Origin of the sequence: Lysinibacillus sp. A1 (assembly GCF_000801965.1) — a bacterium.
Lineage (GTDB): Bacteria > Bacillota > Bacilli > Bacillales_A > Planococcaceae > Lysinibacillus > Lysinibacillus fusiformis.
Map to the genome: position 1 here is coordinate 57,672 of NZ_JSZM01000021.1, position 56,861 is coordinate 114,532.

Annotated in this window: 70 protein-coding genes, 1 pseudogene and 2 other annotated features (1 of these 73 only partly in view); of the genes and pseudogenes, 69 read left to right on the top strand and 2 right to left on the bottom strand. The window is 38.8% G+C overall.

Features of this window, described 5'->3' with window-relative positions; genetic code table 11:
• Positions 1-368 precede the first annotated feature (368 nt).
• The 64 genes and pseudogenes from ispF to rpsI all read left to right on the top strand — a co-directional run bounded on the left by ispF (position 369) and on the right by rpsI (position 50,190).
• Positions 369-845: a 2-C-methyl-D-erythritol 2,4-cyclodiphosphate synthase gene (ispF, locus tag PI85_RS17180; protein ID WP_036121644.1), complete on the top strand. Its 477-nt coding sequence runs from the start codon at positions 369-371 to the stop codon at positions 843-845.
• Between the two features lie 88 nt (positions 846-933).
• The gene (gene gltX, locus PI85_RS17185; RefSeq protein WP_036121641.1) at positions 934-2,394 is read left to right on the top strand and encodes a glutamate--tRNA ligase; all 1,461 of its coding nucleotides are present in this window, start codon (positions 934-936) and stop codon (positions 2,392-2,394) included.
• Positions 2,395-2,444: 50 nt separating this feature from the next.
• Positions 2,445-2,664, top strand: a binding site (T-box leader).
• 189 nt (positions 2,665-2,853) lie between these two features.
• Positions 2,854-3,504, top strand: a complete 651-nt coding sequence (epsC, locus tag PI85_RS17190) for a serine O-acetyltransferase EpsC (RefSeq protein ID WP_036121638.1) — start codon at positions 2,854-2,856, stop codon at positions 3,502-3,504.
• Positions 3,501-4,901, top strand: coding sequence for a cysteine--tRNA ligase (gene cysS, locus PI85_RS17195; protein WP_036121635.1), 1,401 nt, complete (start codon positions 3,501-3,503; stop codon positions 4,899-4,901). The genes epsC and cysS overlap by 4 nt, the downstream gene beginning before the upstream one ends.
• On the top strand, positions 4,886-5,320 hold the full coding sequence (locus tag PI85_RS17200) for a Mini-ribonuclease 3 (RefSeq protein ID WP_080695233.1): 435 nt from the start codon (positions 4,886-4,888) through the stop codon (positions 5,318-5,320). The genes cysS and PI85_RS17200 overlap by 16 nt, the downstream gene beginning before the upstream one ends.
• A 7-nt stretch (positions 5,321-5,327) precedes the next feature.
• A complete protein-coding gene (rlmB, locus tag PI85_RS17205) occupies positions 5,328-6,080 on the top strand; it encodes a 23S rRNA (guanosine(2251)-2'-O)-methyltransferase RlmB (protein ID WP_036121632.1) in 753 nt (250 codons plus the stop codon).
• Positions 6,081-6,082: 2 nt separating this feature from the next.
• A complete protein-coding gene (locus tag PI85_RS17210) occupies positions 6,083-6,595 on the top strand; it encodes an NYN domain-containing protein (RefSeq protein WP_008181857.1) in 513 nt (170 codons plus the stop codon).
• Between the two features lie 68 nt (positions 6,596-6,663).
• Positions 6,664-7,311, top strand: coding sequence for an RNA polymerase sporulation sigma factor SigH (gene sigH / locus PI85_RS17215; protein WP_025116456.1), 648 nt, complete (start codon positions 6,664-6,666; stop codon positions 7,309-7,311).
• Between the two features lie 76 nt (positions 7,312-7,387).
• Positions 7,388-7,534 carry a 50S ribosomal protein L33 gene (gene rpmG, locus PI85_RS23990; protein WP_075807303.1) on the top strand — a complete coding sequence of 49 codons (147 nt, stop codon included), beginning with the start codon at positions 7,388-7,390 and terminating at the stop codon, positions 7,532-7,534.
• A 49-nt stretch (positions 7,535-7,583) separates the two neighbouring features.
• Positions 7,584-7,769, top strand: coding sequence for a preprotein translocase subunit SecE (gene secE, locus PI85_RS17220; protein ID WP_025116455.1), 186 nt, complete (start codon positions 7,584-7,586; stop codon positions 7,767-7,769).
• 335 nt (positions 7,770-8,104) lie between these two features.
• A complete protein-coding gene (gene nusG, locus PI85_RS17225; protein WP_036121629.1) occupies positions 8,105-8,638 on the top strand; it encodes a transcription termination/antitermination protein NusG in 534 nt (177 codons plus the stop codon).
• A gap of 230 nt (positions 8,639-8,868) precedes the next feature.
• Positions 8,869-9,294 (top strand): 50S ribosomal protein L11, encoded by a 426-nt coding sequence (gene rplK / locus PI85_RS17230; protein WP_004233593.1) that lies wholly within the window; start codon positions 8,869-8,871, stop codon positions 9,292-9,294.
• Positions 9,295-9,410: 116 nt separating this feature from the next.
• Complete coding sequence (gene rplA / locus PI85_RS17235; protein ID WP_031416727.1) at positions 9,411-10,109, top strand: 50S ribosomal protein L1; 699 nt, start codon at positions 9,411-9,413, stop codon at positions 10,107-10,109.
• Between the two features lie 54 nt (positions 10,110-10,163).
• Positions 10,164-10,309: a sequence feature (ribosomal protein L10 leader region), on the top strand.
• Positions 10,310-10,341: 32 nt separating this feature from the next.
• On the top strand, positions 10,342-10,842 hold the full coding sequence (rplJ, locus tag PI85_RS17240) for a 50S ribosomal protein L10 (protein WP_036121626.1): 501 nt from the start codon (positions 10,342-10,344) through the stop codon (positions 10,840-10,842).
• 74 nt (positions 10,843-10,916) lie between these two features.
• Complete coding sequence (gene rplL, locus PI85_RS17245) at positions 10,917-11,276, top strand: 50S ribosomal protein L7/L12 (protein WP_008181586.1); 360 nt, start codon at positions 10,917-10,919, stop codon at positions 11,274-11,276.
• Positions 11,277-11,352: 76 nt separating this feature from the next.
• On the top strand, positions 11,353-11,955 hold the full coding sequence (locus tag PI85_RS17250) for a class I SAM-dependent methyltransferase (RefSeq protein ID WP_025116452.1): 603 nt from the start codon (positions 11,353-11,355) through the stop codon (positions 11,953-11,955).
• A 242-nt stretch (positions 11,956-12,197) separates the two neighbouring features.
• A complete protein-coding gene (rpoB, locus tag PI85_RS17255; protein WP_008181590.1) occupies positions 12,198-15,773 on the top strand; it encodes a DNA-directed RNA polymerase subunit beta in 3,576 nt (1,191 codons plus the stop codon).
• Between the two features lie 203 nt (positions 15,774-15,976).
• Entirely contained in the window at positions 15,977-19,660 is a 3,684-nt protein-coding gene (rpoC, locus tag PI85_RS17260; RefSeq protein ID WP_036121619.1) for a DNA-directed RNA polymerase subunit beta', read from the top strand.
• A 138-nt stretch (positions 19,661-19,798) separates the two neighbouring features.
• Positions 19,799-20,047: a ribosomal L7Ae/L30e/S12e/Gadd45 family protein gene (locus PI85_RS17265; protein WP_025116449.1), complete on the top strand. Its 249-nt coding sequence runs from the start codon at positions 19,799-19,801 to the stop codon at positions 20,045-20,047.
• Between the two features lie 98 nt (positions 20,048-20,145).
• Positions 20,146-20,565, top strand: coding sequence for a 30S ribosomal protein S12 (rpsL, locus tag PI85_RS17270; RefSeq protein WP_008181595.1), 420 nt, complete (start codon positions 20,146-20,148; stop codon positions 20,563-20,565).
• 148 nt (positions 20,566-20,713) lie between these two features.
• Positions 20,714-21,184: a 30S ribosomal protein S7 gene (gene rpsG, locus PI85_RS17275; protein WP_025116448.1), complete on the top strand. Its 471-nt coding sequence runs from the start codon at positions 20,714-20,716 to the stop codon at positions 21,182-21,184.
• A gap of 80 nt (positions 21,185-21,264) precedes the next feature.
• The gene (gene fusA / locus PI85_RS17280; RefSeq protein ID WP_036121615.1) at positions 21,265-23,343 is read left to right on the top strand and encodes an elongation factor G; all 2,079 of its coding nucleotides are present in this window, start codon (positions 21,265-21,267) and stop codon (positions 23,341-23,343) included.
• A 136-nt stretch (positions 23,344-23,479) separates the two neighbouring features.
• The gene (gene tuf, locus PI85_RS17285) at positions 23,480-24,667 is read left to right on the top strand and encodes an elongation factor Tu (RefSeq protein ID WP_008181778.1); all 1,188 of its coding nucleotides are present in this window, start codon (positions 23,480-23,482) and stop codon (positions 24,665-24,667) included.
• A 157-nt stretch (positions 24,668-24,824) separates the two neighbouring features.
• Positions 24,825-25,514, top strand: coding sequence for a response regulator transcription factor (locus tag PI85_RS17290; RefSeq protein WP_082011588.1), 690 nt, complete (start codon positions 24,825-24,827; stop codon positions 25,512-25,514).
• Positions 25,515-25,520: 6 nt separating this feature from the next.
• A complete protein-coding gene (locus tag PI85_RS17295; RefSeq protein WP_036121612.1) occupies positions 25,521-26,537 on the top strand; it encodes a sensor histidine kinase in 1,017 nt (338 codons plus the stop codon).
• 96 nt (positions 26,538-26,633) lie between these two features.
• The gene (locus PI85_RS17300; protein WP_036121609.1) at positions 26,634-27,395 is read left to right on the top strand and encodes an ABC transporter ATP-binding protein; all 762 of its coding nucleotides are present in this window, start codon (positions 26,634-26,636) and stop codon (positions 27,393-27,395) included.
• Positions 27,385-29,364 carry an FtsX-like permease family protein gene (locus PI85_RS17305; protein ID WP_036121605.1) on the top strand — a complete coding sequence of 660 codons (1,980 nt, stop codon included), beginning with the start codon at positions 27,385-27,387 and terminating at the stop codon, positions 29,362-29,364. Before PI85_RS17300 ends, PI85_RS17305 begins: the two co-directional genes overlap by 11 nt.
• Positions 29,365-29,516: 152 nt before the next feature.
• Positions 29,517-30,827, top strand: a complete 1,311-nt coding sequence (locus PI85_RS17310; RefSeq protein ID WP_036121603.1) for a Na+/H+ antiporter family protein — start codon at positions 29,517-29,519, stop codon at positions 30,825-30,827.
• 344 nt (positions 30,828-31,171) lie between these two features.
• A complete protein-coding gene (gene rpsJ, locus PI85_RS17315; protein ID WP_004233624.1) occupies positions 31,172-31,480 on the top strand; it encodes a 30S ribosomal protein S10 in 309 nt (102 codons plus the stop codon).
• Between the two features lie 46 nt (positions 31,481-31,526).
• Positions 31,527-32,156 carry a 50S ribosomal protein L3 gene (rplC, locus tag PI85_RS17320; RefSeq protein WP_036121600.1) on the top strand — a complete coding sequence of 210 codons (630 nt, stop codon included), beginning with the start codon at positions 31,527-31,529 and terminating at the stop codon, positions 32,154-32,156.
• A 26-nt stretch (positions 32,157-32,182) separates the two neighbouring features.
• The gene (rplD, locus tag PI85_RS17325; protein WP_025116440.1) at positions 32,183-32,806 is read left to right on the top strand and encodes a 50S ribosomal protein L4; all 624 of its coding nucleotides are present in this window, start codon (positions 32,183-32,185) and stop codon (positions 32,804-32,806) included.
• Entirely contained in the window at positions 32,806-33,090 is a 285-nt protein-coding gene (gene rplW / locus PI85_RS17330; protein WP_008181914.1) for a 50S ribosomal protein L23, read from the top strand. Before rplD ends, rplW begins: the two co-directional genes overlap by 1 nt.
• Before the next feature lie 48 nt (positions 33,091-33,138).
• A complete protein-coding gene (gene rplB / locus PI85_RS17335) occupies positions 33,139-33,969 on the top strand; it encodes a 50S ribosomal protein L2 (RefSeq protein WP_036121597.1) in 831 nt (276 codons plus the stop codon).
• Positions 33,970-34,029: 60 nt separating this feature from the next.
• Positions 34,030-34,308, top strand: a complete 279-nt coding sequence (gene rpsS / locus PI85_RS17340; RefSeq protein WP_008181911.1) for a 30S ribosomal protein S19 — start codon at positions 34,030-34,032, stop codon at positions 34,306-34,308.
• A 22-nt stretch (positions 34,309-34,330) separates the two neighbouring features.
• On the top strand, positions 34,331-34,675 hold the full coding sequence (rplV, locus tag PI85_RS17345; RefSeq protein WP_004233639.1) for a 50S ribosomal protein L22: 345 nt from the start codon (positions 34,331-34,333) through the stop codon (positions 34,673-34,675).
• Positions 34,676-34,678: 3 nt separating this feature from the next.
• A complete protein-coding gene (rpsC, locus tag PI85_RS17350) occupies positions 34,679-35,332 on the top strand; it encodes a 30S ribosomal protein S3 (RefSeq protein ID WP_025116438.1) in 654 nt (217 codons plus the stop codon).
• 1 nt (position 35,333) lies between these two features.
• Positions 35,334-35,768, top strand: a complete 435-nt coding sequence (gene rplP / locus PI85_RS17355) for a 50S ribosomal protein L16 (protein WP_025116437.1) — start codon at positions 35,334-35,336, stop codon at positions 35,766-35,768.
• Complete coding sequence (rpmC, locus tag PI85_RS17360) at positions 35,758-35,958, top strand: 50S ribosomal protein L29 (protein ID WP_004233646.1); 201 nt, start codon at positions 35,758-35,760, stop codon at positions 35,956-35,958. Before rplP ends, rpmC begins: the two co-directional genes overlap by 11 nt.
• An 18-nt stretch (positions 35,959-35,976) precedes the next feature.
• Entirely contained in the window at positions 35,977-36,240 is a 264-nt protein-coding gene (gene rpsQ, locus PI85_RS17365) for a 30S ribosomal protein S17 (RefSeq protein WP_008181723.1), read from the top strand.
• A gap of 42 nt (positions 36,241-36,282) precedes the next feature.
• Entirely contained in the window at positions 36,283-36,651 is a 369-nt protein-coding gene (gene rplN, locus PI85_RS17370) for a 50S ribosomal protein L14 (RefSeq protein WP_004233650.1), read from the top strand.
• Between the two features lie 35 nt (positions 36,652-36,686).
• The gene (rplX, locus tag PI85_RS17375; protein ID WP_004233652.1) at positions 36,687-36,995 is read left to right on the top strand and encodes a 50S ribosomal protein L24; all 309 of its coding nucleotides are present in this window, start codon (positions 36,687-36,689) and stop codon (positions 36,993-36,995) included.
• A gap of 29 nt (positions 36,996-37,024) precedes the next feature.
• The gene (rplE, locus tag PI85_RS17380; RefSeq protein ID WP_008181719.1) at positions 37,025-37,564 is read left to right on the top strand and encodes a 50S ribosomal protein L5; all 540 of its coding nucleotides are present in this window, start codon (positions 37,025-37,027) and stop codon (positions 37,562-37,564) included.
• A gap of 21 nt (positions 37,565-37,585) precedes the next feature.
• Positions 37,586-37,771 (top strand): type Z 30S ribosomal protein S14, encoded by a 186-nt coding sequence (locus PI85_RS17385; RefSeq protein WP_004233656.1) that lies wholly within the window; start codon positions 37,586-37,588, stop codon positions 37,769-37,771.
• A gap of 29 nt (positions 37,772-37,800) precedes the next feature.
• A complete protein-coding gene (rpsH, locus tag PI85_RS17390; protein ID WP_008181717.1) occupies positions 37,801-38,199 on the top strand; it encodes a 30S ribosomal protein S8 in 399 nt (132 codons plus the stop codon).
• Positions 38,200-38,229: 30 nt separating this feature from the next.
• Complete coding sequence (rplF, locus tag PI85_RS17395) at positions 38,230-38,769, top strand: 50S ribosomal protein L6 (RefSeq protein WP_008181715.1); 540 nt, start codon at positions 38,230-38,232, stop codon at positions 38,767-38,769.
• Between the two features lie 32 nt (positions 38,770-38,801).
• Entirely contained in the window at positions 38,802-39,161 is a 360-nt protein-coding gene (gene rplR, locus PI85_RS17400) for a 50S ribosomal protein L18 (protein WP_008181713.1), read from the top strand.
• A 21-nt stretch (positions 39,162-39,182) separates the two neighbouring features.
• On the top strand, positions 39,183-39,686 hold the full coding sequence (rpsE, locus tag PI85_RS17405; RefSeq protein WP_008181711.1) for a 30S ribosomal protein S5: 504 nt from the start codon (positions 39,183-39,185) through the stop codon (positions 39,684-39,686).
• A 15-nt stretch (positions 39,687-39,701) separates the two neighbouring features.
• Positions 39,702-39,884, top strand: a complete 183-nt coding sequence (gene rpmD, locus PI85_RS17410) for a 50S ribosomal protein L30 (protein WP_004233668.1) — start codon at positions 39,702-39,704, stop codon at positions 39,882-39,884.
• A gap of 34 nt (positions 39,885-39,918) precedes the next feature.
• Positions 39,919-40,359: a 50S ribosomal protein L15 gene (gene rplO / locus PI85_RS17415; protein WP_008181708.1), complete on the top strand. Its 441-nt coding sequence runs from the start codon at positions 39,919-39,921 to the stop codon at positions 40,357-40,359.
• Positions 40,359-41,654 carry a preprotein translocase subunit SecY gene (gene secY, locus PI85_RS17420; RefSeq protein ID WP_036121593.1) on the top strand — a complete coding sequence of 432 codons (1,296 nt, stop codon included), beginning with the start codon at positions 40,359-40,361 and terminating at the stop codon, positions 41,652-41,654. The genes rplO and secY overlap by 1 nt, the downstream gene beginning before the upstream one ends.
• Positions 41,655-41,724: 70 nt before the next feature.
• A complete protein-coding gene (locus PI85_RS17425; RefSeq protein WP_025116434.1) occupies positions 41,725-42,378 on the top strand; it encodes an adenylate kinase in 654 nt (217 codons plus the stop codon).
• A gap of 249 nt (positions 42,379-42,627) precedes the next feature.
• A pseudogene (locus PI85_RS24285) lies at positions 42,628-42,705 on the top strand (type I methionyl aminopeptidase); the annotation flags it as partial.
• Between the two features lie 86 nt (positions 42,706-42,791).
• A complete protein-coding gene (infA, locus tag PI85_RS17430; RefSeq protein ID WP_004233690.1) occupies positions 42,792-43,010 on the top strand; it encodes a translation initiation factor IF-1 in 219 nt (72 codons plus the stop codon).
• Between the two features lie 37 nt (positions 43,011-43,047).
• A complete protein-coding gene (gene rpmJ, locus PI85_RS17435; RefSeq protein WP_000868344.1) occupies positions 43,048-43,161 on the top strand; it encodes a 50S ribosomal protein L36 in 114 nt (37 codons plus the stop codon).
• Positions 43,162-43,185: 24 nt separating this feature from the next.
• Positions 43,186-43,551: a 30S ribosomal protein S13 gene (gene rpsM, locus PI85_RS17440; RefSeq protein ID WP_004233729.1), complete on the top strand. Its 366-nt coding sequence runs from the start codon at positions 43,186-43,188 to the stop codon at positions 43,549-43,551.
• Between the two features lie 25 nt (positions 43,552-43,576).
• A complete protein-coding gene (gene rpsK / locus PI85_RS17445) occupies positions 43,577-43,966 on the top strand; it encodes a 30S ribosomal protein S11 (RefSeq protein ID WP_004233731.1) in 390 nt (129 codons plus the stop codon).
• Between the two features lie 139 nt (positions 43,967-44,105).
• A complete protein-coding gene (locus PI85_RS17450; protein ID WP_004233733.1) occupies positions 44,106-45,050 on the top strand; it encodes a DNA-directed RNA polymerase subunit alpha in 945 nt (314 codons plus the stop codon).
• Positions 45,051-45,107: 57 nt separating this feature from the next.
• Entirely contained in the window at positions 45,108-45,488 is a 381-nt protein-coding gene (gene rplQ, locus PI85_RS17455) for a 50S ribosomal protein L17 (RefSeq protein ID WP_008181938.1), read from the top strand.
• Between the two features lie 425 nt (positions 45,489-45,913).
• The gene (locus tag PI85_RS17460) at positions 45,914-46,759 is read left to right on the top strand and encodes an energy-coupling factor ABC transporter ATP-binding protein (protein ID WP_036121589.1); all 846 of its coding nucleotides are present in this window, start codon (positions 45,914-45,916) and stop codon (positions 46,757-46,759) included.
• A complete protein-coding gene (locus PI85_RS17465; RefSeq protein ID WP_036121586.1) occupies positions 46,735-47,607 on the top strand; it encodes an energy-coupling factor ABC transporter ATP-binding protein in 873 nt (290 codons plus the stop codon). The genes PI85_RS17460 and PI85_RS17465 overlap by 25 nt, the downstream gene beginning before the upstream one ends.
• Positions 47,604-48,401, top strand: a complete 798-nt coding sequence (locus tag PI85_RS17470) for an energy-coupling factor transporter transmembrane protein EcfT (RefSeq protein WP_036121584.1) — start codon at positions 47,604-47,606, stop codon at positions 48,399-48,401. The genes PI85_RS17465 and PI85_RS17470 overlap by 4 nt, the downstream gene beginning before the upstream one ends.
• A 13-nt stretch (positions 48,402-48,414) precedes the next feature.
• Positions 48,415-49,155: a tRNA pseudouridine(38-40) synthase TruA gene (gene truA, locus PI85_RS17475; protein ID WP_036121581.1), complete on the top strand. Its 741-nt coding sequence runs from the start codon at positions 48,415-48,417 to the stop codon at positions 49,153-49,155.
• A 179-nt stretch (positions 49,156-49,334) separates the two neighbouring features.
• The gene (gene rplM / locus PI85_RS17480) at positions 49,335-49,772 is read left to right on the top strand and encodes a 50S ribosomal protein L13 (RefSeq protein ID WP_004233742.1); all 438 of its coding nucleotides are present in this window, start codon (positions 49,335-49,337) and stop codon (positions 49,770-49,772) included.
• A 25-nt stretch (positions 49,773-49,797) separates the two neighbouring features.
• On the top strand, positions 49,798-50,190 hold the full coding sequence (gene rpsI / locus PI85_RS17485) for a 30S ribosomal protein S9 (protein ID WP_004233744.1): 393 nt from the start codon (positions 49,798-49,800) through the stop codon (positions 50,188-50,190).
• 100 nt (positions 50,191-50,290) lie between these two features.
• Here the strand turns inward: rpsI and PI85_RS17490 are convergent, their stop codons facing one another.
• Together PI85_RS17490 and PI85_RS17495 are read right to left on the bottom strand one after the other, a co-directional pair.
• Complete coding sequence (locus PI85_RS17490) at positions 50,291-51,499, bottom strand: site-specific integrase (RefSeq protein WP_052323554.1); 1,209 nt, start codon at positions 51,497-51,499, stop codon at positions 50,291-50,293.
• A 54-nt stretch (positions 51,500-51,553) separates the two neighbouring features.
• The gene (locus PI85_RS17495; protein WP_036121578.1) at positions 51,554-52,258 is read right to left on the bottom strand and encodes a helix-turn-helix transcriptional regulator; all 705 of its coding nucleotides are present in this window, start codon (positions 52,256-52,258) and stop codon (positions 51,554-51,556) included.
• 144 nt (positions 52,259-52,402) lie between these two features.
• On the opposite strand from PI85_RS17495, the gene PI85_RS17500 reads away from it, so the two are divergent.
• The 5 genes from PI85_RS17500 to PI85_RS17520 form a co-directional block, all read left to right on the top strand.
• Positions 52,403-52,672: a helix-turn-helix domain-containing protein gene (locus PI85_RS17500; RefSeq protein WP_036121575.1), complete on the top strand. Its 270-nt coding sequence runs from the start codon at positions 52,403-52,405 to the stop codon at positions 52,670-52,672.
• 169 nt (positions 52,673-52,841) lie between these two features.
• Positions 52,842-53,762: a phage replisome organizer N-terminal domain-containing protein gene (locus PI85_RS24460; protein ID WP_052323556.1), complete on the top strand. Its 921-nt coding sequence runs from the start codon at positions 52,842-52,844 to the stop codon at positions 53,760-53,762.
• 17 nt (positions 53,763-53,779) lie between these two features.
• A complete protein-coding gene (locus PI85_RS17510) occupies positions 53,780-54,367 on the top strand; it encodes a hypothetical protein (RefSeq protein ID WP_036121572.1) in 588 nt (195 codons plus the stop codon).
• Positions 54,368-54,381: 14 nt separating this feature from the next.
• Complete coding sequence (locus tag PI85_RS23650; RefSeq protein ID WP_052323557.1) at positions 54,382-55,623, top strand: S-layer homology domain-containing protein; 1,242 nt, start codon at positions 54,382-54,384, stop codon at positions 55,621-55,623.
• A gap of 20 nt (positions 55,624-55,643) precedes the next feature.
• Positions 55,644-56,861 carry the 5' portion of an Ig-like domain-containing protein gene (locus PI85_RS17520; protein WP_036121569.1) on the top strand. The gene runs 963 nt beyond the window's last position, so 1,218 of the gene's 2,181 nt are visible here — the first part of the coding sequence; it begins with the start codon at positions 55,644-55,646; its stop codon lies off the right edge, out of view.

The window sequence follows — 56,861 nt, forward strand, 5'->3', positions numbered from 1 at the left end:
TCATTAGTGATAGTTGCTAATGAGATTTTATATTGATGTAGCAAGAAATGACGAAGAGGATATGCTTTTTTTTAGCTGTCGTTCAAATGTCTGTTGTAATAATGGCGCGCGATATCAATGTGAATAAGGATTTATAGCTTGAAAAAACTAGAAGCAATCACACCTAGGTGGTAAGGTGTAATAGATCTAACGGTACAAGAAAATGCTCACTATTTGCTATCAGCTCAATTTCCTAGGAAATATGTTAAAATGTGAGGGTATAATAGTGAGTAAATAGATAATAGTGAAGGAAGGTGAATGAGACTGCATTATAGGCAAACTAGGAGCAATAAAATCCACATGTATTGCTAACGTAGTCTCTCTATCATATGTTTCGAATTGGACAAGGTTTTGATGTACATGCATTTGAAGAAGGGCGTCCATTAATTATCGGTGGTATTACTATTCCACATGAAAAAGGATTAGTTGGACATTCAGATGCAGATGTTTTATTACACACAGTGACAGATGCAGCGCTAGGAGCAATTGGAGAAGGAGATATTGGACGTCATTTTCCAGATACAGATCCAGCTTTTAAGGACGCGGATTCAGCCAAATTATTAGAATACATTTGGAAAATTGTTGAGGATAAAGGATATATTCTAGGGAATGTGGATTGTACAATTATGGCTCAACGACCAAAAATGGCACCATATATTGAGCAAATGCAAAATCGTATTGCACAATTATTACATGCTGAGCCGTCACAGGTAAATGTCAAAGCGACTACAACTGAACGTCTAGGTTTTACTGGTCGTGAGGAAGGTATAGCAGCGATGGCAACGATTCTTTTGATGAAGAAGTAAATGTGAGTGAACTCCGCTTTTATTTCCAGTTACAGAGTGGTAAAATGAACAAAGTCAATTTTGATCGAAAATTTAGGAGGCTTTTAATATGACGAAAGAAGTTCGCGTTCGTTACGCGCCATCTCCAACAGGTTTTTTACATATCGGTGGGGCACGTACAGCATTATTCAATTATTTATATGCAAAACATCATAACGGTAAATTCATTGTACGTATTGAAGATACGGATATTGAACGTAATGTAGAGGGTGGAGAAGCATCTCAGCTAGATAACCTAAAATGGTTAGGTATTGAATATGATGAGTCCATTGATATTGGTGGACCTTATGCGCCTTATCGTCAAATGGAGCGTCTTGATATTTATAAAGAGCACGCTGAAAAGCTATTAGAGCAAGGTGCAGCCTATAAATGCTTCTGTTCTTCAGAAAAACTGGAAGCATCTCGTGAGGAACAAAAAGCAAGAGGTGTAGCAGCTCCTACTTATGATGGTACATGCCGTCATCTATCTACTGAGGAAGTTGCTGCTAAAGAAGCAGCAGGTGAGCCATACACAATTCGTATGCGCGTACCAGAAAATGTGACGTATGATTTTGAAGATTTAGTCCGTGGACAAGTTACATTTGAATCTAAAGACATTGGTGACTGGGTAATTGTAAAAGCAAACGGAATTCCAACGTATAACTATGCTGTAGTTCTAGATGATCACTTCATGGAAATTTCCCATGTTTTCCGTGGTGAAGAGCATTTATCTAATACGCCAAAACAAATGATGATTTTTGATGCATTTGGTTGGGAGTATCCACGCTTCGGCCATATGACATTAATTATTAATGAAAACCGTAAAAAGCTATCAAAACGTGATGAATCCATTATTCAATTTGTCACTCAGTATAAGGATTTAGGGTATCTTCCAGAAGCAATGTTCAACTTCTTTGCTTTACTTGGCTGGTCTCCAGAAGGGGAAGAGGAAATTTTCTCTAAAGAAGAATTTATTAAAATCTTTGATGAAAAGCGTCTTTCTAAATCACCATCTATGTTCGATAAACAAAAGTTGACATGGATGAATAATCAATATATTAAAAAACTATCTTTAGAAGAAGTGGTTGCTTTATCTTTACCACATTTACAAAAAGCTGGACTCTTACCAGAGGAACTTACAGCGGAGCAACATGCATGGGCAACGGATTTAATTGGGCTTTACCATGACCAAATGAGCTTTGGTTCAGAGATTGTTGAATTATCTAGCCTATTCTTTAAAGACCATATTGAATATGATGAAGAAGCCAAAGCTGTTTTAGCAGGAGAACAAGTACCTGAGGTAATGGCTGCATTCAAGACGCAACTTGAAGAATTAGAAGAATTTACGCCAGATGCAGTAAAAGCAGCTATAAAAGCTGTGCAGAAAACAACAGGTCATAAAGGTAAAAATTTATTTATGCCAATCCGTGTTGTCACAACGGGTGAAACACATGGACCTGAGCTCCCAAATGCAATTTGCTTAATTGGTAAAGAGAAAGCAATTGATCGTGTAGAAAAATTTGCGCAATAAATAGAAATTCATTGACAATTGATTCGTTCGTTGTAAAATGTATTTACATTGGTAAAGCGTTGATAAGGAGAAGTAAGTGGCGCATGCTCTAAAGAGAGGACCATCACCGGCTGAAAGTGGTCTGAGTCTAGGCAAAACTGAAATGCACCTTTGAGCATAAAGCTGAACTATAGTAGGCTTTATCGATTCGTTCTCGTTAAAGAACGTCCAGAGTGGGAGGCTGTTTGCCTTCAATCAGAGTGGAACCACGCAAATTCAAGCGTCTCTGTCATTCCTTTTAGGGATGATAGGGGCGTTTTTTATTTTATCTTCATTCATTGATGAAGAGGGATGCATTTCAAACAAACATGCCACATCATCTTAGGCAGAGAATTCTAAAGAAAATTGACAACAGTGACAACTCTGTGTGAAGGATTTCTAGGAATTTGAGCAAGACCAACATAAAAAGGGGGAGTTTTTGTGTTTAAAAGGATGAAAGAAGATGTGGAAACCATTTTTGAGAATGATCCAGCAGCGCGTAGTGTTTTTGAAGTGATACTAACATATTCCGGTTTGCATGCCACATGGGCACATCGAGTGGCTCATTGGTTCTTTAAAAAACGTTTTTATTTCATGGCTCGTGCCATTTCACAAATAAGCCGCTTTTTTACTGGTATTGAAATTCATCCTGGCGCGAAAATTGGCCGCCGTTTTTTTATCGACCATGGAATGGGTGTAGTCATTGGTGAGACATGTGAAATTGGTGATAACGTTACATTGTATCAAGGTGTAACTCTAGGGGGTACAGGGAAAGAAAAGGGGAAACGCCACCCTACATTAGAGGATAATGTCCTTGTAGCAACAGGTGCTAAAGTATTAGGTTCTATTACAGTTGGCGAGAATAGTAAGATTGGTGCGGGATCAGTTGTTTTAAAAGAGGTGCCGCCAAATGCCACCGTGGTCGGTATACCTGGTAAAATAGTGATTAAGGATGGAGTTCGTCTAGAGAAAAAACTAGATCATCAAAATATACCTGATCCTGTGGAAGATCGCTGTCAAGCTTTTGAGAAGCAGATCATTGAATTAAAGCAAGAAATTGAACGCTTACAAAAGGAGAGAGAGACACAATGAGTATTCAAATTTTCAACTCATTAACACGACAAAAAGAAACCTTCGTGCCGCTAGAAGAAGGCAAAGTGAAAATGTATGTCTGCGGTCCTACCGTTTATAACTATATCCATATAGGGAATTCACGTCCTGTTATAGTTTATGACACAGTACGCCGCTATTTCCAATATAAAGGCTATGATGTAAAGTTTGTATCCAACTTTACGGATGTAGACGATAAAATTATTAAGGCTGCCAATGAGCTTGGTGAAGAAGTGCATGAGTTAACAGAGCGCTTTATTGCTGCGTACTTTGAAGATGTTACTGCATTAGGGTGCAAAAAGGCGGATGTTCACCCACGCGTTACGGAGCATATGACTGATATCATTCAGTTTATCCAAATCTTAATTGAAAAAGGCTATGCTTATGAGTCAGCAGGTGATGTATATTACCGAACGCGCAAGTTTAATGGCTATGGTAAATTATCACATCAATCAGTAGATGATTTAAAAATCGGTGCACGTATTGAAGCTGGCGAGAAAAAAGACGATGCATTGGATTTTGCTTTATGGAAGGCAGCGAAGTCAGGAGAAATTTTCTGGGAAAGTCCTTGGGGCAATGGCCGTCCAGGATGGCATATTGAATGTTCTGTAATGGCTCGTGAGCATTTAGGAGATACTATTGATATTCACGCTGGCGGACAGGATTTAACTTTCCCCCACCACGAAAATGAAATTGCACAATCAGAAGCTCATAATGATAAAACATTTGCACGTTATTGGATGCATAATGGTTATATTAATATTGATAATGAAAAGATGTCTAAATCTCTTGGGAATTTTATTCTGGTGAATGATATTCGTAAACAAATTGATCCACAAGTTCTACGGTTCTTTATGTTATCTGTACATTATCGCCATCCCATTAATTTTGCGAAGGATTTAGTAGAGGCAGCTGCAGCTGGCTTAGAGCGCATTCGTACAGCCTACAACAATGTGAAGCATCGCCTTACGACTACTGTCAGCTTAGGCGATCACTCAGATGAGTGGCTTAATAAAATTACTGAACAAAAAGCGCAATTTGAAGAGGCAATGGATGATGATTTTAATACTGCTAACGGAATTTCGGTATTATTTGAGTTAGCTCGTATTGCTAATATTTATTTAAACGAAACGAATACTTGCAAGAAAGTACTAGAAACTTTTATTGAAACTTTTGAAGTACTAGGTGACGTCTTAGGTATTAAATTTGCAAAAGAAGAGGAATTATTAGACGAAGAAATTGATGCATTACTACAAGAACGTGTAGAGGCACGTAAAAATCGTGATTTTGCTCGTTCTGATGAGATTCGTGACCATTTGCAAGCCCAAGGTATCATTTTAGAAGATACGCGACAAGGAACTAGATGGAAACGAGGGTAATTAAGTTGGATAAACTTCGCAATGAAGATGTTAAGCAATTAAATGCGTTGGCGTTAGCCTATATGGGTGACGCCGTATTGGAGCAAAAGATACGAGAACACTTACTACGTTCAGGTCGAGTTAAACCGAATACACTTCATCGAGAGGCAACACGTTACGTTTCGGCAAAAGCACAATCTATGATTGTTCATCGTATGATGGATGAGAATTATTTAACAGAGGAGGAGTTGGCAGTGTTCCGCCGGGGACGTAATGCCAAGTCCGGCTCTGTACCAAAAAATACAGATGTTCAAACTTATCGAAATAGCTCAGGCTTTGAGGCGGTACTTGGTAGTTTATATTTATTAAATGAACTTGAACGCGTCTATGAAATCATCGCATATGCTATTCAAATCATCGAGGAATCGAAAGGAGTGTAGAATTATAATGATAGAACAAAATGGAGAAATTATTGCAGGTAAAAACCCAGTGTTAGAAGCACTTCGTTCAGGACGCGATATGAATAAAGTATGGATTGCAGAGGGTGTAAAAAAATCGGGTGTCAACGAACTGCTAGATTTAGCTAGAGAACGCGGAGTGATCGTTCAGTTTGTTCCGAAAAAGAAAGTCGATCAATTATCAAGTGCAAATCATCAAGGGATTGTTGCTTCTGTTGCAGCTTATCAGTATGCTGAACTAGAGGATTTATTTACTGCAGCCGCAAAGAAACAAGAGGATCCTTTTTTCTTAATCTTAGATGAGCTTGAAGATCCACATAATCTAGGTTCAATTATGAGAACTGCTGATGCAATAGGAGCGCACGGTATTATTATTCCTAAGCGCCGTTCAGTGAGTTTAACAGCTGTCGTGGCGAAAGCATCAACAGGCGCTATTGAACACGTTCCTGTAGTCCGTGTAAACAATTTAGCTCAAACAGTAGATGAACTAAAAGATCGAGGTGTATGGATTGCTGGTACAGATGCAAAGGGCTCTGTAGACTATCGAAAAATGGATGCAACATTACCGTTGGCTATCATTATCGGTAGTGAAGGTAAGGGAATGGGGCGTTTATTAAAAGAGAAATGTGACTTCTTGTATCATTTACCGATGGTAGGACATGTGACATCATTGAACGCCTCAGTAGCTGCAGCGCTATTAATGTACGAAGTGTATCGTAAACGTCAAGAAGCGATTGAGTAACAATGAAAAACATTTTGCTAGTGGATGGCTATAATATGATTGGGTCCTGGAAAGAGCTTCGACCATTGCGGGATACAAATTTTGAGGATGCACGCAAAAGGTTGATAGAACTTATGGCTGAATATAAAGCAGCTATGGGTTGGCGCGTAATTATTGTTTTTGACGCACATCTAGTTCCAGGCGTAGAGCAATCTTATTTAGAAAGTGATGTTGAAGTCATTTATACTCGGAAAAATGAAACGGCAGATGAACGTATTGAAAAAATGACGCATGAACTTAAGGCTAGAAATGTACAAATACACGTAGCAACTTCCGATATGGCAGAGCAAAGTGTTATTTTTGGAAATGGAGCCTTGAGAAAATCAGCTAGAGAACTAGAAATAGATACAAGCATTATCCAGCATAAAATATCGCACGATGTGAAAAGGAAACAAGAAAGTAGACCACCTTCACGTATAGAATTAAAGCCAGATGTGGCGATAGCATTCGAAAAATGGAGACGTGGATTGAAATGATTGATTGACGCATATTTTCCAATTCCGTTATACTGTTCCTAATTATCTGTTGTGGCTGAGGTGATACCATGTTTAAAAATAGCATTGTACAAGTGACACAAGATTTTGAACGATTCAATGATGAAGAACTTATTGAAATGGTGCATCAAGGTAATACAGATGCGTTGGATTATTTAATTACGAAATACCGTTTGTTAGTTAGAGCGAAGGCAAGATCCTATTTCTTAATTGGTGCTGATAAGGAAGATATCGTGCAAGAGGGCATGATCGGTTTGTATAAAGCGATTCGTGATTTTAAAGGGGATAAGCTTGCCTCTTTCCGAGCTTTTGCTGAGCTATGTATTACAAGGCAAATAATTACCGCTATTAAAACGGCTACTAGGCAAAAGCATATACCTCTTAACTCTTATATTTCTTTGGACAAGCCTATTTTTGATGAAGAATCAGACCGAACGCTCATGGATGTTTTAACAGGCGCTATCATGGATGATCCAGAAGAATTAATAATTCATAGAGAAGAGTTTGGTTATTTAGAAGAGAAAATGAGTGAGATTTTAAGTGAACTAGAGTTACAGGTTTTAGCTCTATATCTAGATGGCCGATCATATCATGAAATTTCTGCAAAATTAAATCGTCATGTGAAATCGATTGATAATGCTTTGCAGCGAGTGAAGCGTAAATTAGAGCGACATTTAGTCCTTGAGGAAATGTCTTAGAGGGCAGAGGCTTTATTGACATTGACAAATATAGGTGTTAGTCTTAAAAAGACAAAGTGCCGAAAAAGGTGAGTATATGGCAAAAAAAGTCGTGCTAAATTGCGAGAAATGTGGATCGAGAAATTACACGTTCCCGGCTAAAGAAGGCTCCACTGTACGCCTCGAATTAAAGAAATTTTGCTCGCATTGCAATGAACATACAGTGCATAAACAAACGCTATAAAATGATATGTAAATAGACAGATTTTGATTGATTCGGAGGTTAAGCTAGAATGGGCAAGATCAAAGGCTTTTTCAGTGATGTAATGTCAGAAATGCGCAAAACAAGCTGGCCAAAAAGTAAAGAGTTGACTAAATATACAGTCGTTGTTATTTCAACTGTTGTCGTTATGGCTTTATTTTTTGTGTTAGTTGACTTAGGTATTTCATCATTATTCCGCTGGTACTTAGATTTATAATTTAGTAAATAGCATGTTAATACTTATGAAATAGCCCGTCCAATGCAATAACGGGTTTTTTCGTTTGTTTTATCTTCATTCAGCAGACAATTCCATCTTTTTGGGCAAGTGATATGGGTGAAGTGAATGGCAGTAAGATAATCTCATTATGATAAGTATGATAGTAGCAATAGATGACTATGCTAGTTTCGATACATATCATCAGGCTTTCTTAATAGGGAAAGGCTATGTCTACATGAGATGTTTGTGAAAAGAGTAAGAAATGCATCTAGCATATCGCGATTCATTTTCACTTTTATTTGTAAGGGAGGGACGGACGAGGAGTCCTAGTAGTTATGGAGAAAAATTGGTATGTTGTTCATACGTATTCAGGGTATGAGAACCGAGTAAAAGCAAACCTAGAGAAACGTGTAGAAACAATGGGAATGCAAGATAAAATCTTCCGAGTGATTGTTCCTGAACACGAGGAAACAGAAATGAAGGATGGGAAAAAGCGTACAATGATGCGTAAAGTTTTCCCAGGCTATGTATTAGTAGAGCTTATTATGACAGATGATTCTTGGTATGTAGTGCGTAATACGCCGGGTGTAACAGGATTTATCGGATCATCTGGTGGAGGAGCAAAACCAACACCTTTACTACCAGAAGAAGCGGATCGTCTACTACAGCAAATGGGTATGACTGATAAAGTTGTCGAAGTAGATATCTCTATTGGTGAAGCGGTTGAAGTATTAGAAGGGCCATTTGCTCATTTCCAAGGACGTGTTGAAGAAATTGACACAGAAAAAGGAAAAGTGAAAGTGTCTGTTGATATGTTTGGTCGCGAAACAATTATGGAGCTAGACTTCGAACAAATTCAAAAATTATAGTACAATTACTAGAACTGTGACATGCCAATTGGTAGATGTTTCGCAGATTTTGTTAATTACCACTTGCTTAAAAAAATTAAAAGTGGTATCATTTCATAGGTCAGACTGTCATACTTTTGTTTGACGTCTGTAATGATAATTTTAATGTTATCGGCACTTAGCTGACAGACAGATATTGAGTGGGAGGGGCAACCCAATTACCACATCACGGACTTAAGGAGGTGTGTCTCGTGGCTAAAAAAGTTATTAAAGTTGTAAAACTTCAAATCCCTGCTGGTAAAGCTAACCCAGCTCCACCGGTTGGTCCTGCATTAGGTCAAGCGGGTGTGAACATCATGGGATTCTGTAAAGAATTCAACGCGCGTACTGCTGACCAAGCTGGTCTTATTATTCCAGTTGAAATTTCAGTATTCGAGGACCGTTCTTTCACTTTCATTACAAAAACTCCACCTGCAGCGGTTCTACTTAAAGTAGCAGCTGGTATCCAATCTGGATCTGGTGAACCAAATCGTAAAAAAGTGGCAACGGTTAAACGTGATAAAGTTCGCGAAATCGCTGAAACTAAAATGCCAGACCTTAACGCTGCTTCAGTAGAAGCTGCTATGTTAATGGTAGAAGGTACTGCACGAAGCATGGGTATTGTTATCGAAGACTAATCCCAGTTACTTGATGTTTTGTTTTTTGGAAGGTTGCGAAGTTTCTTTGTGAACACGCAACCTTTATTCGTGGGAGGTAAAATCCGCTATAACCACAATCAAGGAGGAAATATATAATGGCTAAAAAAGGTAAAAAACTGCAAGATGCAGCTAAATTAATTGATCGTAACTCACTATATAGTGCACAAGAAGCAATCGAACTTGCTCAAAAAACTAGCACAGTAAACTTCGACGCTACTGTAGAAGTTGCTTTTCGCTTAGGTATTGATACTCGTAAAAACGACCAACAAATCCGTGGTGCAGTAGTGCTACCAAACGGTACTGGTAAAACTCAACGCGTATTAGTATTCGCAAAAGGTGAAAAACTTAAAGAAGCTGAAGCTGCTGGTGCTGACTATGTAGGTGATGCAGAGTACATCCAAAAAATCCAACAAGGTTGGTTTGATTTCGATGTAATCGTAGCAACTCCTGACATGATGGGTGAAGTTGGTAAACTTGGTCGTGTATTAGGACCTAAAGGCTTAATGCCAAACCCTAAAACTGGTACAGTTACTTTCGATGTAACAAAAGCTATCGAAGAAATCAAAGCTGGTAAAGTAGAATACCGTGCTGATAAAGCTGGTATCATCCACGCTCCTATCGGTAAAGTTTCTTTCTCTGCAGAAAAATTAGTAGAAAACTTCTTAGCTGTATTTGATGTAGTTCAAAAAGCAAAACCTGCTGCAGCTAAAGGTACTTACATGAAATCTGTAAATATTACAACTACAATGGGTCCAGCTGTTAAAATTGACGCTGCTAACGTAGTAGTAAAATAATTTAAATATATATATTGACAACAGCGGTGGTTACATGATATAATCGTTGCTGTTGTGAATTATCCATTTGTACCGTAGACAGTAGGAGTGACTTGTCACTTAATGTTCCTACCGAGGACATCGGAATTCAGATTCTTATTTAAAGATGATGACTTTCAGCCTCTGTGTCTATTTGACGTAGGGGCTTTTCTTTTGTCGGTATAAATGACCCATTCTAATAGGAGGTGTCATCATGAGCAAAGCAATCGAAAACAAACAAGTACAAGTTCAAGAGATTACTGAGAAATTCCAAAGTGCTTCTTCTGTAGTAGTAGTGGATTACCGTGGTCTTAATGTTGCACAAGTAACAGAGCTTCGTAAACAACTTCGTGAAGCTGGCGTTGAGTTCAAAGTATACAAAAACACTTTAACTCGTCGTGCTGCTGAAGCTGCTGGTCTTGCAGGAATCAACGACGTATTAGTTGGTCCTAACGCAATTGCGTTCTCAAATGAAGATGTTGTAGCGCCTGCTAAAATCATCAATGAGTTCGCTAAGAAAAACGAAGCTTTAGAAATTAAAGCTGGTATTATCGAAGGTACAATCTCTTCTGTTGAAGATGTTAAAGCACTTGCAGAACTTCCATCACGCGAAGGTCTACTTTCTATGCTTTTATCTGTACTTCAAGCTCCAGTGCGTAACTTCGCACTTGCAACAAAAGCTGTTGCAGAACAAAAAGAAGAACAAGGCGCGTAATTTAATACGCCCAAAAACTTCCGCGGCCTGACCGCAAAAAAAATAAAACATTATCCAATTAGGAGGAAATTATAATGAACAAAGAGCAAATCTTAGAAGCTATCAAAGCTATGACAGTTCTTGAATTAAACGATTTAGTAAAAGCTATCGAAGAAGAATTCGGTGTAACAGCTGCTGCTCCTGTAGCAGTAGTTGCTGGCGGTGCTGCTGCAGCTGAAGAGAAAACAGAATTCGACGTAGTATTAGCATCTGCTGGTGCAGAAAAAATTAAAGTAATCAAAGTGGTTCGCGAAATCACTGGTTTAGGTCTTAAAGAAGCTAAAGAAGTTGTAGATAACGCTCCTAAAGCTCTTAAAGAAGGCGTTTCTAAAGATGAAGCTGAACAAATCAAAACTAAACTTGAAGAAGTTGGCGCATCTGTAGAAGTTAAGTAATCTCGCGTTACTTTTAAACAAAAGGAAAGCTCGTCATATTGGCGAGCTTTTTTCTTCATTCTGAGGAGGCGTGAAAATGTCAGATCACTATTATACAAGTAATCCTCAAACTGAGAGTAAACCTCGTCACTGGACATTTAAATTACTAGGGCATACGTTTTCATTTGAAACGGATGCAGGTGTATTTAGTAAAAGCGAAGTAGATTTTGGATCCCGTGTTTTAATAGACGCTTTTCAAATGCCTAATATTGATGGTGCGATTTTTGATATAGGTTGTGGTTATGGGCCGATAGGATTATCCATCGCCAAAGCAAATCCAGACCGTACTGTCTGTATGATGGATATAAATGAACGCGCAGTTGCGCTTTCGCAAAAAAATGCGCAAGTGAACGGTGTTCAAAATGTGCGAATATTTGTGAGTGACGGCCTATCGATGGTTGATAAAGATATAGAAGCAGCAGCTATCTTAACGAATCCACCAATTCGTGCAGGGAAGGAAACGATTTTCCGCTTTTACGATGGAGCTTATGATAGACTAGTGTCATCTGGAGAGCTTTGGGTAGTGATTCAGAAGAAACAAGGAGCGCCATCGACAGTAAGTTACCTAGAAGGTAAATTTTCCGAAGTCGATGTTGTCGAGAAGAAAAAAGGATACTGGATAGTACGTGCAAAAAAATAAATGAAATATGTATAATTTATTGACTTGACAAATCGGCTATGATAATATGATACAATGCAAAAATATTATTTTGAGGTCGTATGCCCTTTTTGTATAGAAATGTTTTAATATGGGTATACTTGCCAAGATAAGTTTAGTTAACCGAAAATGAGATCTTTTTGAAGACTCGTTTTCTTTTTGTCTTTCGAAAGCATACACTATTTGTATGATTTTGCAAAGACCTAATATCGCTTTATTGAGGGGTGAATGAGTTGACAGGTCAACTAGTTCAGTACGGACAACACCGCCAGCGTAGAAGCTTTGCGCGTATTAAAGAGGTGCTTGAGCTTCCAAATCTGATTGAGATTCAAACGGCGTCTTACGAGTGGTTCCTTGAAGAAGGTTTACGTGAAATGTTCCGTGACATTTCGCCGATCGAGGACTTTACAGGTAATCTTTCATTAGAATTCATCGATTATTCATTAGGTGATCCTAAGTATGATGTTGATGAGTGTAAAGAGCGAGATGTTACTTACGCAGCTCCATTACGCGTGAAAGTACGTCTTTACAACAAAGAAACAGACGAAGTGAAAGAACAAGATGTCTTCATGGGTGATTTCCCATTAATGACTGAAACAGGTACGTTCATTATCAATGGTGCTGAACGTGTTATCGTTTCACAATTAGTTCGTTCACCAAGTGTGTATTTCCATGATAAAACGGATAAGAACGGTAAAAAAGGTTTTGGGGCTACTGTAATTCCAAACCGTGGTGCATGGTTAGAGTATGAAACGGATGCAAAAGATGTAGTTTATGTACGTATTGATCGTACTCGTAAGTTACCAGTAACCGTATTACTTCGTGCATTAGGTTTTGGCTCAGACCAAGAAATTATCGATATTATCGGTGATAACGAGTATTTACGTAATACGTTAGAAAAAGATAACTCTGAAAGTACTGAAAAAGCACTTTTAGAAATCTACGAGCGTTTACGTCCAGGTGAGCCACCAACAGTTGAAAGTGCGAAAAGTTTATTATACTCTCGTTTCTTCGACGCAAAACGCTATGATTTAGCGAATGTTGGACGCTACAAAATGAATAAAAAGCTTCATATTAAAAATCGTTTATTCAACCAAACGATTGCTGAAACGCTTGTAGATCCAGAAACAGGCGAAATTTTAGTAGAGAAAGGTACAGTGCTTGATCGCCGTACTTTAGATAAAATCCTACCTTACCTAGAAGATTCTTCGAAAGGTATTGGTTTCCGTACTTTATCACAAGTTGGTGGAGTACTTGAGGATGATGTAACAATCCAATCTATTAAAATTTATGCACCGAAAGATGAAGCACAAAAAGAAATTAATATCATTAGTAATGCCTATATTGATGAAGAAGTGAAAAATATTACACCTGCTGACGTACTGTCTTCAGTAAGCTATTTCTTCAACCTGCTTTATCAAGTAGGAGCAACAGATGATATTGACCATTTAGGTAACCGTCGTCTACGTTCTGTAGGTGAGTTACTGCAAAACCAATTCCGTATCGGTTTATCTCGTATGGAACGTGTAGTACGTGAGCGTATGTCTATTAACGACACAGCGGCTATCGTACCACAACAATTAATTAATATCCGTCCAGTAATTGCGTCAATTAAAGAGTTCTTCGGAAGCTCTCAATTATCACAATTCATGGACCAAACAAACCCATTAGCAGAATTAACGCATAAGCGTCGATTATCTGCATTAGGGCCTGGTGGTTTAACACGTGAGCGTGCTGGTTTCGAAGTACGTGACGTTCACTACTCTCACTATGGTCGTATGTGTCCAATCGAGACACCAGAGGGTCCAAACATTGGTTTAATCAACTCATTATCTTCTTTCGCTAAAGTAAATAAATTTGGTTTCATCGAAACGCCTTACCGTCGTATTGATCACGAAACAGGTCAAGTAACGGAACAAATTGATTACCTAACAGCTGATGAAGAAGATAACTACTACGTAGCACAAGCAAACTCACTATTAAATCCAGATGGCAGTTTTGCAAAGGACGAAGTAGTAGGTCGTTTCCGTGGTGATAACACAGTATTCAATAAAGCTCAAATGGACTACATGGACGTATCTCCTAAACAGGTAGTTTCTGCAGCGACTGCGTGTATCCCATTCTTAGAAAACGATGACTCTAACCGTGCACTTATGGGTGCAAACATGCAACGTCAAGCAGTTCCACTTCTTAACCCAGAAGCACCATTCGTTGGTACGGGTATGGAACATGTGGATGCACGTGATTCTGGTGCAGCTGTAGTAGCGAAGTATGATGGTATTGTTGAGCACGTTGAGGCTCGCTCTATCCATGTTCGCCGCATTGAAGTTGTAGATGGCAAAGAGGTTAAAGGCGATTTAACAAAATATAAATTACAAAAATTCATTCGTTCAAACCAAGGTACTTCATATAACCAACGTCCACTTGTAAAAGTTGGCGAACGCGTGAAGCCTCGCGATATTTTAGCAGATGGTCCATCAATGGAAAAAGGCGAATTAGCTCTTGGACGTAACGTACTTGTTGCATTCATGACTTGGAACGGCTTTAACTATGAGGATGCTGTTATTATGAGTGAGCGCCTTGTAAAAGACGATGTTTATACATCTGTTCATATTGAAGAATATGAGTCAGAGTCTCGTGATACAAAGCTTGGACCTGAAGAAATCACTCGTGATATTCCAAATGTCGGTGAAGATGCACTTCGTAACCTAGACGAACGTGGTATTATCCGTATCGGTGCGGAAGTACGCGATGGTGATATTCTTGTAGGGAAAGTAACGCCTAAAGGGGTTACAGAATTAACGGCTGAAGAGCGTTTATTACATGCTATTTTCGGTGAAAAGGCTCGTGAGGTTCGTGATACATCATTACGTGTACCACACGGTGCTGGCGGTATCATTCTGGATGTTAAAGTATTTAACCGTGAAGATGGCGATGAATTACCACCAGGTGTTAACCAATTAGTTCGTGCTTATATTGTTCAAAAACGTAAAATTCGCGTTGGGGACAAAATGGCCGGACGTCACGGTAACAAAGGGGTTATCTCTCGTATCTTGCCAGAAGAAGATATGCCATTCATGCCAGATGGCACGCCAGTAGATATCATGTTAAATCCACTTGGTGTACCTTCTCGTATGAATATCGGACAAGTTTTAGAATTACACTTAGGTATGGCTTCTCGCTACCTAGGCGTCCACATGGCAACACCAGTATTTGATGGTGCGAATGAAGAAGACGTTTGGGAAACAATGGAAGAAGCAGGGATGAACCGTGACGGTAAAACAATCCTGTATGATGGCCGTTCTGGTGAACCATTTGATAACCGTGTATCTGTTGGGATCATGTATATGATCAAACTTGCTCACATGGTTGACGATAAACTTCACGCGCGTTCAACAGGTCCTTACTCACTTGTTACGCAGCAACCACTTGGTGGTAAAGCGCAATTTGGTGGACAACGTTTTGGTGAGATGGAAGTATGGGCACTTGAAGCATACGGTGCCGCTTATACCCTTCAAGAAATCTTAACAGTTAAATCCGATGACGTTGTTGGTCGTGTGAAAACATATGAAGCCATCGTTAAGGGTGAAAGTGTACCAGAGCCAGGCGTTCCTGAGTCATTCAAAGTATTGATTAAAGAACTTCAATCTCTTGGTATGGACGTTAAGATGCTAACAGTTAATGATGAAGAAGTAGAGCTTCGTGATTTAGACGAAGAAGAAGATCTTCAACCAGCTGATGCACTTAACATCGCACCACAGCCAGATACTCAAGAAGAGCCAGTAGAGTCTTTTGAATAATGGAAACCAATATTCACATTAGTGAATAAGGTCAAACTTATTTTTCAAATTAGCCGGGCAGGATTTAACGCCCTGCCTGGCTTTTTCTTTTAATACATCATTCTATTTCTAATCCTTTGTCAAAGAGGTAATTCTTTGCAAACGATTATCGAGCTGCGTAAAAGAGTCTTTATAAAGACCTATACTAGAGGGAGGTAGGCTCCTTGATAGACGTTAATGAATTTGAATATATGAAAATTGGTTTAGCATCCCCTGACAAGATTCGCTCTTGGTCATATGGTGAGGTTAAAAAACCTGAAACAATTAACTACCGTACGTTAAAACCAGAAAAAGATGGTTTATTCTGTGAGCGTATTTTTGGGCCAACTAAGGATTGGGAATGTCATTGTGGTAAATATAAACGTGTTCGCTATAAAGGCGTAGTTTGTGACCGCTGTGGTGTTGAAGTAACGCGTGCTAAAGTTCGTCGTGAACGTATGGGTCATATCGAATTAGCTGCACCAGTTTCTCATATCTGGTACTTCAAAGGTATTCCTAGCCGTATGGGTCTAATTTTAGATATGTCACCGCGTGCACTTGAAGAAGTTATTTATTTTGCTTCATACGTTGTGATTGAGGCTGGTGCGACGAATCTAGAAAGCAAACAATTACTTTCAGAAAAAGAGTACCGTGCATACCGCGAAAAATTCGGAAATACATTCGAAGCTGCAATGGGTGCAGAAGCAATTAAAAAATTATTAGCCAAAATTGACCTAGAAGATGAGACGCATTCTTTAAAAGAAGAGTTAAAATCTGCACAAGGTCAAAGACGTACTCGTGCTATCAAACGTTTAGAGGTTGTTGAATCATTCCGTAACTCAGGTAACTCACCTGAATGGATGATTTTAGATGTACTACCTGTAATTCCACCTGAGCTTCGTCCAATGGTGCAATTAGATGGTGGCCGTTTTGCAACTTCAGATTTAAACGATTTATACCGTCGTGTTATCAACCGTAATAACCGTTTAAAACGTTTATTAGATTTAGGTGCTCCAAGCATCATCGTACAAAACGAAAAACGTATGTTACAAGAAGCTGTTGACGCGTTAATTGATAATGGTCGTCGAGGACGTCCTGTAACAGGTCCTGGTAACCGTCCACTAAAATCACTTTCACATATGTTGAAAGGTAAACAAGGTCGTTTCCGTCAAAATCTACTTGGTAAGCGTGTTGACTATTCTGGTCGTTCCGTTATCGTAGTAGGTCCAAACTTAAAAATGTACCAATGTGGTTTACCTAAAGAAATGGCTATTGAATTATTCAAGCCGTTCGTTATGAAGGAATTAGTAGAACGTGGTCTTGCTCATAACATTAAATCTGCTAAGCGTAAAATCGAACGTTTAAACAACGACGTTTGGGATGTATTAGAAGATGTTATCCGTGAGCATCCAGTATTACTTAACCGTGCACCAACGCTACACCGTCTTGGTATTCAAGCATTTGAACCAACACTAGTAGAAGGTCGTGCTATTCGTCTTCACCCATTAGTATGTACAGCATATAACGCTGACTTCGATGGTGACCAAATGGCGGTTCACGTACCATTGTCTGCTGAAGCTCAAGCTGAGGCTCGTCTTTTAATGCTTGCTGCGCAAAACATCCTGAATCCAAAAGACGGTAAACCGGTAGTAACACCTTCACAAGATATGGTATTAGGAAACTACTACTTAACGCTTGAACGTGAAAATGCACGTGGAGAAGGTACTATTTTCTACGGTCCAAACGAAGTTTTAATCGCATATGATACAGGTCATGTGCATTTGCATACACGTATTGCTATTAAAGCTAGTTCATTAAATAACCCAACATTCACAGAGGAACAAAATAATATGTTCCTATTAACGACTGTCGGTAAAGTAATCTTTAACGAAATCTTGCCTGAATCATTCCCTTATATCAATGAGCCGACTGATTTTAACTTAGAGCAAGTGACACCAGAAAAATACTTTGCAAAATTAACAATTGACGAAGACACACTAAAAGAGCTTGAATCAGATAGTGCTTATAATAGCCTTGATGAAAAAGGGAAAATAGACGCACAACGTACAGCTGTATTGCGCAAGCATTTTGAATCTGTACCAGTTGTAAATCCATTCCGTAAAAAGTTCTTAGGAAATATCATTGCTGAAGTATTTAAACGTTTCCACATTACTGAAACATCTAAAATGCTTGACCGCATGAAAAACCTAGGATTCAAGTATTCAACACGTGCTGGTATTACTGTTGGTGTATCTGATATCGTCGTATTACCTGACAAAGGTGAAATTTTAGCAGTAGCTCAAGAAAAAGTAGATAAAGTTCAAGCGCAATTCCGCCGTGGTTTCATCACAGAAGATGAGCGTTATGACCGTGTTATCTCAAGCTGGAGTGCTGCCAAAGATGAAATCCAAGCGAAACTAATGAAGTCTCTTGAGAAAACAAACCCAATCTTCATGATGTCTGACTCAGGTGCCCGTGGTAACGCATCTAACTTTACACAGTTAGCAGGGATGCGTGGTCTGATGGCCAACCCGGCTGGTCGTATCATCGAACTACCAATTAAATCTTCATTCCGTGAAGGTTTAACAGTATTAGAGTACTTCATCTCAACTCACGGTGCTCGTAAAGGTCTTGCCGATACAGCCCTAAAAACTGCCGATTCAGGTTACTTAACACGTCGTCTTGTTGACGTTGCACAGGATGTAATTGTGCGCGAAGACGACTGTGGTACTGACCGTGGTTTAACAATTGGTGCATTAATGGAAGGCACAGAGCTAATCGAGGCTCTAGATGAGCGTATTGTTGGTCGTCATACGAAGAAAACAATCTTACACCCTGAAACTGGTGAAGTGATTCTAAACAAAGATGGTTTAATCGATCAAGATGTGGCTCGTGCAATTATTGAAGCTGGTATTGAAGAAGTGACTATTCGTTCAGCATTTACATGTAATACAAAACATGGCGTATGTAAAAAATGTTACGGCATGAACTTAGCAACAGGTGAAAAGGTTGAGGTAGGAGAGGCAGTTGGTATTATTGCAGCTCAATCAATCGGTGAACCGGGTACACAGTTAACAATGCGTACATTCCATACAGGTGGGGTTGCCGGGGACGATATTACACAAGGTCTTCCACGTATCCAAGAGATCTTTGAAGCACGTAATCCAAAAGGTCAATCTGTTATTTCAGAGATCGCAGGTACTGTTTCAGATATCACAGAAATCCGTGAGGGCTTAAAAGAAATCACTGTTCAAGGTGACGTAGAAACTCGTAAGTATCAAGCGCCTTATAATGCACGTTTAAAAGTTATCGAAGGTGATAATGTAGAGCGTGGTCAAGTTTTAACAGAGGGTTCTATCGATCCAAAACAATTGTTAAAAGTCAAAGACGTTTCAACTGTTCAAGAATATTTATTAAAAGAAGTTCAAAAAGTATACCGTATGCAAGGGGTAGAAATTGGAGATAAACATATCGAAGTAATGGTTCGTCAAATGCTTCGTAAAGTACGTGTAATAGAAGCTGGAGATACAGATTTATTACCAGGTTCATTACTAGATATCCACCAATTTGCAGAGGCAAACGCAGATGCTGTTATGAATGGCAAAAATCCTGCTACTTGTCGTCCTGTAATTCTAGGTATTACAAAAGCTTCTCTTGAAACAGAATCATTCTTATCTGCAGCATCGTTCCAAGAAACAACACGTGTGTTAACAGATGCAGCAATTAAGGGTAAACGTGACGAGCTTCTTGGATTAAAAGAGAACGTAATTATCGGTAAACTTGTTCCTGCAGGTACTGGTATGCAACGTTACCGTCAAATCCGCATCGAAAAAGATGAGCTTGACACTGAAGTCGTTTCTGCTGAATAAACATTAATAATAGTGCCGAAGAGATGGAATTACGCCATCTCTTCGGACTTTTTAAAGATATTAGTTGACAGTATAAAATGGTAATGATAATATATTGAAGGTTGATAGTTAACTGTCTGTACTTCGGAGGATATGAAAATGTCTTATGATAAAGTAAGGACTAGTCAAACAATCATAGGTACAAAGCAAGCAGTAAAAGCAATGCGAGCCGGTTCAGTGAAAGAACTCCTTGTGGCACTTGATGCAGACAATTGGGTAACCGATTTGGCCATATCTTTCGCGAGAGAAATCGGTATACCAGTTATTCTTGTTGAGTCCAAAAAGGAACTGGGCAAGGCCTGTGGAATCCACGTTGGAGCTGCGGTAGTTGCAATTACTGGAGAGTAGTTTTTGTGTATTAAACACAAAGACTTTGTTTTTACCCAAAAAATGAACCACCTGGATGTGTGGTATTAACAAGGAATAAATGAAGGGAGGAAAAATCGATGCCTACAATTAACCAATTAGTACGTAAGCCTCGTCAATCTAAAAGCACGAAATCAAAATCACCAGCGTTAAACAAAGGATATAACTCATTTAAAAAATCTTTAACTGATGTTAAATCTCCTCAAAAACGTGGTGTTTGTACTCGTGTTGGTACAATGACACCTCGTAAACCAAACTCAGCGTTACGTAAATACGCTCGTGTACGTTTAACTAACCAAATTGAGGTTACAGCTTATATCCCAGGTGAAGGCCACAACTTACAAGAGCATAGTGTTGTTCTTATCCGTGGCGGACGCGTAAAAGACTTAGCGGGTGTTCGTTACCATATCGTACGTGGAGCTCTTGATACAGCTGGTGTAAACGGTCGTTTACAATCACGTTCTAAATACGGAACAAAACGCCCTAAAGAAAAAAAATAATTTAACGTTCAATAACGTTATTTAAAACTGAGCCTTATACTAATTGTCACAAATATTGAATCTTGCTAGCAGATTTGATATTTGATTGACGAATATAAAAAGGCAAACTTATAAAATAATCGATATTTATTCGAAAGGAGGAAAACACATGCCTCGTAAAGGTCCTGTTTCCAAACGTGACGTGTTACCAGATCCAATTTATAGTTCAAAACTAGTAACTCGTTTAATCAATAAAATGATGGTTGATGGTAAAAGAGGTACTTCTCAAAAGATTTTATACGGTGCGTTCGAAATTGTTAAAGAACGTTCTGGTGAAAATCCAATTGAAGTATTCGAAGCTGCTCTAAATAACGTAATGCCAGTTCTTGAAGTACGCGCTCGCCGTGTTGGTGGTTCTAACTACCAAGTACCGGTTGAAGTTCGTCCAGAACGTCGTACAACTTTAGGTCTTCGTTACCTAGTTAACTATGCTCGTCTTCGTGGTGAAAAAACTATGGAAGAGCGTTTAGCTAACGAAATTCTTGATGCTTCTAACAACACTGGTGCATCAGTTAAGAAACGTGAAGATATGCACAAAATGGCAGAAGCGAACAAAGCATTCGCTCACTACCGCTGGTAATATAACCTATGTGTTAACGGATTGGTTAGCACAAGGTCTCTTATACAGTCTTTACCCCAATATGGAAGGAGAAATTTCCTATGAAACGCGAATTCTCACTTGAGAATACTCGTAATATTGGGATCATGGCTCACATTGATGCTGGTAAAACAACAACAACTGAGCGTATCCTTTATTACACTGGTAAGATTCACAAAATCGGTGAAACTCATGAAGGCGCTTCTCAAATGGACTGGATGGAGCAAGAGCAAGAACGTGGTATTACAATCACTTCTGCAGCAACAACAGCCCAATGGGCAGGCCATCGTGTAAACATCATCGATACGCCTGGACACGTAGACTTCACTGTAGAAGTAGAACGTTCATTACGCGTACTTGACGGTGCTGTTACAGTACTAGATGCTCAATCTGGTGTTGAGCCTCAAACTGAAACTGTATGGCGTCAAGCTACAACTTATGGTGTTCCACGTATTGTATTCATTAACAAAATGGATAAAACAGGTGCAGACTTCTTATATTCTGTAGGAACTCTACATGATCGTTTACAAGCAAACGCTCACCCTATTCAATTACCAATCGGCGCTGAAGATCAGTTCTCTGCAATCATTGACTTGGTTGAAATGAAAGCTACTTTCTATGGTGACGAAAAAGGTACAGCAGTAACTGAGGGAGAAATTCCTGAAGAATACCGCGCACAAGCTGAAGAATACCGTGAAAAATTAATCGATGCTGTTGCAAGTGTTGATGAAGATATCATGGAAAAATATTTAGAAGGCGAAGAAATCACTGTTGCGGAACTTAAAGCGGCAATCCGTCGTGCTACAATCGCAGTAGAATTCTACCCAGTAATCTGTGGTACAGCGTTCAAACACAAAGGTGTACGCCCAATGTTAAATGCTGTTATCGATTACTTACCATCTCCAGTAGATGTACCAGCAATCAAAGGTACTTCTGTTGATGGTGACGAAGAGTTAGAACGTAAATCTTCTGATGAGGAGCCATTCTCGGCTCTTGCATTCAAAGTTATGACTGACCCATTCGTAGGTAAATTAACGTTCTTCCGTGTGTACTCTGGAACATTAGATTCAGGTTCATACGTACAAAACTCTTCTAAAGGTAAACGTGAGCGTGTAGGTCGTATCCTACAAATGCACGCTAACTCTCGTGAAGAGATTTCTAAAGTATTCGCTGGGGACATCGCAGCAGCAGTAGGTCTTAAAGATACTACTACTGGTGATACTCTTTGTGACGAGAAAAACCTAGTTATTCTTGAATCAATGGAATTCCCTGAGCCAGTAATTTCTCTTTCTGTAGAACCAAAATCAAAAGCTGACCAAGATAAAATGGGTCAAGCTTTACAAAAACTTCAAGAAGAGGATCCAACTTTCCGTGCTCACACTGACACAGAAACTGGACAAACAATCATCTCAGGTATGGGTGAACTTCACCTTGATATCTTAGTTGACCGTATGCGCCGTGAATTTAAAGTAGAAGCTAACGTAGGTGCTCCAATGGTATCTTACCGTGAAACATTCCGTGGCTCTGCAAAAGTTCAAGGTAAATTCACTCGCCAATCTGGTGGTCGTGGACAATATGGTGACGTAACGATTGAGTTCTCTCCAAATGAAGAAGGTAAAGGCTTTGAATTCGAAAACGCTATCGTTGGTGGTGTAATTCCTCGTGAATACATTCCTGCAGTTGAAGCTGGTCTTCGTGACTCTCTTGACCGCGGTGTAGTAGCTGGTTACCCTCTAATCGATATTAAAGCGAAATTAGTATTCGGTTCTTACCATGACGTTGACTCGAATGAGATGGCGTTCAAAATTGCTGCATCTATGGCTCTTAAAGAAGCATCTAAACAATGTGATGCTGTTATCTTAGAACCAATGATGAAAGTAGAAGTTGTAATTCCAGAAGAATACCTTGGTGATATCATGGGTAACATTACTTCTCGTCGCGGTCGCGTTGAGGGTATGGATGCTCGCGGTAACTCACAAGTTGTTCGTGCTATGGTTCCTTTAGCAGAAATGTTTGGTTATGCAACGACTCTTCGTTCTGCAACGCAAGGTCGTGGTGTATTCTCAATGACATTCGATCATTATGAAGAAGTACCAAAATCAATTGCTGCTGAAATCATCAAAAAAAATAAAGGTGAATAATTGAATTTTCATCTTGCATAAAGTATAACTAATTTGTAAGCTATGATTGCAGGATAGGGGATGGGCCCGTTCTCTATCAGCATTCATTCTATAAATTTCAAAAATAAAACATATAATTTTGAGGAGGCAATCTCTAATGGCTAAAGAAAAATTTGACCGTTCTAAAACGCATGCTAACATTGGTACAATCGGACACGTTGACCATGGTAAAACTACTTTAACTGCTGCAATCGCTACAGTTCTTTCTAAAAAAATGGGTGGTACAGCTAAATCATACGCTGACATCGATAACGCTCCTGAAGAAAAAGAGCGTGGTATCACAATCAATACTTCTCACGTAGAATACGAAACTGAAACTCGTCACTATGCACACGTTGACTGCCCAGGACACGCTGACTATGTTAAAAACATGATCACTGGTGCTGCACAAATGGACGGCGGTATCTTAGTAGTATCTGCTGCTGATGGCCCAATGCCACAAACTCGTGAACACATCCTTTTATCTCGTCAAGTAGGTGTTCCATACTTAGTAGTATTCATGAACAAATGTGATATGGTTGATGACGAAGAATTATTAGAATTAGTAGAAATGGAAATCCGTGACCTACTATCTGAATATGACTTCCCAGGTGACGATATTCCTGTAATCAAAGGTTCTGCTCTTAAAGCTCTTGAAGGCGAAGCAGAATGGGAAGAAAAAATCGTTGAATTAATGGACGCTGTAGATTCTTACATCCCAACTCCAGAACGTCAAACTGACAAACCATTCATGATGCCAGTAGAGGACGTATTCTCTATCACTGGTCGTGGTACAGTTGCAACTGGCCGTGTTGAACGTGGTCAAGTTAAAGTTGGAGACGTAATTGAAATCATCGGTATCGCTGAAGAAGCTAAATCTACTACTGTAACTGGTGTAGAAATGTTCCGTAAATTATTAGACTATGCTGAAGCTGGTGACAACATCGGTGCTTTACTTCGTGGTGTTGCTCGTGAAGAAATCCAACGTGGTCAAGTATTAGCTAAACCAGGTTCAATTACTCCACACACTAACTTCAAAGCTGAAGTTTATGTTTTATCAAAAGAAGAGGGTGGCCGTCATACTCCATTCTTCTCTAACTACCGTCCTCAGTTCTACTTCCGTACAACTGACGTAACAGGTATCTGTAACTTACCAGAAGGCGTTGAAATGGTAATGCCTGGTGATAACATCGAAATGACAGTTGAACTTATCGCTCCAATCGCTCTTGAAGAAGGTACTAAATTCTCTATCCGTGAGGGTGGCCGTACTGTAGGCGCTGGCGTAGTTGCTTCTATCCAAAAATAATTTTAGCTTTCGCTAATAGTCAAACCAATCTGTAGGGACGCTTACAGATTGGTTTTTTATGTTAAAATAAAAGTAATTAAGGTTTTAATTAGTGTATGAATACATAACAGCGAGCATGTCATCTAGGTTAAATAATTAAGCAGAAAGGGATTTGAATATGGAGATGAAAATTTTACTGATAGAAGATGATCCGTCGATATTTAGTATGATTGAAGAACGTTTTGCACAATGGTCATTACAAGTTGTTGGACCTAAAAATTTTCAAAAGGTGATGGATGATTTTATAGAAGTGAAGCCACATCTTGTGCTAATTGATATTCAGTTGCCTGCCTATGATGGCTTTCATTGGTGTCGAGAAATTCGTCATCTCTCCAATGTGCCAATCCTTTTTCTATCCTCGCGAGATCATCCAATGGATATGGTGATGGCTATGCAAATGGGTGCAGATGATTTTATACAAAAACCCTTTCATATGGAAGTATTACTCGCCAAAGCACAGGCTATTTTACGAAGAACATATGACTATGTTGAAGCAAAGATGGATGTTACACGCTTTAACGAAGCCGTTATTGATTATGCAAGGAGTGAAATTATGTGTGATGGAGCTATAGCACCCTTAACAAAAAATGAACTCTTTATATTGCGCATCTTAGTGGAACAGGCTAATCATATCGTCTCAAGAGATGAACTAATGCGAAAACTGTGGGATGATGAACGTTTTGTAAACGATAATACGTTATCAGTGAATGTTAACCGTTTACGCGCAAAGTTAGAGGATATTGGCTTACATGAAGTGATTCTAACCAAAAAGGGACTTGGCTATATAGCAGTAACCCAAGGGACGTGAACTAATTTGTTACTATTATTTATAAAAGAGCGCTTTGCATGGATCGGTTTTTTTGGATTTATAATGGTACTATTAAACGTGCTATTTTCTTTAGATGTTGGTTTAAATAGTGTGTCTATTTGGTATGTAAATGTTAGTTTGCTTGTTAGTTTCGCACTCTTTTTCGTATGGCGCTTTATCGCTGAAGTTGGGAAATTAAATGATTTCCTGGGAAATATGGATGGTCATCTTGATGAAGCACATAAAAGTAGCTTATCATTATCACCTTTTCAAGAAGTGGGCTTTCGAAAAATAGAGGATGTCTTTCATGAGAAGAATATGGAATTGAATCAGGCCAAAGTGCAGCTCCAAGAGTATTCAGATGAGTTGCTGGCATGGGTTCATGAAGTAAAAGGACCTTTAACAACTATAAATCTAATGTTAGACCATGTAGAGGATTTGTCCACACGTCGAAAATTAGAAAATGAATGGTTAAGACTACATCTGTTAGTTGATCAACAGCTGCACCAAACTAGACTTACTTCTATAGAAAAGGACAATTATTTAACCGAAATTGAGTTGAAACCAATTGTTTATAAAGAGATTCGAGCTATGCAAGCCTGGTGTATAGAAAAGGGAATTGGTTTTGAAATAGATGAACTGACAGAAAAGGTGATGACGGATGGTAAATGGCTAGCATTTATTGTACGGCAAATTCTCTCGAACGCCATAAAATATAGTTCAGCCAATTCAGAGGTAACGATTTTTACTGAACTTGACCCAACAGGTGCGACTTTATTACATATTAAAGATATAGGTATTGGTATACCCTCGGAGGATTTACCTAGAATTTTTCAAAAGTCATATACAGGTAACGTAGGGAGAGAATCTACTCAGTCTACTGGTATGGGTCTTTACTTAGCATATAATGTCGCGCAAAAAATAGGTATCCGTATAAATGTTCAATCGAATGTAGGTGAGGGTTCATTATTTACGCTACGGTTCCCATTACAAAATGAATATGTCAAACTAACAGGTAGATGACGAAAATGTCACCTACCTTTTTATATTGTCATGTAAAACGCACGAATGAATAGGGGCAACAGGGTACACTTGGAATATAGAGAGGGGCGTTTATAAGTGACAGTGTTAACTGGTCGTAAAATAAAAAAAGTTTATGGAAGGAAATCAACGGCTCAGGAAGTGTTAAAGGGTATTGATTTGGAAGTGAGTAAAGGCGAATTTGTAGGTATTATGGGACCTTCTGGCTCAGGAAAAACAACACTTTTAAATGTCTTATGTTCAATCGACTTTGCAACAGAAGGAGTCATCGAAATAAACGGTCATAATTTACGGGGAATGAAGGAAAAGGCTTTGGCCAACTTCCGTAGAGAGCAATTAGGTTTCATATTTCAAGATTATAATTTATTAGATACATTAACCGTAAAGGAAAATATCCTTCTCCCCTTAGCAATCAGTAAATTGCCTAAAGCAGTTGCTGAAAGCCGTGTAAAAGAGCTAACATCCTTACTAGGCATAACAGAAATTTTAAATAAATATCCCAATGAAATATCCGGAGGTCAAAAACAGCGTACTTCCGCTGCGCGTGCACTTATTACAAATCCATCATTGGTATTTGCAGATGAGCCTACTGGGGCATTAGATTCCAAATCAGCGACAGCCTTGCTTCAAAATCTACAAAATATTAATGAGACAAAAGAAGCGACAATCATGATGGTTACGCATGATGCAGTAGCTGCAAGTTTCTGTACACGTGTTTTATTTTTAAAGGATGGTCTTATTTATAGTGAGCTTTATAAAGGGGATAAAACAAGACAGGCTTTTTTCCAGGAAATCATGCATACGCAAAGTGTGCTAGGCGGTGATGGTTATGAGTCTTAGTAAGCTAGTGTTAAGAAGCATGAAGAAAAATATGAAGCACTACTATTTATATTTTTTTGCGCTTATTTTTAGCGTTACTTTATATTTTTCCTTTGTAACATTACAAAATAATTCTGCAGTATGGGATGCTGTTCAAATGAGTGGAACGGCGACGGCTGGATTCAAAGCAGCAACTTATATTTTATATTTTATCGTCTTGTTCTTCGTCTTGTACGCCAATCATTTATTTATGAAGCGTCGTAGTAAGGAGATAGGCTTGTACCAATTGATTGGCATGACCAAGGGATTGATTGTACGCCTATTAGCAATCGAAAATATTCTACTATTTGTCGGAGCTGTAATTTTAGGTATGTTGGCCGGTTTCTTTAGTTCACGTGTGTTTGCAATGATTTTATTGCGTGTACTTGAGAAAGAAGCTCTTGTATCCATGACATTTAGTACGCAGGCATTACAGCAATCCGTGATTGTATTTACGATACTTTTGTTGATTGTCCTTATACAAATGGCCTGGATGATCCATCGCGTTTCTTTACTATCATTATTTACCGCAGCTAAACAAGCAGATGAACGTGTAAGACGTTTTAGTACATTACAAATGGCCATAGGCTTTATGGGGCTAGTTTTAATTGTTTATGGTTACTATGCTTCAACAAAGTTGTTTGATATTGAATCAGCCGGTAACCTATTTATTAATATGATCATTATTCTAGCTACTACAATTGGTGGAACATTTCTGGTCTTTCGATTCTCGGTAGCGTTTATTATGAATACAATTCGCTTAAAGAAAAAAGGGCATCTTTCCATCCAGGATGTATTGGCATTAACGCCTATTATGCATCGTATGAAGAGCAACGCTAAGTCATTAACGCTTATAACCGTATTAACAGGTGTATCTCTAGGAGTGACGACATTATCCTATATCTCCTACTATTCCTCAGAAGCATCGGCATATAGTCAAGTACCAGGTGATTTTATCTTGCTAGAAGAGCAGGGGATGTCTTTCTTACATGCGTTAGAGGAAAATAACATAGTCTATGATAAGGTAGATTATCGTTTGCAAGGAGTAACAGCCTCCGTAGGACAATTAATGTCTAAAAAGCAGCAGGATAATCCTTTATATGATATGGAAGGAACAATTTATACGATTCCACTTTCTGATTATAAGAAGAGCGTTCCAGAAGCCTCGCTATCAGGGAACGAAGTGATTTTAACAAACTATGGTGGGTATATGGCTGAGATGTTCCCATTAGAGAAAGATCGTGATGTAGTAGTATCTGCAGGGGAGCTTGAAGAAACTTTTCATGTTGTAGAAGTACACGATAAAAGTATTATAAGTGGTATTGTTACAGCTGGAGGTGGTGGGCCCATCTTTGTTATAACAGATGACATGTTTAAAAGTCTAACTACGCAATCAGGGCATTACCCTTGGCATCAACAATCATCTATTACTATCAATTCAAAAGAAGACTTAATAATGGCAGAGAAATTATATGTACAGACAAATGCCGGGGTGATTATAACTAAAGATCATGAAGGTAAAACACAGCAATATACTCAATCTTCATATGAAGAGAAACGTAAAGATAATATTGAATCATTAGGTCTCACTATTTTTACAACTGCCTTTTTAGGATTAGCCTTCTTAATGACAACTGGTAGCATTCTGTACTTCAAACAAATGTCCGAGGCAGAGGAAGAGCGTGGTTCCTATACAATCCTCAGAAAAATTGGCTTTGCAGAAAAAGATATTATGAGAGGCATATATATGAAACAAGCCTTTAATTTTGGAGTCCCTTTAATTATTGGACTATTGCATAGTTATTTTGCTGTTAAATCAGGATGGTTTTTATTTGGTACAGAGTTAACGGCACCCTTGTGGATTGCAATGTGCTGTTATATAGCGTTGTATACGATTTTTGCCATTTTGTCGGTAGGCTATTATAAAAAAGTCGTTCGAGAATCATTGTAACAATTAAATAAGTAAAACATAGAAACAGTGTGATGCTAAATAGATCATACTGTTTTTTTATTGCTTCGAACGATGAAAAACCTTGACTTTCAATTATCAGAATAATAATCTTTAACATGTTAGTAATTTAGTGTATGAAAGTGAGTGTAACAATGAATGCAGTAATAGTGGCGGTAGCCGTCATGTTAATATTAAGCCTACTTCGCATCAATGTCGTTCTTTCTTTAGTGTTAGGAGCGTTTGTAGGCGGCCTTACAAGCGGAATGAGCATTGAGGCGACAGTAGAATCATTTACAGAAGGGTTAGGGGCAGGTGCAACGATTGCATTAAGCTATGGCTTACTTGGCGCCTTTGCCATCGCCATTGCCAAAACAGGGATACCTGAATTGATGATTACGGGGATGCTAAAGATTTTAAATAGTGAAAGTAATCGTAAAGGTTTAGTGAAGGTCTTAATTTTTTTCCTTATTTTCTTGATGTCCATTTTATCTCAAAATGTCATACCTATTCATATCGCCTTTATTCCACTATTGATTCCTCCTGTTTTAAAAATTTTAAATATGCTAGAGGTCGATCGACGTCTAGTGGCAACTTTAATTGCAGTGGGCTTAATCGGTACGTATAGCTTTGTACCAGCTGGCTTTGGAGCGATCTTTCAAGATATCGTTGCTACACAGGTGTCTGAGGCTGGGATGGTAGTATCCTCACGTGATGTTCCTGTGGCAATGGCGATTCCATTGCTAGGTATGTTGGTTGGACTATTTACAGCCTTTATTGTATATCGCAAGCCAAGGAATTATAAAAATAATGAAATAGAGGCTGACTCACTCCATGTTAATGTCAGCAAATTTGTGATGTTTTCCACAGCCTTTGCATTAGTCGTATCATTATGTGCTCAAGTGTTAACAGATTCTATGATTGTTGGTTCCTTTGCAGGTATTATGGTTATGTATTTTACAGGGGCGCTGAAATGGAAAGAGGCAGATGACATTTTATCTGAAGGAATGAAGATGATGGCCTTTATAGGATTTGTTATGATTGCCGCAAATGGCTTTGCTGCGGTCATTAATGCTACTGGACATGTGGATAGCTTAATTACAAGCTCTATAACTATTTTAAAAGGAAATAGAAGTTTAGCGGTATTTATTATGTTAGTCATAGGATTAGTTGTGACAATGGGGATTGGCTCTTCCTTTGCCACAGTGCCAATTATCGCGACACTATTTGTTCCTCTTGCACAAGGGTTAGGAATGAGCCCGTTAGCGATCCTTTGTTTAATAGGTACAGCAGGAGCTTTAGGCGATGCAGGCTCTCCAGCATCAGATTCTACATTAGGGCCAACAGCAGGATTAAATGTAGATGGACAACATCATCATATTTGGGATACCTGTGTTCCTACTTTTATATTCATTAACATCCCACTAATTCTATTTGGTTGGATTGCATGTGTGTTCTTTCTATAGAAGTAAGAAGGGGTACTACTATTTAAAAAGACTTCATAGTTATTTGAAATGTTCGACATTGTTGCTTGATAACCTTAGGTGTTGCAATATGTAGTGAAATTTTATATACTAATAAACGGCTTAACAAAGCGAAGTAATAGTAGTACTAAGAATATCTGCAACATTTAAAAGAATTTAGCGAAAAGACTTGCTTATTCTTTTTTTATTGTATATAATGTTGAATGTTGGTCTTTGACTGCGATGAAGCGAGAGGTTGCCGACACACCCGGCCGCTTTGCCATGGCGGTGTGTGGGAAAATTTTCGTGGAGAATGTCTAGAAAATAGGCGAGAAGGAGGGAAAATAATGGCAAAACAAAAGATTCGTATTCGTTTAAAAGCGTATGATCACCGTATTTTAGATCAGTCTGCTGAGAAAATTGTGGAAACTGCAAAACGTTCAGGTGCAAGTGTATCAGGTCCGATTCCACTTCCAACTGAGAAGTCTGTGTACACAATTCTTCGTGCGGTTCACAAGTACAAAGATTCTCGTGAACAGTTCGAAATGCGTACGCATAAACGTCTGATCGATATCGTTAACCCAACACCACAAACTGTTGATGCGTTAATGAAACTTGATTTACCATCTGGCGTTGATATCGAAATCAAACTTTAATGGTAAAAACAATATAACTTTTTAAAACTTACAGGAGGTGTGACAAATGGCTAAAGGAATCTTAGGTAGAAAAATTGGTATGACACAAGTTTTCGCTGAAAACGGCGATTTAATCCCGGTAACAGTTATCGAAGCTACTCCAAACGTAGTACTTCAAAAGAAAACTGTTGAAACAGACGGCTACGAAGCAATTCAAGTTGGTTTCGAAGATAAGCGCGTTAAGCTTTCTAACAAACCACAACAAGGTCACGTAGCAAAAGCGAACACTGCTCCTAAGCGCTTCATTCGTGAATTCCGCAACGTGAACGTGGAAGAGTACGAAGTTGGTCAAGAAGTCAAAGTAGAAATTTTCGCAGAAGGCGATGTAATTGATGTAACAGGTGTTACTAAGGGTAAAGGTTTCCAAGGTGTAATTAAACGCCACGGACAATCTCGTGGTCCTATGGCCCACGGTTCTCGTTACCACCGTCGTCCTGGTTCAATGGGTCCAGTTGCTCCGAACCGCGTATTTAAACAAAAGAAATTACCTGGTCAAATGGGTGGCACTGTAGTTACAATCCAAAACTTAGAAGTCGTGAAAGTTGATACAGATCGTAACTTACTACTTGTTAAAGGTAATGTTCCTGGTTCTAAAAAAGCTCTAGTTACAGTAAAAACTGCAATTAAAGCTAAGTAATCACTTAAGGAAAGGAGGAAACAGGAATGACAAAAGTATCTGTACTTAGTCAAACAGGTGCTTCAGTTGGTGAAATCGAATTAAACGATGCGATCTTCGGAATCGAGCCAAATGAAGCAGTATTATTCGACGCAGTAGTAGCTCAACGCGCTTCTCTACGTCAAGGTAATCACAAGGTTAAAAACCGTTCTGAAGTTGCTGGTGGTGGTCGTAAGCCATGGCGTCAAAAAGGAACTGGTCGTGCTCGACAAGGTTCTATCCGTTCTCCACAATGGCGCGGCGGTGGTGTCGTATTCGGTCCTACTCCACGTAGCTATTCTTATAAATTACCTAAAAAAGTTCGTCGCTTAGCTCTTAAATCTGCTTTATCAGCTAAAGTAGTAGAACAAAACTTCTTAGTTCTTGATGCTCTAACTCTAGCAGCACCAAAAACAAAAGAATTCACAAAAATCCTTAAAGATCTTTCTTTAGAGAAAAAATCTTTATTCGTAACTGCTGACCTAGATGAAAACGTAGCATTATCAGCTCGTAACATCCCTGGTGTAACAGTTTTAACTGCAAATGGAATCAACGTTCTTGATCTTTTAGGTCACGAAAAAGTTGTATTCACTAAATCTGCAGTAGAAAAAGTTGAGGAGGTGCTTGGATAATGGAAGCACGTGATATTTTAAAACGTCCAGTCATTACTGAGCGTTCTTCAGAACTTATGGCAGAGAAAAAGTATACTTTCGAAGTAGACACTCGCGCTAACAAAACTCAAGTAAAAGACGCTGTAGAAGAAATCTTTGGTGTAAATGTTGAGAAAGTAAACGTTCTTAACTACAAAGGTAAATTCAAACGCGTTGGCCGTTACGGTGGTTACACTAACAAACGTCGTAAAGCGATTGTTAAATTAACTGCTGATAGCAAAGAAATCGAATTATTCGAAATGTAATCCCTAGTGGATTTATGATTTGAACACTCAAGAAGGAGGGAAAACACAATGGCGATTAAAAAGTATAAACCTACCTCTAATGGTCGTCGTAACATGACGTCATTAGACTTTGCGGAAATTACAACTAACAAGCCTGAGAAATCATTGCTTGAACCAACTAAACGCAAAGCTGGTCGTAACAACCAAGGTAAAATCACTGTTCGTCATCATGGTGGTGGTCATAAGAAGCAATACCGTGTTATCGATTTCAAACGTGTTAAAGATAGCATTCCGGCAAAAGTTGCTACTATTGAATATGATCCAAACCGTTCTGCGAATATCGCATTAATCAATTACGCTGATGGAGCAAAAGCTTACATCTTAGCACCTAAAGGTCTAGAGGTTGGTCAAACAATCGTTTCTGGTCCAGATGCAGATATTAAAGTAGGTAACGCATTACCATTAGCAAATATTCCAATGGGTACTACTATCCATAACATCGAGTTAAAACCTGGTAAAGGTGGACAATTAGTACGTTCTGCTGGTACTTCTGCTCAAGTACTTGGCCGTGAAGGAAAATACGTAATCGTACGTCTTCAATCTGGTGAAGTACGCTTAGTATTAGCTACTTGCCGAGCTACAATCGGTCAAGTTGGTAACGAACAACATGAACTTGTACACATTGGTAAAGCAGGTCGTAGCCGTTGGTTAGGTAAACGCCCAACTGTACGTGGTTCTGTAATGAACCCTAACGATCACCCACACGGTGGTGGTGAAGGACGTTCTCCAATCGGACGTAAATCACCGATGACTCCTTGGGGTAAACCAGCTCTTGGTTACAAAACTCGAAACAAGAAAAACAAATCGGATAAATTTATCATCCGTGGTCGTAAAAAATAAAGTGGTTAAACTACGGTTCTATGTGAGAGCCGTGGTGGAATCACGGAGGGAGGTTCCTACATGGGTCGCAGCTTGAAAAAAGGACCTTTTGTCGATGACCACTTAATGAAAAAAGTGGAAGTACAAGAGGCTTCTGAGAAAAAACAAGTTATCAAAACTTGGTCACGCCGTTCTACAATCTTCCCGAACTTTATCGGTTTAACGATTGCTGTATATGATGGACGTAAACATGTTCCTGTATACGTAACAGAAGATATGGTAGGCCATAAACTTGGTGAGTTCGCACCGACACGTACTTACAAAGGTCACGGTGCAGACGACAAGAAAACAAGACGCTAATTTTGAGAGGAGGTAAATCCTAATGACACAAGCTAAAGCTATCGCTCGTACAGTACGCATTGCTCCTCGCAAAGTACGTCTAGTTGTAGACTTAATCCGAGGCAAGCAAGTTGGTGAGGCAGTTGCAATTTTACGTCATACTCCAAAAGCGGCGTCTCCAGTCGTTGAGAAAGTATTAAAATCTGCAGTTGCTAATGCTGAGCACAACTACGATCTTGACATCAACTCTTTAGTAGTTTCTGAAGTGTTCGTTGATGAAGGTCCAACTTTAAAACGTTTCCGTCCACGTGCGCAAGGACGTGCAAGCGCAATTAACAAACGCACAAGCCACATCACTCTAGTGGTATCTGAGAAGAAGGAGGGTTAATCCGTGGGTCAAAAAGTACATCCAATAGGACTACGCGTTGGTATTATTCGTGACTGGGAGTCAAAATGGTACGCTGAAAAAGACTATGCAACTCTACTTCACGAAGACATCAAAGTGCGTAAATATATTGAAACGGCTCTTAAAGACGCTTCAGTTTCTAAAGTTGAAATTGAACGTGCTGCAAACCGTGTAAACATTACAATTCACACTGCGAAACCAGGTATGGTAATCGGTAAAGGTGGTACTGAAGTTGAAAATCTTCGTAAATACCTTAGCGAGTTAACTGGTAAACGTGTACACATCAACATCATTGAAATTAAACGTGCAGATCTTGACGCTCGTCTAGTAGCTGAAAACATCGCTCGTCAATTAGAAAACCGTGTATCATTCCGTCGTGCGCAAAAGCAAGCGATCCAACGCACAATCCGTGCTGGTGCAAAAGGAATTAAAACACAAGTATCTGGTCGTTTAGGTGGCGCTGATATCGCGCGTGCTGAACACTATAGTGAAGGAACTGTTCCACTTCATACTCTACGTGCTGACATTGATTATGCACACGCAGAAGCTGACACTACTTACGGTAAATTAGGCGTTAAAGTATGGATCTACCGTGGTGAAGTTCTTCCTACGAAGAAATCTGTGGAAGGAGGCAAATAATATGTTATTGCCTAAACGCGTAAAATACCGTCGTGAACACCGCGGAAACATGCGTGGCGAAGCGAAAGGCGGCAAGGAAGTATCTTTCGGCGAATGGGGCTTACAAGCTCAAACAGCTAGCTGGATTACTAACCGTCAAATCGAATCTGCACGTATCGCGATGACTCGTTACATGAAACGTGGCGGTAAAGTTTGGATTAAAATCTTCCCACATAAACCTTACACTAAAAAACCTCTAGAAGTCCGCATGGGTTCTGGTAAAGGTTCTCCTGAAGGTTGGGTAGCAGTAGTAAAACCAGGAAAAATTATGTTCGAAATCGCTGGTGTGTCTGAAGAGATCGCACGTGAAGCACTTCGTTTAGCATCACATAAGCTTCCTGTTAAATGTAAGATCGTAAAACGTCAAGAAACTGGTGGTGAATCTAATGAAAGCTAATGAAATCCGTGACCTTGCCACTTCTGAAATTGAATTAAAAGTGAAATCACTGAAAGAAGAGCTTTTCAACCTTCGCTTCCAATTGGCGACTGGTCAATTAGAAAACACAGCTCGTATTCGTGAAGTGCGTAAAGCAATCGCGCGTATGAAAACTGTTATTCGTGAAAGAGAAATCAGTGCAAATAACTGATAAAGGAGGTTTTCAAGTATGACTGAGCGTAACCAACGCAAAGTTTACACGGGCCGCGTTGTTTCAGATAAAATGGACAAAACTGTTACTGTTTTAGTTGAAACTCACAAAAAGCACAAGCTTTACGGTAAACGTGTAAAATACTCTAAAAAGTTTAAAGCTCATGATGAGCAAAACCAAGCGAAAATCGGTGATATCGTACGTATCATGGAGACTCGCCCGCTATCAGCTACTAAACGTTTCCGTCTAGTTGAAGTTGTAGAAAAAGCGGTTATTATTTAATAACTATTTCGGAACAACCATTTCCGAAGGGAGGTAACCTAAGTGATCCAACAAGAAAGTCGTATGAAAGTTGCTGACAACTCAGGTGCACGTGAAGTTCTTACAATTAAAGTGCTTGGTGGCTCTGGCCGTAAAACTGCTAACATCGGTGATATCGTTGTTTGTACAGTTAAGAAAGCAACACCAGGTGGCGTTGTCAAGAAGGGTGACGTTGTTAAAGCTGTTATCGTTCGTACTAAATCAGGCGTTCGTCGTAAAGACGGTACGTACATCAAATTTGATGAAAATGCTTGTGTAATTATTCGTGATGATAAATCACCACGCGGAACTCGTATTTTCGGACCTGTTGCACGTGAATTACGTGACAGCAACTTCATGAAAATCGTTTCTCTAGCTCCAGAAGTTCTTTAATTTCATGATAGTGCCAATCAAGGAGGTGCGACAGCATGCATGTAAAAAAAGGTGACAAGGTTAAGGTTATCACTGGTAAGGACAAAGGCAAAGAAGGAGTAATCCTAGCTGCTTTCCCTAAACAAGATCGCGTTCTTGTTGAAGGTGTTAATATCGTGAAAAAACACGTTAAACCTAACCAATTGAATCCACAAGGTGGGATTGTAAGCCAAGAGGCTGCAATTCACGTTTCGAACGTAATGCTAATCGATCCTAAATCTGGCGAGCCGACTCGTGTAGGTTATAAAATCGAAAACGGTAAAAAAGTTCGTGTTGCAAAAAAATCAGGTGCAGTAATCGACTAATTAGTAAATAAAAGAAGGGAGGTACACACATGAGCCGCCTAAAAGAAAAGTATTTAAACGAAGTTTCTCCTGCTCTTATGAGCAAATTTGGATATAAATCAGTTATGCAATTGCCGAAAGTTGACAAAATCGTTATCAACATGGGTGTTGGTGATGCTGTTCAAAACTCTAAAGCATTAGATGCAGCTGTAGAAGAATTAACAATTATCACTGGTCAAAAACCAGTAGTAACTAAAGCGAAAAAATCGATCGCTGGTTTCCGTTTACGTGAAGGTATGCCTATCGGTGCTAAAGTTACATTACGCGGTGAGCGTATGTATGAATTCTTGGACAAATTAATCTCAATCTCACTTCCTCGTGTACGTGACTTCCGTGGTGTTTCTAAAAAAGCATTCGATGGTCGCGGTAACTACACTCTAGGTGTTAAAGAGCAATTAATTTTCCCAGAAATCGATTACGATAAAGTTTCAAAAGTACGCGGTATGGACATCGTGATCGTAACGACAGCGAACTCTGACGAAGAAGCTCGCGAGTTATTGACACAATTCGGTATGCCGTTCCAAAAGTAATCAAACAAGGAGGGCGAAAACGTGGCTAAAAAATCTATGATCGTTAAACAACAACGTAAGCAAAAGTTTAAAGTGCAAGAATATACACGTTGTGAACGCTGTGGCCGTCCACACTCTGTATATCGCAAATTTAAACTTTGCCGTATTTGTTTCCGAGAACTTGCATATAAGGGACAAATTCCTGGCGTGAAAAAAGCCAGCTGGTAATCCCCTAATTTGGGAAGGAGGTAAATGTAATGACAATGACTGATCCGATTGCAGATATGCTTACTCGCATTCGTAATGCGAACATGGTTCGTCACGAGAAGTTAGAAGTACCAGCTTCCAACGTGAAAAAAGAAATCGCTGAAATTTTAAAGCGTGAAGGTTTCGTACGTGACGTAGAATACGTGGAAGACAACAAGCAAGGTATTATCCGTATCTTCTTAAAATACGGTAAAGATAACGAGCGTGTTATCACTGGCTTAAAACGTATTTCTAAACCTGGTCTACGTGTATACGCAAAAACAAATGAAGTTCCTAAAGTACTGAACGGTCTTGGTATCGCTTTAGTGTCAACTTCACAAGGTTTATTAACAGATAAAGAAGCTCGCGCTAAACAAGTTGGCGGCGAAGTTCTAGCATACGTTTGGTAATTAGCAATAAATGAATGGAGGTGCAACTAAATGTCTCGTGTAGGTAAAAAAATTATCGAGGTACCAGCTAACGTAACTGTTACTGTTGCAGCTGACAACACTGTTACTGTTAAAGGTCCTAAAGGCGAACTTGTTCGTTCTTTCCACCAAGATATGAAAATTGAGCAAGAAGGTAACGTAATCTCAGTATCACGTCCTTCTGAATCAAAAGAACACCGCACAAACCACGGTACTACTCGTGCGCTTCTAGCGAACATGGTTACTGGAGTTTCTGCAGGTTTCGAAAAAGCTTTAGAACTTATCGGTGTTGGTTACCGTGCGCAATTACAAGGCAAAAAACTTGTACTTAACGTAGGTTACTCTCACCCAGTAGAGTTCACACCTGAAGATGGTCTTGAAATTGAAGTTCCTTCTAACACTAAAATCATCATTAAAGGTATCAGCAAAGAGCGCGTTGGTGCTCTAGCATCTAACATCCGTGACGTTCGTCCACCAGAGCCATATAAAGGTAAAGGTATCCGTTACGAAGGCGAATACGTTCGTCGTAAAGAAGGTAAAACAGGTAAATAATGCTGCTTAAGCATTAGAAAGGAGTGACCCTTGTGATTACGAAACAGGATAAAAATCAAGTTCGTAAAAAACGTCATGCGCGAGTACGTTCTAAAATTTCGGGTACTGCTGAGCGTCCACGCTTAAACGTATTCCGTTCTAACAAGAACATCTACGCTCAACTTATCGATGACGTAGCAGGCGTAACAATTGTTAGCGCATCTTCTCAAGAAAAAGGTTTTGAAGGTGCTGGTAGCAATGTTGAAACTGCATCAAAAATCGGTGAAACAATCGCGAAACGCGCTGCGGAAAAAAATATTACTGCTGTAGTTTTTGACCGTGGTGGTTACTTATATCATGGACGCGTGAAAGCTTTAGCTGAAGCTGCACGTGAGAATGGTTTAGAATTTTAATAAGAAGGAGGGACACATTTCATGAGTCGAATTGACGCAAACAAACTTGGAGAACTTGAAGAACGCGTAGTTACTATTAACCGTGTTGCTAAAGTTGTTAAAGGTGGACGTCGCTTCCGCTTCACAGCACTTGTTGTTGTTGGCGATAGAAACGGTCATGTAGGTTTCGGTACTGGTAAAGCTCAAGAGGTTCCAGATGCTATCCGTAAAGCTGTTGAAGATGCGAAGAAAAACTTAGTAGAAGTGCCACGTGTTGGTGGAACAACTCCACACTTAGTGCTTGGTCGCTTCGGTGCAGGAGAAATCCTAATTAAACCTGCTGCTCCTGGTACAGGGGTTATCGCTGGTGGTCCAGTACGTGCAGTACTAGAACTTGCTGGTATTACTGATATTCTTTCAAAATCTCTTGGATCTAACACACCAATCAACATGGTGCGTGCAACTGTTCAAGGTTTAACTGAATTAAAACGCGTAGAGGACGTAGCAAAATTACGTGGTAAATCAGTGGAAGAAATATTAGGATAAGGGGGGAAAGATAATATGGCTAACAAATTAGAAATCACCCTTACTAAATCTGTGATTGGTACTAAACCTGCTCAACGCAAAACTGTTGAAGCTCTAGGTTTACGTAAATTACACCAAACTGTAGAGAAAGCTGATAACGCAGCTACTCGCGGTATGCTTGATAAAGTAGCTCACTTAGTTACTGTAAAAGAAATTTAATTTCTAATTAATGAACAAGGAGGTGCCACCCACTATGAAACTGCATGAGTTAAAACCAGCAGAAGGTTCTCGTAAGCAACGCAACCGCGTTGGTCGTGGTATCGGTTCTGGTAACGGTAAAACAGCAGGTAAAGGTCATAAAGGTCAAAACGCTCGTTCTGGTGGCGGTGTACGCCCAGGCTTTGAAGGCGGTCAAAACCCATTATTCCGTCGTTTACCAAAACGTGGCTTTACGAACATTAACCGTAAAGAATACGCGATCGTTAACCTTGATGCTTTAAACCGTTTCGAAGACGGTGCAGAGGTAACAACTGCATTATTACTTGAAACTGGTCTTGTGAGTAATGAAAAAGCTGGAATTAAAGTTCTTGGCAACGGAACTCTTAACAAAAAGCTTACTGTAAAAGCTCATAAATTCTCAGCTTCAGCTAAAGAAGCAATCGAGAATGCCGGCGGAACTACTGAGGTGATTTAATGTTTCAGACAATCTCTAACTTTATGCGTGTTCGAGATATAAGAAATAAAATCATTTTCACACTTTTAATGTTAATCGTTTTCCGTATTGGAACATTCATTCCAGTGCCTAACGTTGACGCAAATGTATTAAAGGCAACTGATGAGTTTAACCTCGTTGGTTTCCTGAATACTTTTGGCGGTGGTGCTTTAAAGAACTTCTCTATCTTCGCGATGGGAATTATGCCTTACATCACAGCCTCAATTATTGTTCAGTTATTGCAAATGGACGTAGTACCGAAGTTTGCTGAATGGGCAAAGCAAGGTGAAGTCGGAAGACGTAAACTTGCACAATTCACTCGCTACTTTACTATTATTCTTGCTTTCATCCAATCATTCGCAATGTCATTCGGTTTTAATAGAATGTATGGCGGATCATTGATTAAAGAAGAAGGGGTTCTAACATATGTTACAATCGCCATTGTATTGACAGCGGGGACAGCTTTCCTTGTATGGCTTGCAGAGCAAATTACTGCACACGGTGTTGGTAATGGTATATCTGTTGTAATCTTCGCAGGTATCGTTGCAGCATTGCCTACAGGAATTAACCAAATCTTTGCACAGCAAATCGAGGGTGCTGGTGATAAATTATTTATCAATATCGTAATCCTTGCATTGCTTGTATTGGTTTTACTCGCAGTTGTAGTTGGAGTTATATACGTGCAACAAGCACTACGTAAAATTCCAATTCAATATGCAAAACGAGTTACTGGACGTAATCAACAAGCTGGTGGTCAACAAACACATTTACCTTTAAAAGTAAATGCTGCAGGGGTTATTCCGGTAATCTTTTCAGTAGCGTTTATTGTTACACCACGTACGTTAGCTACGTTCTTTGGTCAAAACGACGTAACAACTTTCATAGAAAACACGTTTGATTATACGAAACCTGTTGGAATGATTATTTACGTTGCATTGATCGTCGCGTTCACATATTTCTATGCATTCGTACAAGTGAATCCTGAAAATGTGGCAGACAACTTGAAAAAACAAGGTGCTTATATTCCGGGTATTCGTCCTGGTGAAAACACTCAAGCGTATTTAACAAGCGTGTTATATCGTCTAACATTTGTTGGTGCGATATTCTTAACTGTTATTGCTGTAATGCCGATTTTATTCATTAACTTTATGAATTTACCTGCCTCAGTGCAAATCGGTGGTACTAGTATTATTATCGTAGTCGGCGTAGCGCTCGAAACGATGAAACAGCTAGAATCTCAACTTGTTAAACGTCACTACAAAGGCTTTATGAAATAATGTTGGTTTTTAGGGAACGTTCCATCGTTTCCTTAAATCAGCAAACCTTTGGTGGGAGGAATATTTCCTAATGAATATCGTTTTAATGGGTCTGCCAGGTGCTGGTAAAGGTACTCAGGCAGATAAAATTGTTGAGAAGTACGCGATTCCTCATATTTCTACAGGCGATATGTTCCGTGCTGCTATTAAAGAAGGTACAGAACTTGGCTTACAAGCTAAGTCGTTTATGGATCAAGGTGCTCTAGTACCGGATGAAGTAACGATTGGTATTGTTCGTGAGCGACTGGCTAAACCTGATTGTGAAAAGGGCTTCCTATTAGATGGTTTCCCACGTACTGTTCCTCAAGCTGAAGCTTTAGATAGCATTCTTGCTGATCTTGGTAAGGCAATTGAACATACTCTAAACATTCAAGTTGAAAAGGATGAGTTAATTGCTCGTCTTTCAGGTCGACGCATTTGTAAAACTTGTGGCGCATCCTATCATTTAATTTTTAATCCTCCAGCTGAGGAAGGAAAATGTGATAAAGATGGTGGCGAGCTTTACACACGTGCCGATGATAATCCTGAAACGGTTGCGAACCGTCTGGAAGTGAATATGAAACAAGCACAACCTTTACTTGATTTCTATCAATCAAAAGGTGTGTTAACTAATATAGATGGACAGCAAGATATAAACAAAGTGTTTGCTGATCTTGATGCTCTTTTACAGGGCAGCCGCAGCTGATACCCGGCTCCGGGCGCAGAATACTGCTTCCGCGGGAGGCATGCGGGAGCAACAACGAAACATAATTTTTTTGAGAGTTGCAAAAGCATATTGTGCCCGGTATATATTTCTTCTAAAAAGTGCAACATAGCTTTTGGAGGAGTATAATGGGTTTCGTGGAAGCATCTGTGTAACGGGTATGAATATCTCATCAAAGACATTCCGGTATTCGTGTAAACATGGGAGTTACAGTGCCCTTATAGGTTCTGGATATTCCGTGGATTGTGTGAAGCGAAACCAGACGAGCGTCTTTCAAACATCTCTCATACAATCCAAACATATGTTGAAACGAGGTTGCTTCTATAGTTGCAGCAGATATCCGTTTGATGTAACGATGAGAACTTTAATTTGCATATAGAGAGGAGACAGAGTAGATGGCGAAAGATGATGTAATTGAAGTCGAAGGGACAGTTGTTGAGACTTTGCCAAACGCGATGTTTAAGGTAGAATTAGAAAATGGACATGTGATTCTAGCACACGTATCTGGTAAGATTCGTATGCACTTTATCCGTATTCTACCTGGAGATAAGGTTACTATCGAGTTATCTCCTTATGATTTAACTCGCGGTCGTATCACATACCGTTTTAAATAATCTTTTGCGCTCCGGACTACTAAGGAGGTTAGGTTAGATGAAAGTGAGACCATCTGTGAAACCGATCTGCGAAAAATGTAAAGTAATTCGCCGACGCGGTAAAGTAATGGTAATCTGTGAAAATCCTAAACATAAACAAAAACAAGGTTAATTCTAAAGGAGGTGCACAACGTACATGGCACGTATTGCTGGTGTTGATATTCCTCGCGACAAACGCGTGGTAATTTCATTAACGTACATTTTCGGTATTGGTAAAACTACAGCTCAGAAAGTACTAGCTGACGCAGGTATTTCAGAAGATACACGCGTACGCGACTTAACTGAAGATGAGTTAAACAAAATCCGTGAACAATTAGATTCTTACAAACTTGAAGGTGACTTACGTCGCGAAACTTCATTAAATATTAAACGTCTGATGGAAATCGGTTCATTCCGTGGTATCCGTCACCGTCGTGGCTTACCTGTTCGTGGCCAAAATACGAAGAACAATGCGCGTACGCGTAAAGGTCCTCGTAAAACTGTAGCGAACAAGAAAAAATAATTGGTAAAGGAGGTTCCTTCTTAACATGGCTCGTAAACAACAAACTCGTAAACGTCGTGTGAAAAAGAATATCGAATCTGGTATTGCACACATTCGTTCTACATTTAACAATACAATCGTAACGATTACAGATATGCAAGGTAACGCTGTATCTTGGTCAAGTGCTGGTGCTCTTGGTTTCCGTGGTTCACGTAAATCTACACCATTCGCTGCCCAAATGGCTGCAGAAACTGCTGCTAAAACATCCCTTGAACATGGTCTGAAAACGTTGGAAGTAACTGTTAAAGGTCCTGGTGCTGGTCGTGAAGCTGCAATCCGTGCACTTCAAGCTGCTGGTTTAGAAGTAACTGCTATTAAAGACGTTACTCCAGTTCCTCATAATGGTTGCCGTCCGCCAAAACGTCGTCGCGTGTAATGGGTGCGTCTCATATTGTATGAGAACATCATTTTTTGTACAGACTGTCTTGTGCAGATAATAAACGATACGTCATTGACGATCGAATCTATGATGGAAAGAACCTATACATTCGATGTTTTGAAGGAGGGTAAATAAAATGATCGAAATTGAAAAACCAAAGATTGAAACGGTGGAGATCAGCGAAGATTCCAAGTATGGAAAGTTTGTTGTAGAACCGCTTGAACGCGGATATGGAAACACTTTGGGTAATTCTTTACGTCGTATCCTTCTGTCTTCATTACCAGGAGCTGCTGTCACGTCCATTCAAATTGATGGCGTTCTTCACGAATTCTCAACTGTAGAAGGCGTAGTAGAAGATGTAGCTTCAATCATTTTGAACGTGAAAAAACTAGCTCTTAAAATCTACTCTGACGAAGAAAAAGTTATTGAGATTGATGTAAAAGGCGATGGTACAGTTACGGCTGCTGACATTACACATGACAGTGATGTAGAAATTTTAAACCCTGATCTATATATTGCAACAATCGCTAAAAACGGTCATTTACGTATGCGTATGTACGCACAACGCGGCCGTGGTTACACTCCTGCTGATCAAAACAAACGTGAGGATCTTCCTATCGGCGTGATCCCGATCGACTCTATTTACACTCCAGTATCACGCGTCAATTTCCAAGTGGAAAATACTCGTGTAGGTCAGTCTTCTGACTACGATAAACTTTCTCTTGATGTGTGGACAGATGGCAGCATCGGTCCGAAAGAGGCGATTTCGCTCGGAGCAAAAATTTTAACCGAGCATCTTAACATCTTCGTTGGCATGACAGATGAGGCACAAACTGCTGAAATCATGGTCGAAAAAGAAGAAGATCAAAAAGAAAAAGTTTTAGAGATGACTATCGAAGAACTTGACCTTTCTGTTCGTTCTTATAACTGCTTAAAACGCGCTGGTATTAACACAGTACTAGAACTTGCGAATAAGTCAGAAGATGACATGATGAAAGTTCGTAACCTTGGACGTAAGTCACTAGAAGAAGTAAAAGCGAAGTTAGAAGAGCTTGGTTTAGGATTACGCAAAGAAGACTAAGCGATTTAAACAAAACTAACAAGGTCAGATTTTTTTCTATAAAGGAGGGAAACATCCATGGGTTACAGAAAACTTGGTCGTACAAGTTCTCAACGTAAAGCGATGTTACGTGACTTAGCTACTGATTTAATCATCAACGAGCGTATCGAAACTACTGAGGCTCGCGCTAAAGAAGTACGTAAAGCTGTTGAAAAAATGATTACTTTAGGTAAGCGCGGAGATTTACATGCACGCCGTCAAGCTGCTGCATTCATCCGTCGTGAACTAGTAACAACGACTGATGCTGAAGGTAACGAATCAACATCATTTGCACTTCAAAAGTTATTTGATGATGTTGCACCACGTTATGCAGAGCGTCAAGGTGGTTACACTCGTATTCTTAAAGTAGGTCCTCGTCGTGGTGACGGTGCACCTGTAGTTGTGATTGAACTAGTTTAATCATAAGAGAAAACTTGTGGTGAAGAGGGTGGGAATCACCACCCTCTTTCTTTATAAACGATTTATACGACAAATAATTAAGCTGAGCGTTATGATGAGCGGACACTAAAGTGTGGCGTCTCGTTTAGCTCTCCGCACCTCATTCAGGAGAAATAAGGGCTTGAGCACCCTTATTTCTTGAAAATGTAACGACTAGCGCATTTCTATTGAATGAGGTGCGCGCTTTTTTATTACTAAGGATAGCGCCAATTTGTGGTGCTTTTTTTAATATATGGGTTTAATGTTTTCCCCAAATCATAGCATGACGAGAACGTTTCATTATTTTAGTATTTTACTTTTATCGACATAAGGATTGTAGTAGAATTCATACATAAAAAAGTGTAAGTTAGTTAGTAGAGCTGAGCATGTAGAGAGGAGTTCTAGAAATGCCTGAAATTTTATCTTTAAATAATGTGACTTTTTCATATACACCAGAAGAACCAACTAGTCGTAATGCTGTCGAAAATGTTAGCTTCGCCGTTGAAGAGGGAGAATGGATTGCTATAGTAGGACATAATGGTTCTGGAAAGTCGACCATAGCAAAGTTGATGAATGGTTTGCTATTTCCTCAAAAAGGAGATGTCCGCATTTTACGAGAGCCATTAAGTGAAGAAAACCTTTGGGAGTCCCGTTCTCTCATGGGGATGGTTTTTCAAAACCCGGACAATCAATTCGTCGGTGCAACCGTACAGGATGATGTTGCGTTTGCATTGGAAAACAATGGCGTGCCTTTTGAAGAAATGGTACAGCGTGTTCATGCGGCACTGGAACAAGTAAAAATGAGCCACTTTTTAGATCATGAGCCACACCATTTATCAGGAGGGCAAAAGCAGCGTGTTGCGATTGCAGGAGCACTTGCTTTAAAGCCGAAGCTTCTTATATTAGATGAAGCTACTTCTATGCTAGATCCGCAGGGACGTGGAGAGGTATTGCAAACTGTTCAAACTTTACGTGCTGAAACAGGACTTACTGTCCTATCCATCACCCATGATTTAGAAGAGGCGATGCTAGCAGATCGTGTACTCTTTATGAATGATGGGAAGAAGTTTGCAGAAGGTATCCCTGCTGAAATATTTGCTCTTGGGGACAAGCTAGTGGAATTTGGACTAGACTTGCCATTTGCCCTAAAGTTATCAAAGCTATTGCAAAAGGAAGGTGTTCCGTTAATGGGACAACATATGACAGAAGAAGAGTTGGTGAATGATTTATGGACATCAAACTTCAACAAGTAAGCTATGCTTATGCACAAGGGACGCCTTTTGAAAAACGGGCACTATTCGATGTAGAATTCGATATCCCATCACACACGTATCAAGCAATTATTGGTCATACAGGTTCGGGTAAATCAACTATTCTCCAGCATTTTAATGCTCTTCTAAAACCTACTTCAGGAGAAGTACATATCGGGGATCGTGTAGTGGTAGCCGGAAAAAAAGCAAAGGATTTAAAAGCTGTACGACAAAAGGTCGGTATCGTCTTTCAATTCCCTGAGCATCAATTATTCGAAGAAACGGTGTTAAAGGATATTATGTTTGGTCCCATGAACTTTGGCGTACCAGAAAAGGAAGCCGAAGATCGGGCACGAGAACTTGTCAGCTTAGTGGGGTTACCAGAAGACGTTCTAGATAAATCTCCGTTTGATTTATCGGGAGGTCAAATGCGTCGAGTAGCGATAGCAGGTGTTTTAGCGATGGAGCCTGAAGTAATTGTGTTGGATGAACCTACCGCAGGCTTAGATCCACGTGGTCAGAAAGAAATTATGGATATGTTTTATCAGCTTCATCAGGAACGTCACCTGACAACGATTCTAGTGACGCATAGCATGGAAGATGCTGCTCGATATGCTGATAATATTGTGATTATGCATGAAGGTAAAAATGTTTTAAGTGGAACACCACGAGATATATTTAAGGATGTTGATACATTAAAGAGCTTCCGCTTAGAACCACCGCGCATTGTCCGCTTTCAACAAAAGATAGAGCAAATGATGGAGAAACCCTTATCAAAAGTTTGCTTGACCGAAGAAGAACTTGCAGCTGAAATTGCTCAACTGCTAGGAGAGGAGCGTGCGGAATCATGATGGAAAAAATGATTTTTGGACGCTTCTTACCTGGAGATTCTCCCGTTCATAAACTGGATCCACGCTCTAAGCTAATCTTTGTTTTTGCTTTTATTATTATAGTATTTTTGGCCAATAATACAGTGACGTATGCTATGCTCTTGGCATTCACGCTTCTTGTTGTATTAATATCACGAATTCGCTTGTATTTTTTGATAAATGGTCTTAAACCGGTTCTCTTTTTGATGGCCTTTACCTTCTTGCTTCATATTTTTATGACGAAGGAAGGCGTTCCCGTTTTTGACTCGAAGTATATTACCATATACGATGAGGGGATTAGACGTGGGATTTATATTTCAGTACGTTTTCTAGTATTAGTATTTATAACATCTATCTTAACTTTAACAACGTCACCGATTTCCATTACAGACGGTATTGAAGTTCTTTTAAATCCTCTGAAGGCATTGAAAGTACCTGTCCATGAATTAGCTTTAATGATGTCGATTTCTTTACGCTTCATTCCAACTTTAATGGATGAAACAGATAAGATTATGAAAGCACAGATGGCACGAGGCTCTGATCTATCCTCAGGCCCAATAAAAGACCGTATTAAAGCTGTAGTGCCATTACTAGTACCTCTTTTTGTGAGCGCATTTAAACGGGCCGAAGATTTAGCCACAGCGATGGAAGTAAGAGGCTATCGCGGAGGGGAAGGGCGTACTAGATATCGTAGGCTAAAATGGGATATGGGTGATACATTTGCGCTTGTATTATTAGTAGCAATAGGTGTATTGCTATTCTTCTATAGAAGCTAAAGGAGTATGCTTTATGCGACGATTAAAAGTAATTATTAGCTATGACGGTACACTTTTCTCAGGCTATCAAGTACAGCCTGGGGAACGCACCGTGCAGGCAGAAATAGAACGTGTATTAGCCATTATGCATAAAGAGGAAAAGGTGAAGGTAACCGCAAGTGGACGTACAGATGCTAGGGTTCATGCAACAGGGCAAACATTGCATTTTGATACACCACTAGCCATTCCAGCTGACAAGTATCGCAAAGCTTTGAATGTGCAGCTCCCTAGAGATATTCGCGTAATGTCTGTAGAAGAAGTAGAACATGATTTTCATGCACGCTATAGTGTAACTGGGAAGCGATACCGTTATATTTGGTCCTGTGAGCCTATTCAAAATCCATTTAGGAGACATTATACCGTTGAGACAAACGGGGTCAAACCTGATGTAGTTGCCATGCAGAAGGCTGCTCAAGCTATCATTGGGACACATGACTTTTCATGCTTCTGCGCAGCCAATACAAGTGTTCAGGATAAAGTAAGGACAGTCACCTCATTACAATTTGAGTGGCATGGGGAAGAGCTTCATATGGTTATTGAAGGCAGTGGCTTCTTATATAATATGGTGCGAATTATTGCAGGTACATTGTGGGAAGTGGGTATTGATCGCCGGACGATTGAAAATATAGCTCTGGTAGTTGCTTCAGAAGATCGAGATAAAGCTGGGAAAACTGCGCCACCACAAGGTTTGTACTTAGAAAAAGTGTTCTATTAGTGTCACTTTCAACCTCGAAACAACTTTACCAGGTGTTTAATGAAATTGCTTGACTTTAAAAGTCATTCATTATATGATAACAGATGGTATTTTCATTACCACCACAAATAAGCCCCGAAAACTTATAGTGTAGTTTAATGAAAAATAACGGTAATCGAATCGATTAGGAGGATATATACATGCGTACAACATTCATGGCTAAAGGTCACGAAGTAGACCGTAAATGGTTAGTAGTTGATGCAGAAGGCCAAACTCTTGGACGTTTAGCTTCTGAAGTAGCTGCAATCTTACGTGGTAAACATAAACCAACATTCACACCAAACGTTGACACAGGTGATCACGTAATCATCATCAACGCTGACAAAATCCATTTAACTGGTAACAAATTAGAAGGTAAACTTTACCGTCACCACACTCAATTCGCAGGTGGTTTAAAAACTCGTACTGCTGGTGAAATGCTAGACAAGTACCCAACAAGAATGATCGAATTAGCAGTTAAAGGAATGCTTCCTAAAAACTCTTTAGGTCGTAAAATGTTCACTAAACTTAATGTTTACACTGGAACAGAGCATCCACATGCTGCACAAAAACCAGAAGCATACGAGCTTCGCGGATAATATAAATTAAGAGGAGGATATTACTTTGGCACAAGTTCAATACATCGGCACTGGTCGCCGTAAAAGCTCTGTAGCTCGCGTACGTTTAGTACCAGGTACAGGTAAAATTGTTATCAACAAACGTGAAATCGAAGAATACGTACCATTCGCTGCATTACGTGAAGTAATTAAACAACCATTAGTAGCTACTGAAACTACAGGAAGCTATGATATCCACGTAAACGTTAACGGTGGTGGATACACTGGTCAAGCTGGTGCTGTTCGTCACGGTATCGCTCGTGCTCTACTTCAAGTAGACCCAGATTTCCGTGCTGCATTAAAATCAGCTGGATTACTTACTCGTGATTCACGCATGAAAGAACGTAAAAAACCAGGTCTACGCGGCGCTCGTCGTGCACCTCAGTTCTCAAAACGTTAATATCGTTGTTATATCAGCGTTTTCAAAACCCTTTCTCGAATTTTCGAGAAAGGGTTTTTTCATGTTTGAAAACGAACTAACTATGAAAAAACTATACGAATTAAAACTTCATGAAATCCTCGAATGCTTTAGCTGCTCTTTCTTTTGCAGAATTTGTAACATGGGTATAGATATCCATTGTTGTTTTAATGTCACTATGTCCCAGACGAGCTTGAACATCCTTGATTGTCACACCAGCTTCAAAGAGCAAAGAAGCATGTGTATGACGTAAAGCGTGTACTGTGATGTTTGGTAGTTCTGGATGATGAATGAGGAAGTGAAAGAGTTTGTCATTTAAATGTGCTAAACGTAAGAAATCGAACTCTTTATTTTTGGGATAGTAACGAGAAAAGATTAATTGTTTAACATCAGCTTCTATATTTTGCGAAAACGTAGCATATTCTTTTACTTGTTCTTCTTTCCATGTTGCTAGAAAAGAAAGTGTTTGTTCATCAAGGCTTATAATACGTCTAGAGGCGATAGATTTGGGTGTTTGAAGTATACGTCCACCTTTTGGCTCGGCAAGCGTTTTACGCACTCGTAGCGTCTTTTGAGAGAAATCTATATCTGACCAATACAGAGCTAGTAATTCTCCTTTACGAAGTCCAGTAAATGCTAAAATTCGATACATTAGATAGTATTTGAATGGACGTTCCTTAAATAGAAGTTCTAAAAACAGCTGCAACTCCTTTTTTGTATAGAAGTTAATTGCTTCTTCCTCATCTTCATTAAATACAAGTGTATTCCGTTTTTTTGGTGTTACCACTTTGTCAAAAGGATTCATTTCAATGATTCCATGCATAAATGCAAACTTGAAAACGAGATTTGTTTGGATCTTGTAATCATTAAATGCAGACATTTCATTTGCCCACCCATTAATAACTTCTTGGCAATAGAAGCTCGTAATATCTGTAATGTTTAAATGGCCGAATTTCGGCAGTATTTTAGCGTTAAACTTGCTTTCTTTACTTTCAAGCGTAGTTGGTTTTATTTCTTGTTTATGCTGCGATAACCACATTTCATAAACTTGTTTGAACGTATAAGTTTTTAGGTGATGAATTTCTTTTGTTTCGCGTTCTACCAGCATTTTATTAATAGCTTGTTTTGCATCTTTTATTGATTCAAAACCGCTTTTAGTTGTGTTAACATGTTTGTTTTTAAAAGGATCAAAGCCGAGTGAAATTTGAAATTTATAATACGTTTTTCCATCTTTCTTTTGATAAGGCATGATTTTGATATCTTTGTACTTTGTAATAGTTTCTTTGGACATTTGAATACCTCCATTGCATACGCTGGCGGGCAATATGTGTGAAGGGGAATGAAATTACAAATAAACGTGAATAGATTGGAATGTATTATCCTCGTTAAAAATTATTTCATCAATTCCTGGGTCAGCAATATACTCTATTAACTCTAAGAGCTTGTAATTCGAATCAGCCCCAGTAACACTAGTTCTAAAACTCCCATATTCTGCATTTTTGATCAAGTCGCTATAATCAAACACAAATAAATCTCTTTGGTCGTTTTTTTCTAATAAATCATTTTCTATTAAATGGTGAACTATCAAAAAATCAATTGCTTTTAGAATAGATGAATTATTGTTGTTAATATTCAACGCTAAATAATTCACTTCTACATCTTCGTGAATAGCTAAGTAAGAGATGGAGTGAAAAATTCTAGTTACATTAAAGGTTGAATTTATTACTACATCTAAAAGTACTTCCTCTATTTCTTCAGTATCAAAATAATAGGCAATTACTTTAAAGCTGTATGAGTTTTTCCATATGGAATTATTAGAAGGCAGGCTTTCAATTCTTAAAGATGCGAGTGATTTTATAACTTGAAATAACTCACTAGCATCAACTTCTAAAACCTTTAATATTTTTTCTAATGTTCCAAATTGAACAGCAGTACTTTTGGCGTTAGCAAAGGCACTTATAGCATTTAAAGAAATACCTGTAGCCCTTGAAAGGTCACTAAGAGACATCCCTTTTTCTTTTAATACCTCTTTTAAATTAATTTTCAGCATAATGTCCCTCCTTTTACAGATGTTATTTCCCTACATGTATAAATATATTCTTGACTTAAATGATATCAAGTAATATCATAAAGTTCAATAACATCTATAGATGTATAAATATTATATCTAAGGATGTATGGAAGGGGGTATATTATGGGTGCGACAGTCCAAATTTCAGAAAAATTTGTTGAAGTGTACGAGCAAACATTATTAAGTATGGTAAAAGAAGTAATGGATAAAGCTAACTCAATGGATCGATATAAGCCATATATGAATAAAAAAGAAGCTGCTTTGTATATTGGTGTTAGCTTTAATACGCTTCAAAAATTTATTGATAAAGGAATGCCAGTTATTGAAGTTGATGGAGTGAAGTTAATTAGCAAAAGAGATATTGATGAGTTTTTAGAAAAAAAGAAACAATAGAAAATGGCGGGCAATATGTTTAGAGATAAAAAAAGACCTCTAATGTGGGCCATTAGAGGTCTCGAGATTACCAAATCAATAAATGATTTAGCGGAGTATAGCACTAAAATTTTACCTGATTATTAAGTTAAAAACAAAGTGTGCCTAAATCATTTAGGAGGGCAATTGCATGGCAGACAGTAAGAAATACTACTGGCTCAAACTAAAAGACGACTTCTTTCGTGACAAGCGAATTAAAAAGCTTCGTAAAATCGCTGGTGGTGATATTTATACCATTATTTATCTAAAAATGCAGTTGCTGAGTTTAAAAGATAGCGGAGTTTTATTTTTCGAAGGTGTCGAAGATGAATTTTACGAAGAAGTCGCTCTCGAAATTGATGAAGAGCCTGGAAATGTAAAAATGACAATATTATTTTTACATAATAATGGATTACTTGAAGAAGTCGAAAAAGACAAATTTATACTTCCTGAAACAATTAAGTCTATAGGTAGTGAAAGTTCAAGTGCCGCAAGGGTTCGTAAACATAGGGAGAGCCAAAAAGCGTTACAATGTAACATTGATGAAACGTATAGTAACGCTATTGTAACAAACTGTAACACAGAGACAGACACAGATAAAGATAAAGATAAAGATAAAGATATAGATAAAGAGACAGACAGAGAAAAGAATGTCATTCAGTCGTCTGTCGATTATCTAAACGATAATAATTTATCTTTGTTAAAACAGTTTTTCAAAAATCAAATAGGTAAAGAAATTAGTGTTAGGGATGTAGCAGCTATGGAAGAGGCATTACAATACTACGAGCCTGATTTGATACTGGAAGCCATTAAAGTTTCTAAAAAGGCTAAAACATTTACTTATATACTTGGTGTATTGCACAACTGGAGAACAGAGAAACACATTAATACTTACGTAGATTTTAAAGAGCAAAGTGTTGCATATAAATCCGCTAAATATGCCAGACGAAAAGAAATAGTTCCTAATTGGTTTTATGAAACTGAACCAGAGTGTGTACCAGAACAAACTGTTGATTTTGAAAAAGAAAGGAAAAAAATACTAGAAGAATTAGAAGAATTAAAAAAATATTGAGAGGACGGCGGATGTAAATGTATAAATCAAAAAAAGAGTTATTAGAAAGAAATCTGACTAAGCAGGATTTACTTCGATGTAAATATAAGGGTTCACTAATTGGTTTTGAACTAGATTATGTAAAACTAGATGATTTATTGTCAGTAGATGATTTATTTTCATTACCAGTTTCACAATCTATTAATACAGAATGTGGGTTATTAACTTGGGTTTTATCAGCAGGTTGGATTCTAGTCCCTAAAAACAATGAGGAATTAGATTGGTATAATTTTGAAACACTTGCGGACTTTTTAGAAAGAAACAAAGTCTTTTCAGATATAAACGGTGAAATTCAAAAATCTATAGAGGGAGTTAAGGTTCGGCTACTTCGAGAATATTTAGATGAACTACAGGGTTCTTTAGAAAGTGTAAACAAGTTGATGACTCTCTCTGAAGATGAGTTAGATATCGATTTATTCATTTTATTGATAAAAGATTATCGAACTGGTAGCACCCAAAATTTATTTTCTATAAAAAAAGAAATCGAAAAGGAGATTTTAAAAATGGAGAGGGTTTTAGATAATCTTATAAATAATAAAAAACAAAGTTATTCAATAGCAAATTAAATTGGAGGGATATTATGAAAAATCTATTGAAGTCATTTGAGAAAATAACGTTAGTTGCTGGGTTAAGTTTACCAATTTTATTTGGAAATCACGCTTTAGCGAGTGCAGCTGCATTTAAAGACGTGGATTCCAAACATTGGGCGTATCAAAATGTAGAAAAAGTAGCAAGTCAGAAGTTAGTGACAGGGTATCAAGATGGCACATTTAAGCCTTCAAACAATGTGACACGTGCTGAGTTCGCAACATTTTTGTCTCGTATGTTTGATGGGACTGATCGTAAAAACGAGTCATTTACAGATATAACTGATACACATTGGGCTAAAGCTGCGATTAATGAAGGTTTAGCTTTAGGATTTATTCAAGAGAACGATTTTAAAAACAATAAATTTGATCCTAATAAAGCAATGACTCGACAAGAGATTGCTAAATGGTTAGCGAATGGTTTAACAGCTTCCAATTCTGAATATGGAGAAATTGCTACAACAATTAAAAATGGGGAGTATACATTATTACCTGTCGCCGAGTACTACAAAGGCGGTTTAAACAAGTCTGAGTATGGAAATGTTGCCTTAATGCTAGGTACAGGCATCATGAGTGGATTTGAAGATGGATCGTTTAAAACGAGTGGCAATACAACACGTGCCGAAGTTGCAACGATTCTAATTCGATTTAATGAAGCGATTAATAAAAAACCTACTGACTTCAAAGGATTAAATGAGCTTGTAGAAGTAGCGACAACCGGAACAAATATACTGTCTGCAAGCAAATTTTCGTATTTGAAAGAAGAACCGTTTACTAATATTATTGGTAAACCTCATACTTTTACACAAAACAATTCAGGTGTAGCTACTATTGAAAAAATGATTTTCATTGAGGGCGATACATTACAAAAAGCGATGAACAGTAGTATTTTTGCAAAAATGTTTATTGGTAAAGATACATTCTTCTTTGAAGGAGATAGTGGTGTAATCAAAGTATTTACAGAAATGACGTTTACTTCAAATCGTGAGAAATTAACAATTGATGATTACACAAACGGTTCAAGTTCAACTTTTATTTCTAACAGAGGGATTCACGATAAACTAAAGGTTCAAAATTTCGGTTTAACAACATTGGACGCTGATAACTGGGGCGCTATATTCAAAAAAGGTAAAGAAGTGAAGTACTGGACAGAACGATTCAACGAATATGGAGTTGATCGCCTTGATGGACATACAACGGATGACGAAACAAGATTTTCATTCAGACGGAATTAATAATCAAGGGGAGATAAATTATGAAACAACTTTCAAATATAATCGCTATCTTAATGATAGTGTTTTTTCTTACACTTTCGAATATGACATATATAACCGTTTTTGACGGATTTCAACAAAATAGCAAGGCGAGCGCGGCAGCTCCTAGTAAACCAACAGGGGCAACAGGCTCACATACAGTTGATGTAAAAGCCGAACCGGTAGAAGCAAAGCCTGCTGTTTATTGGACTCAACTGGATAACTTAAATTTCGAAGCTGTAAAAGATGGTGGAAAGGTCCCATCAGATAACGTCAGTAGTCAAAACGTTCCAAAAGCTAAACAAGTACAAAATACACTAGATCTAACGAAGTATAAGATGCCTTCTATATTCGAAGATTCATCCCGAGAAAAATACTCTAGAACATCTTTAAATAAAGTGTATTTAAAAAATGACAGTGTAACTTTTAAAAGAGCAGAATCGTTCAAAGGTTTATCATTAACTAAAAGGAGTGATACTCATTTTCGTTTCATAACAGAAACGGGTTATCCTTATCAGTATACAGAGCGTGCTCAGTTCGGTACAAATCAAGATGGGCAGCCAAAGTATTCTGTACGGTACGATACTCCAATTGATGTTACTTGGTACGGTCAGATAACAAATCAAGCAGAAATGCGAGTAGTTGAAGACTCAACGATTACAATTGGTGCAACGAAGCAATATAAAGCCCAAGTAAGGACTAAAAAGGGTACTGACTCATGGTCAACATGGAAAGATGTAAACGCTTATGAATGGAAGTCAGATAAATCGAGTGTGGCTTCTGTTTTATCAAGTGGAACTGTAAAGGGCCTTTCAGCTGGACAAGCAAAAATAACGGCATCATGGAAAGACAAGGATTTTCATCTACAAGCAAGTGCAAACGTTAAAATCACTGCAGAAGACTCATTGACTATCACAGGGAACTTAAATGCATGTTTTAAGGATGGTTCAACGACTTTAAAAGCAATTTTGTATAAAACAGGTGGAACGTCTTCAGACGTAACAAATAAGGCTACTTGGACAAGTTCTGATACAAGTGTTGCAACGGTATCAAAAGGTGTTGTGACATTTAAAAAGGTTGGTTCAACTACGATTACAGCAACAGCAGATGGGAAAAAAGAGACAGTGAAGGTGACTGTTATAGATTGTACTGTTAACCCTCCACCTGTTGACCCTAAAGAACCTGAGAAAGTACCAGATAATGACCCTCCTACTGTAAAA

Excerpts from the sequence above, each read along its gene's own strand:
- ispF (WP_036121644.1), top strand. The coding sequence starts at position 369 with ATGTTTCGAATTGGACAAGGTTTTGATGTACATGCATTTGAAGAAGGG.
- gltX (WP_036121641.1), top strand. The coding sequence starts at position 934 with ATGACGAAAGAAGTTCGCGTTCGTTACGCGCCATCTCCAACAGGTTTT.
- cysS (WP_036121635.1), top strand. The coding sequence starts at position 3,501 with ATGAGTATTCAAATTTTCAACTCATTAACACGACAAAAAGAAACCTTC.
- PI85_RS17200 (WP_080695233.1), top strand. The coding sequence starts at position 4,886 with ATGGAAACGAGGGTAATTAAGTTGGATAAACTTCGCAATGAAGATGTT.
- rlmB (WP_036121632.1), top strand. The coding sequence starts at position 5,328 with ATGATAGAACAAAATGGAGAAATTATTGCAGGTAAAAACCCAGTGTTA.
- PI85_RS17210 (WP_008181857.1), top strand. The coding sequence starts at position 6,083 with ATGAAAAACATTTTGCTAGTGGATGGCTATAATATGATTGGGTCCTGG.
- sigH (WP_025116456.1), top strand. The coding sequence starts at position 6,664 with ATGTTTAAAAATAGCATTGTACAAGTGACACAAGATTTTGAACGATTC.
- rpmG (WP_075807303.1), top strand. The coding sequence starts at position 7,388 with ATGGCAAAAAAAGTCGTGCTAAATTGCGAGAAATGTGGATCGAGAAAT.
- secE (WP_025116455.1), top strand. The coding sequence starts at position 7,584 with ATGGGCAAGATCAAAGGCTTTTTCAGTGATGTAATGTCAGAAATGCGC.
- nusG (WP_036121629.1), top strand. The coding sequence starts at position 8,105 with ATGGAGAAAAATTGGTATGTTGTTCATACGTATTCAGGGTATGAGAAC.
- rplA (WP_031416727.1), top strand. The coding sequence starts at position 9,411 with ATGGCTAAAAAAGGTAAAAAACTGCAAGATGCAGCTAAATTAATTGAT.
- rplJ (WP_036121626.1), top strand. The coding sequence starts at position 10,342 with ATGAGCAAAGCAATCGAAAACAAACAAGTACAAGTTCAAGAGATTACT.
- rplL (WP_008181586.1), top strand. The coding sequence starts at position 10,917 with ATGAACAAAGAGCAAATCTTAGAAGCTATCAAAGCTATGACAGTTCTT.
- PI85_RS17250 (WP_025116452.1), top strand. The coding sequence starts at position 11,353 with ATGTCAGATCACTATTATACAAGTAATCCTCAAACTGAGAGTAAACCT.
- PI85_RS17265 (WP_025116449.1), top strand. The coding sequence starts at position 19,799 with ATGTCTTATGATAAAGTAAGGACTAGTCAAACAATCATAGGTACAAAG.
- rpsL (WP_008181595.1), top strand. The coding sequence starts at position 20,146 with ATGCCTACAATTAACCAATTAGTACGTAAGCCTCGTCAATCTAAAAGC.
- rpsG (WP_025116448.1), top strand. The coding sequence starts at position 20,714 with ATGCCTCGTAAAGGTCCTGTTTCCAAACGTGACGTGTTACCAGATCCA.
- fusA (WP_036121615.1), top strand. The coding sequence starts at position 21,265 with ATGAAACGCGAATTCTCACTTGAGAATACTCGTAATATTGGGATCATG.
- tuf (WP_008181778.1), top strand. The coding sequence starts at position 23,480 with ATGGCTAAAGAAAAATTTGACCGTTCTAAAACGCATGCTAACATTGGT.
- PI85_RS17290 (WP_082011588.1), top strand. The coding sequence starts at position 24,825 with ATGGAGATGAAAATTTTACTGATAGAAGATGATCCGTCGATATTTAGT.
- PI85_RS17305 (WP_036121605.1), top strand. The coding sequence starts at position 27,385 with ATGAGTCTTAGTAAGCTAGTGTTAAGAAGCATGAAGAAAAATATGAAG.
- PI85_RS17310 (WP_036121603.1), top strand. The coding sequence starts at position 29,517 with ATGAATGCAGTAATAGTGGCGGTAGCCGTCATGTTAATATTAAGCCTA.
- rpsJ (WP_004233624.1), top strand. The coding sequence starts at position 31,172 with ATGGCAAAACAAAAGATTCGTATTCGTTTAAAAGCGTATGATCACCGT.
- rplC (WP_036121600.1), top strand. The coding sequence starts at position 31,527 with ATGGCTAAAGGAATCTTAGGTAGAAAAATTGGTATGACACAAGTTTTC.
- rplD (WP_025116440.1), top strand. The coding sequence starts at position 32,183 with ATGACAAAAGTATCTGTACTTAGTCAAACAGGTGCTTCAGTTGGTGAA.
- rplW (WP_008181914.1), top strand. The coding sequence starts at position 32,806 with ATGGAAGCACGTGATATTTTAAAACGTCCAGTCATTACTGAGCGTTCT.
- rplB (WP_036121597.1), top strand. The coding sequence starts at position 33,139 with ATGGCGATTAAAAAGTATAAACCTACCTCTAATGGTCGTCGTAACATG.
- rpsS (WP_008181911.1), top strand. The coding sequence starts at position 34,030 with ATGGGTCGCAGCTTGAAAAAAGGACCTTTTGTCGATGACCACTTAATG.
- rplV (WP_004233639.1), top strand. The coding sequence starts at position 34,331 with ATGACACAAGCTAAAGCTATCGCTCGTACAGTACGCATTGCTCCTCGC.
- rplP (WP_025116437.1), top strand. The coding sequence starts at position 35,334 with ATGTTATTGCCTAAACGCGTAAAATACCGTCGTGAACACCGCGGAAAC.
- rpmC (WP_004233646.1), top strand. The coding sequence starts at position 35,758 with ATGAAAGCTAATGAAATCCGTGACCTTGCCACTTCTGAAATTGAATTA.
- rpsQ (WP_008181723.1), top strand. The coding sequence starts at position 35,977 with ATGACTGAGCGTAACCAACGCAAAGTTTACACGGGCCGCGTTGTTTCA.
- rplX (WP_004233652.1), top strand. The coding sequence starts at position 36,687 with ATGCATGTAAAAAAAGGTGACAAGGTTAAGGTTATCACTGGTAAGGAC.
- rplE (WP_008181719.1), top strand. The coding sequence starts at position 37,025 with ATGAGCCGCCTAAAAGAAAAGTATTTAAACGAAGTTTCTCCTGCTCTT.
- rpsH (WP_008181717.1), top strand. The coding sequence starts at position 37,801 with ATGACAATGACTGATCCGATTGCAGATATGCTTACTCGCATTCGTAAT.
- rplF (WP_008181715.1), top strand. The coding sequence starts at position 38,230 with ATGTCTCGTGTAGGTAAAAAAATTATCGAGGTACCAGCTAACGTAACT.
- rpsE (WP_008181711.1), top strand. The coding sequence starts at position 39,183 with ATGAGTCGAATTGACGCAAACAAACTTGGAGAACTTGAAGAACGCGTA.
- rpmD (WP_004233668.1), top strand. The coding sequence starts at position 39,702 with ATGGCTAACAAATTAGAAATCACCCTTACTAAATCTGTGATTGGTACT.
- rplO (WP_008181708.1), top strand. The coding sequence starts at position 39,919 with ATGAAACTGCATGAGTTAAAACCAGCAGAAGGTTCTCGTAAGCAACGC.
- secY (WP_036121593.1), top strand. The coding sequence starts at position 40,359 with ATGTTTCAGACAATCTCTAACTTTATGCGTGTTCGAGATATAAGAAAT.
- PI85_RS17425 (WP_025116434.1), top strand. The coding sequence starts at position 41,725 with ATGAATATCGTTTTAATGGGTCTGCCAGGTGCTGGTAAAGGTACTCAG.
- infA (WP_004233690.1), top strand. The coding sequence starts at position 42,792 with ATGGCGAAAGATGATGTAATTGAAGTCGAAGGGACAGTTGTTGAGACT.
- rpmJ (WP_000868344.1), top strand. The coding sequence starts at position 43,048 with ATGAAAGTGAGACCATCTGTGAAACCGATCTGCGAAAAATGTAAAGTA.
- rpsM (WP_004233729.1), top strand. The coding sequence starts at position 43,186 with ATGGCACGTATTGCTGGTGTTGATATTCCTCGCGACAAACGCGTGGTA.
- rpsK (WP_004233731.1), top strand. The coding sequence starts at position 43,577 with ATGGCTCGTAAACAACAAACTCGTAAACGTCGTGTGAAAAAGAATATC.
- PI85_RS17450 (WP_004233733.1), top strand. The coding sequence starts at position 44,106 with ATGATCGAAATTGAAAAACCAAAGATTGAAACGGTGGAGATCAGCGAA.
- rplQ (WP_008181938.1), top strand. The coding sequence starts at position 45,108 with ATGGGTTACAGAAAACTTGGTCGTACAAGTTCTCAACGTAAAGCGATG.
- PI85_RS17460 (WP_036121589.1), top strand. The coding sequence starts at position 45,914 with ATGCCTGAAATTTTATCTTTAAATAATGTGACTTTTTCATATACACCA.
- PI85_RS17465 (WP_036121586.1), top strand. The coding sequence starts at position 46,735 with ATGGACATCAAACTTCAACAAGTAAGCTATGCTTATGCACAAGGGACG.
- PI85_RS17470 (WP_036121584.1), top strand. The coding sequence starts at position 47,604 with ATGATGGAAAAAATGATTTTTGGACGCTTCTTACCTGGAGATTCTCCC.
- truA (WP_036121581.1), top strand. The coding sequence starts at position 48,415 with ATGCGACGATTAAAAGTAATTATTAGCTATGACGGTACACTTTTCTCA.
- rplM (WP_004233742.1), top strand. The coding sequence starts at position 49,335 with ATGCGTACAACATTCATGGCTAAAGGTCACGAAGTAGACCGTAAATGG.
- PI85_RS17490 (WP_052323554.1), bottom strand. The coding sequence starts at position 51,499 with ATGTCCAAAGAAACTATTACAAAGTACAAAGATATCAAAATCATGCCT.
- PI85_RS17495 (WP_036121578.1), bottom strand. The coding sequence starts at position 52,258 with ATGCTGAAAATTAATTTAAAAGAGGTATTAAAAGAAAAAGGGATGTCT.
- PI85_RS17500 (WP_036121575.1), top strand. The coding sequence starts at position 52,403 with ATGGGTGCGACAGTCCAAATTTCAGAAAAATTTGTTGAAGTGTACGAG.
- PI85_RS24460 (WP_052323556.1), top strand. The coding sequence starts at position 52,842 with ATGGCAGACAGTAAGAAATACTACTGGCTCAAACTAAAAGACGACTTC.
- PI85_RS17510 (WP_036121572.1), top strand. The coding sequence starts at position 53,780 with ATGTATAAATCAAAAAAAGAGTTATTAGAAAGAAATCTGACTAAGCAG.
- PI85_RS23650 (WP_052323557.1), top strand. The coding sequence starts at position 54,382 with ATGAAAAATCTATTGAAGTCATTTGAGAAAATAACGTTAGTTGCTGGG.